The sequence below is a fragment of the Nocardia grenadensis genome, from assembly GCF_050942415.1.
In the GTDB taxonomy this organism is placed as follows: domain Bacteria; phylum Actinomycetota; class Actinomycetes; order Mycobacteriales; family Mycobacteriaceae; genus Nocardia; species Nocardia grenadensis.
The window spans coordinates 3,205,877-3,263,547 of record NZ_CP192054.1; the positions used below are offsets into that span (position 1 = coordinate 3,205,877).

At 67.6% G+C, this 57,671-nt stretch carries 36 protein-coding genes and 4 pseudogenes (2 of these 40 running past the window's edge); 18 read left to right on the forward strand and 22 right to left on the reverse strand.

Translation table 11 applies throughout. The features are described from left to right. On the forward strand, positions 1-683 hold the 3' portion of the coding sequence (locus tag ACQPYS_RS14705; protein ID WP_433489868.1) for a PEP-utilizing enzyme. The gene continues 370 nt to the left of window position 1, outside the view; the window shows 683 of its 1,053 coding nt (coding positions 371-1,053); its start codon lies beyond the left edge, outside the window; the stop codon is at positions 681-683. A gap of 812 nt (positions 684-1,495) precedes the next feature. Beyond that, positions 1,496-2,350, forward strand: a complete 855-nt coding sequence (gene vph / locus ACQPYS_RS14710; RefSeq protein WP_433493047.1) for a viomycin phosphotransferase — start codon at positions 1,496-1,498, stop codon at positions 2,348-2,350. Between the two features lie 62 nt (positions 2,351-2,412). On the opposite strand, the pseudogene ACQPYS_RS14715 reads toward vph, so the two are convergent. From ACQPYS_RS14715 to ACQPYS_RS14730, 4 genes and pseudogenes are all read right to left on the reverse strand, one after another. Beyond that, positions 2,413-2,679, reverse strand: a pseudogene (locus tag ACQPYS_RS14715) (ATP-binding protein); the annotation flags it as partial. 512 nt (positions 2,680-3,191) lie between these two features. Further along, on the reverse strand, positions 3,192-3,857 hold the full coding sequence (locus ACQPYS_RS14720) for a hypothetical protein (protein ID WP_433489869.1): 666 nt from the start codon (positions 3,855-3,857) through the stop codon (positions 3,192-3,194). Then, positions 3,854-4,453, reverse strand: a complete 600-nt coding sequence (locus ACQPYS_RS14725) for a recombinase family protein (protein WP_433489870.1) — start codon at positions 4,451-4,453, stop codon at positions 3,854-3,856. The genes ACQPYS_RS14720 and ACQPYS_RS14725 overlap by 4 nt, the downstream gene beginning before the upstream one ends. Positions 4,454-4,832: 379 nt before the next feature. Next, positions 4,833-6,035: a tyrosine-type recombinase/integrase gene (locus tag ACQPYS_RS14730; RefSeq protein ID WP_433489871.1), complete on the reverse strand. Its 1,203-nt coding sequence runs from the start codon at positions 6,033-6,035 to the stop codon at positions 4,833-4,835. A gap of 417 nt (positions 6,036-6,452) precedes the next feature. Here ACQPYS_RS14730 and ACQPYS_RS14735 point away from each other — a divergent pair, with 417 nt between their 5' ends. Then, positions 6,453-7,409, forward strand: coding sequence for a hypothetical protein (locus ACQPYS_RS14735; protein WP_433489872.1), 957 nt, complete (start codon positions 6,453-6,455; stop codon positions 7,407-7,409). 18 nt (positions 7,410-7,427) lie between these two features. Next, complete coding sequence (locus ACQPYS_RS14740) at positions 7,428-8,060, forward strand: maltokinase N-terminal cap-like domain-containing protein (protein ID WP_063034540.1); 633 nt, start codon at positions 7,428-7,430, stop codon at positions 8,058-8,060. A gap of 66 nt (positions 8,061-8,126) precedes the next feature. Here the strand turns inward: ACQPYS_RS14740 and ACQPYS_RS14745 are convergent, their stop codons facing one another. After that, a complete protein-coding gene (locus tag ACQPYS_RS14745; RefSeq protein ID WP_433489873.1) occupies positions 8,127-9,344 on the reverse strand; it encodes a TerC/Alx family metal homeostasis membrane protein in 1,218 nt (405 codons plus the stop codon). A 527-nt stretch (positions 9,345-9,871) separates the two neighbouring features. Between ACQPYS_RS14745 and ACQPYS_RS14750 the strand changes: the two genes are divergently transcribed. Further along, positions 9,872-10,519, forward strand: a complete 648-nt coding sequence (locus tag ACQPYS_RS14750; protein ID WP_433489874.1) for a DUF308 domain-containing protein — start codon at positions 9,872-9,874, stop codon at positions 10,517-10,519. 38 nt (positions 10,520-10,557) lie between these two features. Beyond that, the gene (locus tag ACQPYS_RS14755) at positions 10,558-11,097 is read left to right on the forward strand and encodes a hypothetical protein (protein WP_063034543.1); all 540 of its coding nucleotides are present in this window, start codon (positions 10,558-10,560) and stop codon (positions 11,095-11,097) included. Here ACQPYS_RS14755 and ACQPYS_RS14760 read toward each other — a convergent pair. After that, the gene (locus ACQPYS_RS14760) at positions 11,019-11,276 is read right to left on the reverse strand and encodes a VOC family protein (protein WP_307718760.1); all 258 of its coding nucleotides are present in this window, start codon (positions 11,274-11,276) and stop codon (positions 11,019-11,021) included. The genes ACQPYS_RS14755 and ACQPYS_RS14760 overlap by 79 nt on opposite strands. A 71-nt stretch (positions 11,277-11,347) precedes the next feature. On the opposite strand from ACQPYS_RS14760, the pseudogene ACQPYS_RS14765 reads away from it, so the two are divergent. Continuing rightward, positions 11,348-11,461: pseudogene (locus ACQPYS_RS14765) on the forward strand (CGNR zinc finger domain-containing protein); the annotation flags it as partial. Positions 11,462-11,595: 134 nt separating this feature from the next. On the opposite strand, the pseudogene ACQPYS_RS14770 reads toward ACQPYS_RS14765, so the two are convergent. Together ACQPYS_RS14770 and ACQPYS_RS14775 are read right to left on the reverse strand one after the other, a co-directional pair. Beyond that, positions 11,596-12,493, reverse strand: a pseudogene (locus ACQPYS_RS14770) (SCO6745 family protein). Positions 12,494-12,534: 41 nt separating this feature from the next. Beyond that, positions 12,535-13,395, reverse strand: coding sequence for an SDR family NAD(P)-dependent oxidoreductase (locus ACQPYS_RS14775; protein WP_433489875.1), 861 nt, complete (start codon positions 13,393-13,395; stop codon positions 12,535-12,537). A gap of 105 nt (positions 13,396-13,500) precedes the next feature. Between ACQPYS_RS14775 and ACQPYS_RS14780 the strand changes: the two genes are divergently transcribed. Beyond that, entirely contained in the window at positions 13,501-14,085 is a 585-nt protein-coding gene (locus ACQPYS_RS14780; RefSeq protein WP_433489876.1) for a TetR/AcrR family transcriptional regulator, read from the forward strand. A 110-nt stretch (positions 14,086-14,195) separates the two neighbouring features. Here ACQPYS_RS14780 and katG read toward each other — a convergent pair whose 3' ends face one another. Both katG and ACQPYS_RS14790 read right to left on the reverse strand, forming a co-directional pair. Next, positions 14,196-16,376, reverse strand: a complete 2,181-nt coding sequence (gene katG, locus ACQPYS_RS14785; RefSeq protein WP_433489877.1) for a catalase/peroxidase HPI — start codon at positions 16,374-16,376, stop codon at positions 14,196-14,198. A gap of 25 nt (positions 16,377-16,401) precedes the next feature. Beyond that, entirely contained in the window at positions 16,402-16,809 is a 408-nt protein-coding gene (locus ACQPYS_RS14790; protein ID WP_373861386.1) for a Fur family transcriptional regulator, read from the reverse strand. Positions 16,810-16,982: 173 nt separating this feature from the next. Between ACQPYS_RS14790 and ACQPYS_RS14795 the strand changes: the two genes are divergently transcribed. The 6 genes from ACQPYS_RS14795 to ACQPYS_RS14820 all read left to right on the forward strand — a co-directional run bounded on the left by ACQPYS_RS14795 (position 16,983) and on the right by ACQPYS_RS14820 (position 41,185). Next, on the forward strand, positions 16,983-17,333 hold the full coding sequence (locus ACQPYS_RS14795; protein ID WP_063034922.1) for a hypothetical protein: 351 nt from the start codon (positions 16,983-16,985) through the stop codon (positions 17,331-17,333). A gap of 108 nt (positions 17,334-17,441) precedes the next feature. After that, a complete protein-coding gene (locus ACQPYS_RS14800) occupies positions 17,442-17,741 on the forward strand; it encodes a hypothetical protein (protein WP_157107084.1) in 300 nt (99 codons plus the stop codon). Further along, complete coding sequence (locus ACQPYS_RS14805; RefSeq protein ID WP_063034549.1) at positions 17,734-18,060, forward strand: hypothetical protein; 327 nt, start codon at positions 17,734-17,736, stop codon at positions 18,058-18,060. The genes ACQPYS_RS14800 and ACQPYS_RS14805 overlap by 8 nt, the downstream gene beginning before the upstream one ends. A gap of 936 nt (positions 18,061-18,996) precedes the next feature. Further along, on the forward strand, positions 18,997-37,194 hold the full coding sequence (locus tag ACQPYS_RS14810) for an amino acid adenylation domain-containing protein (protein ID WP_433489878.1): 18,198 nt from the start codon (positions 18,997-18,999) through the stop codon (positions 37,192-37,194). 631 nt (positions 37,195-37,825) lie between these two features. Further along, positions 37,826-39,610, forward strand: coding sequence for an acyl-CoA dehydrogenase family protein (locus tag ACQPYS_RS14815; protein WP_433489879.1), 1,785 nt, complete (start codon positions 37,826-37,828; stop codon positions 39,608-39,610). A 297-nt stretch (positions 39,611-39,907) separates the two neighbouring features. Then, positions 39,908-41,185 (forward strand): cytochrome P450, encoded by a 1,278-nt coding sequence (locus ACQPYS_RS14820; protein WP_245664405.1) that lies wholly within the window; start codon positions 39,908-39,910, stop codon positions 41,183-41,185. A 174-nt stretch (positions 41,186-41,359) separates the two neighbouring features. Here the strand turns inward: ACQPYS_RS14820 and ACQPYS_RS14825 are convergent, their stop codons facing one another. After that, the gene (locus tag ACQPYS_RS14825; RefSeq protein ID WP_433489880.1) at positions 41,360-42,271 is read right to left on the reverse strand and encodes a cytochrome P450; all 912 of its coding nucleotides are present in this window, start codon (positions 42,269-42,271) and stop codon (positions 41,360-41,362) included. A gap of 732 nt (positions 42,272-43,003) precedes the next feature. Here ACQPYS_RS14825 and ACQPYS_RS14830 point away from each other — a divergent pair. Next, positions 43,004-44,614, forward strand: a complete 1,611-nt coding sequence (locus tag ACQPYS_RS14830) for a hypothetical protein (RefSeq protein ID WP_433489881.1) — start codon at positions 43,004-43,006, stop codon at positions 44,612-44,614. A 9-nt stretch (positions 44,615-44,623) separates the two neighbouring features. Here ACQPYS_RS14830 and ACQPYS_RS14835 read toward each other — a convergent pair. Further along, positions 44,624-44,902: pseudogene (locus ACQPYS_RS14835) on the reverse strand (Tn3 family transposase); the annotation flags it as partial. 115 nt (positions 44,903-45,017) lie between these two features. Here ACQPYS_RS14835 and ACQPYS_RS14840 point away from each other — a divergent pair. Continuing rightward, on the forward strand, positions 45,018-45,650 hold the full coding sequence (locus tag ACQPYS_RS14840) for a hypothetical protein (RefSeq protein WP_431938139.1): 633 nt from the start codon (positions 45,018-45,020) through the stop codon (positions 45,648-45,650). Positions 45,651-45,739: 89 nt separating this feature from the next. Continuing rightward, on the forward strand, positions 45,740-45,922 hold the full coding sequence (locus ACQPYS_RS14845; protein WP_084480304.1) for an RNHCP domain-containing protein: 183 nt from the start codon (positions 45,740-45,742) through the stop codon (positions 45,920-45,922). Between the two features lie 66 nt (positions 45,923-45,988). Here the strand turns inward: ACQPYS_RS14845 and ACQPYS_RS14850 are convergent, their stop codons facing one another. Continuing rightward, the gene (locus ACQPYS_RS14850; RefSeq protein WP_433489882.1) at positions 45,989-46,543 is read right to left on the reverse strand and encodes a dihydrofolate reductase family protein; all 555 of its coding nucleotides are present in this window, start codon (positions 46,541-46,543) and stop codon (positions 45,989-45,991) included. A gap of 1,032 nt (positions 46,544-47,575) precedes the next feature. Here ACQPYS_RS14850 and ACQPYS_RS14855 point away from each other — a divergent pair. After that, the gene (locus ACQPYS_RS14855) at positions 47,576-49,174 is read left to right on the forward strand and encodes a serine hydrolase (protein WP_431938137.1); all 1,599 of its coding nucleotides are present in this window, start codon (positions 47,576-47,578) and stop codon (positions 49,172-49,174) included. A gap of 8 nt (positions 49,175-49,182) precedes the next feature. On the opposite strand, the gene ACQPYS_RS14860 is transcribed toward ACQPYS_RS14855, so the two are convergent. The 9 genes from ACQPYS_RS14860 to ACQPYS_RS14900 all read right to left on the reverse strand — a co-directional run. Beyond that, on the reverse strand, positions 49,183-51,573 hold the full coding sequence (locus tag ACQPYS_RS14860) for an ATP-binding cassette domain-containing protein (RefSeq protein WP_431938136.1): 2,391 nt from the start codon (positions 51,571-51,573) through the stop codon (positions 49,183-49,185). A 128-nt stretch (positions 51,574-51,701) separates the two neighbouring features. Then, a complete protein-coding gene (locus ACQPYS_RS14865; protein WP_063034925.1) occupies positions 51,702-52,112 on the reverse strand; it encodes a VOC family protein in 411 nt (136 codons plus the stop codon). A 5-nt stretch (positions 52,113-52,117) separates the two neighbouring features. Beyond that, entirely contained in the window at positions 52,118-52,567 is a 450-nt protein-coding gene (locus tag ACQPYS_RS14870; RefSeq protein ID WP_433489883.1) for a helix-turn-helix transcriptional regulator, read from the reverse strand. After that, the gene (locus ACQPYS_RS14875; protein ID WP_433489884.1) at positions 52,564-53,886 is read right to left on the reverse strand and encodes an amidohydrolase; all 1,323 of its coding nucleotides are present in this window, start codon (positions 53,884-53,886) and stop codon (positions 52,564-52,566) included. Before ACQPYS_RS14875 ends, ACQPYS_RS14870 begins: the two co-directional genes overlap by 4 nt. Before the next feature lie 29 nt (positions 53,887-53,915). Beyond that, complete coding sequence (locus tag ACQPYS_RS14880) at positions 53,916-54,632, reverse strand: trimeric intracellular cation channel family protein (protein WP_063034561.1); 717 nt, start codon at positions 54,630-54,632, stop codon at positions 53,916-53,918. Positions 54,633-54,744: 112 nt separating this feature from the next. After that, complete coding sequence (locus tag ACQPYS_RS14885; RefSeq protein ID WP_433489885.1) at positions 54,745-55,449, reverse strand: CE1759 family FMN reductase; 705 nt, start codon at positions 55,447-55,449, stop codon at positions 54,745-54,747. Then, positions 55,446-55,898 carry a MarR family winged helix-turn-helix transcriptional regulator gene (locus ACQPYS_RS14890; RefSeq protein WP_063034563.1) on the reverse strand — a complete coding sequence of 151 codons (453 nt, stop codon included), beginning with the start codon at positions 55,896-55,898 and terminating at the stop codon, positions 55,446-55,448. The genes ACQPYS_RS14885 and ACQPYS_RS14890 overlap by 4 nt, the downstream gene beginning before the upstream one ends. After that, positions 55,895-57,070, reverse strand: a complete 1,176-nt coding sequence (locus ACQPYS_RS14895) for an LLM class flavin-dependent oxidoreductase (RefSeq protein WP_433489886.1) — start codon at positions 57,068-57,070, stop codon at positions 55,895-55,897. Before ACQPYS_RS14895 ends, ACQPYS_RS14890 begins: the two co-directional genes overlap by 4 nt. Before the next feature lie 190 nt (positions 57,071-57,260). Beyond that, positions 57,261-57,671, reverse strand: partial view of a phosphotransferase gene (locus ACQPYS_RS14900; RefSeq protein WP_433489887.1) — the final stretch only. The gene runs 651 nt beyond the window's last position; only the last 411 of its 1,062 coding nucleotides appear in the window; the start codon falls outside the window, past its right edge — the gene reads right to left on this strand; the stop codon is at positions 57,261-57,263.

The window sequence follows — 57,671 nt, forward strand, 5'->3', positions numbered from 1 at the left end:
TACGACGAACACCGCGCTCCATGAAATCGATTACCTGCCGGTTCCACCGCGCCCGTATACGAGTACGGGGTCCGGTGAACCAACCAGTTCACCGGACCCCGCCCGGCCGGCTCCGGTCAGCGGGCGATCGCCCGGCCGGAGACCCGGCTCCGTCAGAACTGGCGCATCTGCTGACGAATCTGGTGGAACTGCAGCTCCCACTGCATGGCGCGATCCTGGGAGCGGCTGGACTGATCTTCGGCCTGCTGCGCGAGCTGGGCGGCCTGGTCCGACTGGTCCTGGGCCGACTGGCAGCGCTGGGCGGCCTGGTTGGCCTCGCTCTGGGCCTGCTGGGCCTGGGCCTGGGCCCGGTCGGCCTCGCTCAGCGCCTGCTGCGCCTGGTTCTGCGCCTGGATCGCCTGCTGGCGGGCCTGCTGCGCCTGGTTGTTGGCCTGGTTGGCCTGGTTCTGCGCGATCTGCGACTGGTGCTGGACCTGGCGGGCCTGCTGTTGCACCTGCCGGGCTATGTTCTGTGCCTGCTGCGCGTACTGCCGCGCGTTCTGGCATTCCTGCCGGATCTCATCCAGGCCCATGCGCAGCATGTCCAGGCTCTGGATTTCCTGCTGACTGCTGCCGTTACTGGAACGGGTGGCAGTGCTGGTTTCTTGCGCCATCTGAGCATCCTTCCAAAGGGGGGTGTTTGAAACGGACTGACTCGTGGAGCGCTCATATCCTCGCACAGTCGGGCACGGGACCAGAGCCCACGTTCGGAGAAAAATTGGCGAGAAAGCCCAGCTCGGACGGTATATCGCGGTTATCGGACGCGACCCCCGTGTGACCCCGGCCGATAACCGCGCCCGCGACATCGGTAGATGCCATACCGAGACCTCTCCGTCACCGGAACCGGGGCCGTTGTCCGAGTCCGGGGTGCGGCCGGCCGACGGCCACTCCCACGGAACAGACCAGTCCCATTGGTGCAGCGGCGCGGTCCATCGGCGCCTGCCGATCGTATCGAAGATCCGTTCGGGTGCTTGCCTTATGCTCGCGCCTGCGTCCTCGGATCGACGCTACGGAACTCCACCAGGCCAGCTCACCCTGACGGTGAACGGCCCGTTTTCTGCGTCCATGGGGTTTTGTTCGAAGATGCCTTCGTAGCAGGGGCTGGTCATAAATGCTCAGCTACTCCTGCGTTTCGACGACGCGGGCAGGATCCTGGGTCTGCCGTTATCAGCGATTTCGTATAGACCTTCGACCTCGCGGAAGACAGTCTCTCCCTCATCACGGAAATGCGGTTGCGCGCATTTGACCGCCAGACGAGGCTCTGTTTGTTCGACGGCGCGAAGGTGGCGGGTCGCTAGAGCAGTTCGTTCTCGGCGGTTGCATGTGTCCGAGGTTTCGGCCTTCATTCCCGGACAGTGTCTCTGCTGAGCTCTGGAATGCTGGTGACTGCGATTCGTGTCATCAACGTGTGAAGCTGAACCGAACTGTGGCGAGAGTGGGTTGTGTCGTGGAGACGGTGATTGGACAGCATCGGGCTGTGTTGAGCAAGTTGCTGCCGGATGCCGGACGGGGGGATTTCACTGTCCATGAGGGGCAGTTCCATTTGGTGGTGGTCGGCCCGGATCGTGTCGTGTGTCTGCCGCGCACCGAGGCGGCGGCGGTACGGCTGCCGCGGCGAGCGGCTGTTTTGCGTGTCATGGCCGGATTCGACCTGGGTTTCCGTGTGCCGGTTCCGCTGGAGGATGGCGGCGCGGACGGCATCAGTGAGCAGCCGTTCCTGGTGTTGAGCCGTGTTCCTGGAGCTCCGTTGGCCGCTGAGGTACTCGACGACCCGCAAGTGGCCGATGTGGTCGCAGGCCAGTACGTCGGACTGCTGGCCGATCTGGCCAGAGCCGGCAGCGACGATAGGGTACGGGCGGCCCTACCGGCTCTGGAAGACCGGTGGCCGCGGTTCGCGGCCGATGTCCGCGCCGAGCTGTTCGAGCTCATGTCCGCCGGTGGGCGTCGGCGTGCCGAACAGGAACTCGTCGCCATCGAAGCCCTTCCTCACCTCACTGCGGCGGTGGTGCATGGTGACCTCGGGCCCGAGAACGTGTTGTGGGAGAACATCGACGGGCTCCCGCGCTTGAGCGGGGTGGTCGACTGGGACGAGGTCTGTCTCGGTGACCCCGCCGAGGACCTTGCAGCCCTCGGAGCCGGCTACGGCGATTCCCTGTTGCGGAGGGTGCTCACACTCGGTGGTTGGGCGGATCACGAAACGACCGCCCGTATCACCGCGATCGCCGGAACCTTCGCCCTGCAGCAGGCCCTCGCCGCCTACCGCGACGGTGACGAAGCGGAATTGGCGGACGGTCTGACGGTCTACCGCTGAATCGGGTCACCGTAGTGCCGCGAAATCCGGCACCATCGGGCCCAACAAAGGACGCTCGGTCAGACTTGGAACAGTAGTTCGGCGCCGCGGCGGTCGAGTTCCATGTAGCCGAGTTCGTCGATGCAGAGCAGGTCGACGCGTCCGTAGCGGGCGATGGTCTTGGTCAACTGTTTGTCGTCGGCGGCTTCGACGAGTTCGTTGACCAGCTTGGTGGCCAGGGTGTATTTGACCCGGAAGCCCTGCATGGCGGCTTCGGTGCCCAACGCGATGAGCAGGTGCGATTTGCCGGTGCCGGAGTCGCCGATCAGGCAGAGCGGCAGGCCTTTCTGGGGTCCCGGTAGTACTGACGAAGTTTCGGTCGGATATAGCCGCGACCTGCTCTGATCCGGTTTCTGGCTCGGATGTTGGGGGGTCGGTGTCAAGGGCTCATCAGCGGTCCGGAGCGCTGATGGCAATCTCAAAGCCTGATCTCGTCCCAGGGGACGGCTGACCAGAGTTCGACCAGCGCTGCCCAGGTCCGGTATCTGTCACCGAATGTCCAGGTTTGTTGTCACGGATCAGCCTGTTTCCGGGCGCATCCCGGCAGAAGTAGTGGGCGGTGGGGCGCTGTGATGGAGTAGGTCCATGGTGAAGGAGTTGGCGGATTGCTGCGACGTGTATGACCTGCTCGATCACAATGTTCGGCCACGGCCGGGGATGCGGGCACGTGGCGAGCCCTCGCCGACCGGCTCGGCGTGCCGTTTCATTTTCGCAAGTCCGGACGAACCCGGCCTGGACCTGCCTCGCCGGGTGTAGGTGGGCCGTGCTGTCGGTGTGAAGTGTGATTGTCGTGGGCAACGAATTACTGGGATGCCGGCCAGTTTTCGGTGTGACCGATGAACAATTCGGTGACCTCGACAGGCCATCGAGGCTTGTCCACGAGGTCGAATTCCGCGCAGTACAGCAGGGGAGGCAGCTCGGTGTGGTCGCAGACGTGATCAGCGACATGGATGAACTCGCCGACGACGCTGCCGAACATGGCCGCGCTACCGGTGAGGAACAGCGTTTCGGCGTACACGCGGTGCTCGCAGCGGTCCAGGCTCTCACGGTACCCGAGCTGCGGATAGTCCTGTTCGGCACGGATCCGTATGGCCTCGTCGGACACGTTCACCGTCTGCGCACGACCCGCACCGAGGTGACGGCGGATCTGCGGCCAGATCGAGTGGCGTAGTTGCAGCGAGTGGTGCACGAGAACCAGATCCAACGGTGCCAGGTTCGCCTGCCAATCCACGGCGTCGTCAGCCAGGGCATTGCGCCGAATAGGGAAATAAAGGATCGAGCGTGGGAATCGGGCGAGCAGTTCCCACAGGCCGGCGAACTGCCAGGCCGTCGTCCGGTCCACACGCAGGTGGAAGCAGCCATGCGCATCGCGCAGTGTCGCATGAACAGGAATGGGGCGCGGTTGGATGATCCGGTAGTTCCTGGTACCGAACTGGACCCGGTGGGCGGTGTGGCTCGCGCTGGTCATGCTCGCGTGCCGGTCGTGGCGGTCTGGTCGAGGTGGCGTTGCAGGACTCGATACACCGTAGGGCGGGAGACAGAGAACAATTCGGCGAGTTCGACGATGGTGTGTGTGCCGGCCCGGTGCAGTTCGACCAGGCGGGCCCGCTGCCGGGCGGATAACTTGGGCTGTTTGCCCCTCAGTTTGCCCTTGGCTTTGGCGATGGCCATCCCTTCGCGGGTGCGCATGCGCAGCAGGTCGACCTCGAACTCGGCGAAGGTGGCCAAGATGTTGAAGAACATCTTTCCCATGGGGTCGGCGGGGTCGTAGAGCTGACCGCCCAGGGAGAGTTTCACGCCGCGGGCAACGAGGGAGTCACCGATCTCACGAGCGTCGGGCACCGACCGGGCGAGTCGATCGAGCTTGGGCACAACCAGAGTGTCACCGGCACGCACCGCAGCCAGGGCTTGGGCCAGACCGGGACGCTCGCGATGGGTACCGGTCAGTCCGTGGTCGAGATAGATCCGATCCTCGCCGACACCGAGACCGAGCAGGGTCTCACGCTGGGCGGTGAGGTCTTTTTCGTCGGTGGAGCAGCGCGCATAGCCGATCAGGACACCCATCCCACTCTCTCTGTCACGTTTATGGGGGCTTACCGTGACAGTATCACCGTACACCCTAAATGAGACGTCGTTGCGGCTGGTCACTATCTCCGCCATCGCAGTATCGATCTTGTCCGTTGAGGGAACGGCCAACGGACGCCGAGGTCACGTTCTGCCGGGGCATTGCCGCTTCGCCCAGGGTCCCCGGATGCCACCGGTGACATCACATCGGCCCTCATGTACCTGGTGACATGATCCTTAACGGCACCCCTACTTTGCGGCTTGTGACAGCTCCAGGATTTCTGGGCCATGTCCAGCGGAACGACGTCGGGAACGACAGGCAAGCTGATCATCCCGAGTCGCAAGCCAGACGTCCGTCCCCGACAGCCCGAATCCGTTGTCAGAGTCCGAGTTTGGTGACCGCGTTGTCGGCCAGCGGATCGGCCGTGCGGATGTAGCGGTGTACGGTGCGCGGGTTGCTCCAGCGGCCCTGCCGCATGATCTCGCGGTCGGCGGCGCCACCGAGGGCGGCCTGGGTGGCGAACCCGGCGCGCAGCGAATGGCCGGAGAACAGCGCGGGATCCAGGCCCGCGCGTGCCGCGTAGCGTTTGACGAGCTCGGCGACCGCACGCCCGGACAGCGCGGTGGCGCCGAGGCCGCCGTGCCGGTTGATCGCGGGGAACAGGGGTTGGTCGGGCCGCAGCCGCGGATCAGGGTGGTAGCCGTGGCAGCGGTGGATCCGCGGGTCCGCGGCGGGTAGTTGTTCGACCCATGGGCGCAGGTTCGCCGGGTTCTCGGTGTGCACGGCCAGCATTCGCATCCAGTCGGCGCAGGCGCAGACTGGGCAGGTGTGGGACTGGCGGCCACGCGGGAGTGCGACGTGTTGTTCGGTGATGCCGGTGGGGTCGGTTTTGGTGGTGGGCAGGTGGATCAGCAGCAGCGGTTCCCCCGTGCCGTGGTCGGTACCGAAGTGGATGTCGGCGAGCCGCAGCCCGGCGAGTTCGCTGCGGCGCAGGGCTCCGGCGAAGCCGAGGAGCAGCAGCAGTGTGTCCCGGCGGCGGGCGGGTTCACCGGGCCAGCCGGGTTCGGGGAGTCCGTCGAGAAGTTCGCCGAGGGTGTGCAGCAGGATCGGTCGTTTGCGGTTGGGGCGGCTGCGGCGGGTGCGGCGGATACCGCGCAGGGTGAGGCGGACGACGTCGCTGCGGGTGGGTGCGGCCAGCCCGTTGGCGGCGTGCACGGCGGCGATGGCGGCGGATTTGCGTTCCAGCGTGGCCGGGCTGTACGCGTGGCGGCCGTCGGGTGTGCGGGCGTCCGCGGCGGCGGCGAGGTAGACGGCGATATCGAGGGGGTCCGCGGGGAGTGCGCACCGGTTCTCGGTGGCGCACCAGGCGGCCCAAGCGATCCAGTCGGTGCGGTAGGCGCGCAATGTGTTCGGGGACTGGGAGGCGGTGAGGTAGCGGCCGAGCGCGGTGGCCTGTTCGCTGTCGAAGCGTTCCCGGACCTGCCGCAGTGCGGCGGTGTCGACGAGGACGCTGGTGACGCCGCGCCGGAGTTCGGTGCGGACGGTGTCGGGTAGCGCGAGATCGGTGTCGTATTCGGTCATGGTGATCCCCTCGGTAATTACGTAACAAATTCCGTTTGGTTTGAGATTACGAAACGAAACGTATTGTGCGCCGGATGGCCTGGCCGCAGTCTACAGTTATAACCTCCGATAATGTTCACTTATCGGAGGTCAGGACCGCTGGGGCTTTTCGAGCCTTGCCGACGACTCGTTTCATTCCGTTTCGTGTAAATACGTAGTCCACCAACGAAATAACGCTACGATTCCCCGGTGCCCACCATATGCAACTACCCTGGCTGCACCCGCCCCCTCGCCAAGCCCGCCGGCCCCGGACGTCCCTCGGAATACTGCGACCTCCCGGACCACACTCGCTGGCGTGCATGGCGTGAACGTCAACGCCTACAACAGGAAGGGGAGGCCCCCGCCGAAAACGTCACTGTGACACCTAATAAGGGGCCGGTGACCACCGCGAGACTCCGTGCCGACGAACTACTCACCCAATTCCGCACCCTCGCCGACCAACTCGGTGCGACTCTTTCCGCCGCGGTCACCGAAATGAACACCCTCGCCGACCCGGCCGCGGCCGAGGCACAGGTCCAGGCGGTACAAGCCGAAGCTGCCCGCCGTATCGCCGAAGCCGATATGGCAGCCGCCGCGGCCGAACAGTCCCGACGCGACGCCTACGACGCCCGCACCCGGGCCGAAGAAGCCGCCGAAGACGCCGCGCGAGCAGCCGAAGACGCCGAAGCGCGCATCGCCGAATCGGAAACCCGCACCAGTGCGGCCGTACGGGACCGCGACGAAGCCCTGCGTGAAGTCGAGAAGGTCACCACCCGCGCCGCCGACGATGTCTTCGCGGCGCGCAGCGCGGCCGAGGACGAGATACGCGCCGTCCGCGCGGAATCCGAACAGCAGCAGCAATATCTCCGCGACCGGTGCGACCAGGAGATCACTCGGGCCCAGCGTGCCGCCGACGCCGAGATCGAGCGGATGCGACGGGAGTGTGCCCAGCGTGAATCGGCCGCGGCGGCTGAACGTGATCTGGCCGTCCAGCGCGCCGCCGATATCGAGCGCGCCCTGGAGCGTGCGGAACAGTCCGCCGCCGAACGGGCTCAGACCGCCCAGGAGATGCGGTCCGAACTGCAACGCCTGCGCGGAGACACCGACACCCTGCGCACCGAACTCGCCGAGGCGCGCCGGAGCGCGGCGGCCGACCTCGTAGCCGCCCGTGCTGAAGCGAGTGATCGGCTGGAGAAGGCGCACGCGGAGGCCGCGCAGCAGATGGAGGCCCTGGAGCACGCCCGCACCCAGACCCTGGCACGTGCCGAACGCGCCGAACGTCAGCTCGACGATCTGCTCGCCGAACGCGGCAACCGACGGTCGGCGTCGCCGGTATCCGCCGGCGACGCCGTCTGACGTAGCACAATCTCCGGTATGGCTCTCATCCACCGCACCACCATGGCACCGTCGAAATTGGAGTTGCTCGGCCGCTGGTTCCCGAGTCGCCCGTGGTATTCGGGTCCGGGGAGAGCGGAGGAGCTACAGCGGGTGGGCGGGTTCCGGCTCGACGATCCGGCCGGGTCGGTGGGTATCGAGTGCCTGGTGGTCACCGATACCGGGGGTACCGAGCCGATCACGTACTTCGTGCCCCTGAGCTATCGGGATGCGGAATTCGACGCTGACGCCGACGCGCTGCTAGGTACCGCGGAACACGGGGTACTGGGAACCCGCTGGGTTTACGACGGCACCCGGGACCCGGTGGCCGTCGACCGGATGGTGGCGTTATTGGCCGGTGGTGCGCGGGCCCAGCACGGCACCGAGAGCGAGACCCCCGACCTGAGCGTGCTGGTCGCCGCCGCCGCCGACCTCCCCGCGGCCGGCTCGGCGCCGATATCGGCCGCGGAGAATCCCGTGGGCACCGATATCACTGTCGCCGATGGGCAGCTGCGGGTGCATCGTGTCCTGGGCCGCTCGGAGCCGGTCCTGCGTTCGGGACAGGTGATCGTACCGTGGACCGCCCCCGACGGCAGCACCGTGCGCAGTGTGGTTCTGTCGGAACTGCGCTGACCGGTGCGCTGACACTCGGGACGGCCGAGGGCGGGCGGAAGCGCTCCGACCGCCCTCCCCGCCACGTCACATACGCAGCGGTAAACCGGCCTCCGTGCGCGCCACCCGATCGGCGTGGACGATATGCGCGCGTTCGAGCAGTGCGATGAGTTCGGCTTCGCCCTCCCGGATCCGCCGCGTGTATTTGCGCGGCAGCGCGGCGATCGTGTTCTCTTCGGCGATCATTTTCGCGTAGGTGCGTTCGCGCAGCGTCTGGTCGGCTTCGTAGCCGAGATCGAGGTAGCGGGTGGCGTGCCGGCGGGCGCCTGCGATCGCGGTCTGGGCGCGGCCGGCCGGGCTGAGCAGCGAGGCCGCCACAGTTACGAGTAGCACGACGACGATCGCCACCAGCGAGGCGGCGGTGGATATCTCGGTCACCGGCACCGGTTCGCCGTGGTTGATGAACGGCACAGTGTTCTGGTGCAGCGCGTGCAGAATGAGTTTGGCCCCGATGAAGGTGAGGATGGCGGCCAGGCCGAAACCGAGGTAGATCAGGCGGTCCAGCAGTCCTTCGAGCAGGAAGAACAGTTGACGCAGCCCGAGCAGCGAGAACGCGGTGGCGGTGAAGACGAGGAAAACGTTCTGAGTGAGGCCGAAGATGGCGGGGATCGAGTCCAGGGCGAACAGGACGTCGGTGCCGCCGATGGCGATCATGGCCAGCAGCATCGGGGTGAGCCGGCGGCGGCCAGCTACGACGGTGACCAGTTTGTCGCCGTCGTAGCTGTCGGTGGTGTGCAGGAGTCGGCGGGCCAGGCGCAGCACGACCGTGTCCCCGGAATGGCTGTCCTCGCTCTCCGGTTTCAGCATGTTCCCGGCGGTGATCAGTAGCGCGGCACCGAATAAATAGAACACCCAGGCGAAGCGGTTGATGAGCGTGGCGCCGACGAAGATGAATCCGGTGCGGACCGCCAGCGAGAACACGATGCCGACCAGCAGCACTTTCTGTTGCGCCGCGCCGGGTACCCGGAAGGTGGTCAAGATGATGAGGAATACGAACAGGTTGTCCACCGACAGGGCTTTTTCGGTGATGTATCCGGCGAAGTATTCGACCCCCATGGTCGGTCCGCCGAACCCCCATACGCCGAGGCCGAACAGGACGGCGGTACCCACGTAGGCGGCCGACCAGGTCGCGGCCTCGGTCAGCGACGGTGTGTGCGCGGTGCGGACGTGGAAGAAGAAGTCGAACAGCAACAGGCCCGCGATCAGTGTGAGGGCGCACGCCCATGCGAGCGCGGGAACGGTCACCTCGGCCTCCTGACGGGTCGCGTGGTGGGGCTGGGGCGACCCTATCTCCGGATCCGCGGGCCGGCGGGCCGGTGCAGGTGGCGTCGGGGCGGTCGATCTACCCCGGCGGGGTGCGACGCCGGTGGCTGCCACCGGACGGAGGGTGACCCGATTGGCGACGGAGTCGAAGGTGAGCAGCGGCGGCCCTCTCCTCCTCCCGGTGCATCAGCCTGTTCCCGCGCTGTTCGAATTCGATGTGTCGGATCCCCTGGAACATGGCCGGCACCTGTATCCAGCCCGGTGGCCGCCACGGTGCGGGAACCGCGCCGCCGGGTCCAGGGCAGCAATCGCCCGCCGGTGAGGCGGTTGGCGACCACTTCGGCGATGAGCAGGTACACCGGCCGGGCAGTGTCATCGCCCACGCGGCTCCCATGACGGGATGGTATGCGGGTTACCGGCGGTGCTGTGTCGTACTGATGTCAGGGGGCTGAACGAACACTTCCGGCAACCGTGCGGCAATCCGGGCCCCGGACCCATATCATTTTGCTATGCCGACCTACGAGGAAGCGGACGCCGCTCCGGTGTTCGGTCGCGGTGTCCGCCAGACGGTGCTGGCAATGGGGGTCTGTTCGGTGGTGATCGGGGTGGCCACGGTGGTCTGGCCGGACAAATCCCTGGGTACGGTCGGCAACCTGTTCATGTTCTCGCTACTGTGCAGCGCGGTGACCCTGGCCGCGGTGGCGTTCGGTAGCCGGTTGGGACGGTTTCCGCGGGTGCTGCTGCTGGTGGCGGCGCTGGCATCGCTGGTGACCGCGACCCTGTGTTTCCGGGCGGGTGACTGGACGCTGCTGCTGGCCATGTGGCTGGGCCTGGCGTGGGCGGTGCGGGGGATCGCGCACGCGGTGGCGGGGGTGTGGGACGACGACGAGATCACCGGCAGCGGAAAGCAGGAAGTGTTCGGTTTGGTGACGCTCACCGCGGGTCTGGTGGTCGCGATCGCGCCGTTCGACGATATCGCGACACTGGCGCTGGTCGCGGGGTGCTGTATCACCGTCTTCGGTGTATTGGAGGTGTGGACGGCGGTCCGTTCACCGGCGGCGGTACGCGTCCCGGCCGCGTACTCGCCGACCCCGGACGAGCATCTGACGACGGTGATCGCGAGCGCCGGCGGTTCCAGGGGACGCACCCGCGACTGAGACGCCGGACGGGCTCCGGTTTCGATACTCTTCCCGGTATGGCGATCATTGCGAGCCATCGGATCATGCGCCTGCGGGCTCTTATCGAGCACCCCAATACCGGCGCCGACGAGCGCGCGACCGCGCAGCGCATGCTGGACCGGATGCTGGACCGCTCCGGCTATTCGGCGACCGGTGATCGCACCTACGGTGATCGCCATCACCGGGTCGGTAAACATGCCGATCTGCCGTCGGTGGCGGAGATGATCCGGGCCGATATCGCGTTGGGCCGCATCATGTTCGCTCCGCAGACGCGGTTCGGTGAACCGGCGGTCCGGGATCCGCTCGGTGACGCGCCGGTACAGATCGTGATCACCGTGGATCTGCCGCACCACGGGTGCATCGACATCACCATCGACAATGTGCCCCGGGATTGGGGCTGGGTGATCGAGGACGGTATCGAATGCGTGAGCCCGCAGTTGCAGGAGCTGGCGACCGAACTGGCCGACATCATGAACGGTTACAACTGCGACGGCAGTGATATCGCCAAACGCTTCTTCGGCCGGGTGCGTATCCCGGATTTCACGCTGGTCTGGTAGCGGCGGCGTCGGGAGACGCAGAATTCGTTGCCTTCGGGATCGAGCATGACCCACCAGTGTCCGGCGGGCCCCTGATCCACTTCCCGGACGCGGGTCGCCCCGAGCTGTACGAGACAGGCCACCAGCTCGTCGAGTCCGCCCGGGGTGCTGTGGATATCGATGTGCAGCCGGTTCTTCACGGTTTTGGTTTCGGGGACGTCCTGGAACAACAATCGGTGGCCTGGCCGATAGCACCGCGCTGCTGTCCACCGTGGCCCGCGATGCGATCGACCTTTTCACCGGGGCGCACGCCGGCCGTATCCGAACATGCTCGGCTGCGGACTGTCAGCTCATCCACGTCGATACCTCGCGGCCCGGCCGTCGCCGGTGGTGCTCGATGGAGCACTGCGGCAACCGCAACAAAGTACGCGCGCACCGCGCCCGCACCCCGAGAAAGAAGGGTGATCACCATGCCCACCGGGCTCACCGCGGACGCGGGCCGGCAGATCGGCGCCTCTCCTACGCTGCCCCAGCGCGGCCGGCTGCCGGTCCCGCGTTCGTTTCCCGCAGATCCAATCCGATCGGGGTGATCGCCGGGATCTCCCCGGACGCCATGACCGCGCGGGCCAGTGGGCGCAGTGCCCAGAGCAGTTCCGCGCGGTCGCCGGGGGGCCAGCACCGTGTACGCCGGCGCGGCCGCCGCGTCGGTGCGCGTCTCGATCGCGGCCTTCACCGCCCGGCCCTGCTCGGTAACCCCGCCGTCGCCGGCGAGTCCTTTGCCGCGCAGCGTGTCGAGCCGGTCCGCCCATTCCGCGCCGTCGAAATCTCTGGACACGGTGTAGGTCTCGCGCGGCACCCGGTTCGCCAGGGCCTGCAGCACATGCGATTCGCGCCCGTCGATTCCGGCGGCGACCATCGCGGCGATATGCCCGTCGCCGCGATGCTCCCGCAGCAGGGTCGCCGCGTGCCACAACCGCGCCACCGGGTCACGCGGTTCGGGTAGTGCCCGGTTGGCGGCGAACAGCGTCCGATCCTCCGCCGGTGCCGCGGCGGCCGCCAGTTCGGCCGCCACCGCGACCTCGGGACCGTCGGCGAGGTCCCCGAGCTGGCGGCGCAGCGCCGCGGTCGCACCCTGCTTCCGGGCGGTCAGCGCCGCGCCCGGGCCCGCGAATTCCCATGCGGCGGGTATGGCCGCGTGCACGCGCTCGATGGTGAAGTTGTAGAAGAGCGCGTGCACCACGTCGGACCCGGCCGCGCCGAGCGGGGCGGCGCGGCCGGCGAAGTAACCCATCCAGAACCCGCGATATCCGGCTGTTTTCAGTGCCTGCAGCGGTTCGGGTGAGAAATAGGTGACGGCGTGCAGCGGTTCGAACAGGCGCCAGGCCTGCCGTGCGAAGGCGGGGAGTTCGGTGCTCATGCCGTCACGCTACTGCGCCCGACCCCCGTGGAAGCGAGCGTTCATGCGGGCCATTGGAAGTCGGGGTCCCGGCTGTAGTCCAGGCGCCGCCGGTCCAGTGCCATGGCCACCATCTGCCGGGCTCCCGGGCCGATGATCGCGCGCAGCGGGGGGTCGGGTAGGCCCACGAGTTCCAGCACGGCGGCGGCGGCCACTGCCGGGTCGGCGTCCACCCATTCGGACTTCTCGGCCGGCTCGGGTTCGGCCGAACCGGTGGGCGCGGCGTGCGGATCGGGATAGTCGGGGATGCCCAGTATCGCGGTGCGCAGTTCGGCGTAGGCGGGGTGCGCGGTGCCGAAACGCATACTGGAGCCGGCCCAGTCGGTAGCGAACCCGCCCATTTGCGCGATGGTGACGGCAACCCCGAAGGGGCGGAGTTCGTCGGCGAGTGCCGCGCTGAATCCTTCCAGCGCCCATTTCCCGGCGTTGTACATGCCGAACAGTGGCATGCTGCCGACCGCGCCGACAGTGGAGATCTGCACGATATGGCCGCTACCCCGGGCCCGTAGGTGGGGGAGCGCGGCCTGGCAGACCCAGACGGCGCCGTAGAAATTGGTGTCCAGTTGGTCGCGGATCTCGGCTTCGGTGAGTTCCTCGACTGCGCCGACGAGACCGTATCCGGCGTTGTTGACGATGATGTCGAGACCGCCGGTGACTTCGACGGCCCGCTGCACGGTGACCTGCACCTGATCGCGGTCGCGCACATCGAGCGGCAGTACGGTGAGCCGTTCCCGAGCGAGGTCGTCCAGGGCGTGCGGATCCCGGGCGGTGCCGACCACGTGGTCGCCGTGGGCGAGGGCGGCTTCGGTGAAGGCACGTCCGAGGCCGCGGTTGGCGCCGGTGATGAACCATGTTCTGGTCAACTAAGACCCCTTTCGGAACGAGACGTTGCGTCTCGGCAAGAGTGTCAGCCGGTGGCGATGCTGTCAAGACGAGACGTTCCGTCTCGTCGATGCTAGAGTCGCCGCATGGCAGATACCCCGGCCACCCGCCGCAGCCACCGCTCCCGCAGCGCCATCCTCGCCGCCACCACCGAACTGATCGGCGAGATGCCCTACGCCAAACTCACCATCGAGGCCATCGCGGCGCGGGCGGGTGTCGGTAAGCAGACGATCTACCGGTGGTGGCCCTCCAAGGGGGCGGTGGTCTTCGAGGCAATGCTCGAATCCGACTCCGGCCCCGACGGGCTCGTGCTGCCCGATACCGGTGATATCGCCACCGACCTGCGCACCCTGCTGCACGGGGCGATCGCGGCGCTCACCGATCCCCGCGGCGAGGCCTTCCTGCGGGCGATGTCGGTCGAGATACAGCAGGACGCCGAACTCGCCGCCACCTACCGGGAGCGACTGCTGTTACCCCAGCGTGCCGCCGTCGGCACCCGGCTGACCGCCGCGATCACGGCAGGACAGGTGCGGCCCGATCTCGATATCGAGGTCGCCATCGACCTCCTGCTCGGCCCGGTCCAGACCCGGTGGTCACTCGGGCTGGGCGGCCTGACCCCCGACTACGCCGACACCGTTCTGGCCGCCACCCTCACTTGTCTGCGTCCCTGAACTCTCGGCGACCGCCGCGGTCGACGAACTCACCCAGGAAACGACGGATCGCCCGGGAATCCGAAGACTCCCGGGCGATCCGCGACCGCGGTGCGGTCACACCGGCCGGATCAGGCCAGATCGAACCGATCCGCGTTCATGACCTTGTTCCAGGCGGAGACGAAGTCGCGTACGAACTTCTCCTTCGCGTCGTCGGCCGCGTATACCTCGGCCACCGCGCGCAGCTCGGAGTTCGAACCGAACAGCAGGTCGTAGCGGGTACCCGTCCACTTGACCTCGCCGGTCGCGGTATCGCGGGCCTCGAAGGTCTCCTGGGATTCGTCGGTCGGCTTCCACTCGATACCCATATCGAGCAGGTTCACGAAGAAGTCGTTGGTCAGCGTCCCGACGTTCTCGGTGAACACACCCTGCTGCGACTGCCGGTAGTTCGCGCCCAGCACCCGCAGACCACCGATGAGTACGGTCATCTCCGGCGCGGTCAGATCGAGCAGGTTCGCGCGGTCGATCAGCAGATGCTCCGACGGCAACCGGTGGCCCTTGCCGATGTAGTTACGGAATCCTTCGGCGCGCGGTTCGAGCACACCGAAGGAATCGACATCGGTCTGCTCCTGCAGCGCGTCGTTACGGCCCGGCGCAACCGGCACGGTGACCTGCACGCCCGCCGCCTTCGCGGCCTGCTCCACACCGGCGGCACCGGCGATCACGATCAGATCGGCCAGCGATACCTTCTTGCCGCCGGTCTGGGCACCGTTGAACGATTCCTGGATCTTCTCCAGCGCGTTCAGCACGGTCGCCAGCTGCTCGGGTTCGTTGATATCCCAGCTCTTCTGCGGTTCCAGCCGAATCCGGGCGCCGTTGGCGCCGCCGCGCTTGTCACTGGACCGGAACGTCGACGCCGACGCCCACGCCGTGGACACCAGCTGCGGCACGGTCAGGCCCGCGGCCAGCACCTGCTCCTTGAGGGCGGCGATATCGGCCTCGTCGATCACCTCGAAATCCACGGCCGGGATCGGGTCCTGCCAGAGCAGCACCTCGGCGGGCACCTCCGCGCCGAGGTACCGCTCGACCGGGCCCATATCGCGGTGGGTCAGCTTGTACCAGGCGCGGGCGAAGGCGTCCGCGAACTGATCCGGGTTCTCCAGGAAGCGCCGCGAGATGACCTCGAACTCGGGATCGAAGCGCAGGGCCAGATCGGTGGTCAGCATCGTCGGCTTCTTGCGGGTATCCGAATGCGCGTCCGGGATGATCGCGTCGGCGTCCTTGGCCACCCACTGGTTGGCGCCGGCCGGGCTCTGGGTGAGTTCCCATTCGTAACCGAACAGGATCTCGAAGAACTCGTTGGTCCACTGGGTCGGCTTGGTGGTCCAGGTGACCTCCAGACCACTGGTGATCGCGTCGCCGGCCTTACCGGTGCCGTGGGTGCTCTTCCAGCCCAGACCCTGCTGCTCGATGAGCCCGCCCTCGGGTTCGGCGCCGACCAGCGCGGCATCGCCGGCGCCGTGGGTCTTGCCGAAGGTGTGGCCGCCGGCGATCAGCGCGACGGTCTCCTCGTGGTCCATTGCCATCCGGCCGAAGGTTTCCTTGATGTCCACGGCCGAGGCCAGCGGGTCCGGATTACCGTTCGGGCCTTCGGGGTTCACATAGATCAGGCCCATCTGGACCGCACCCAGCGGGCTCTCCAGATCGCGGTCACCGCTGTAGCGCTCGTCTTCGAGCCATACCGATTCCGGACCCCAGTAGACGTCCTCGTCCGGTTCCCATAGATCGGCGCGCCCGCCGGCGAAGCCGAAGGTCTGGAATCCCATGGACTCCAGGGCGACGTTACCGGCGAATATCATGAGGTCGGCCCAGGACAGCTTCTTGCCGTACTTCTTCTTGACCGGCCACAGCAGCCGGCGGGCCTTGTCCAGGTTGCCGTTGTCGGGCCAGCTGTTCAGCGGCGCGAAACGCTGCATCCCGCCACCACCGCCGCCGCGGCCGTCGATGGTGCGGTAGGTGCCGGCGCTGTGCCAGGCCATCCGGACCATCAGCGGGCCGTAGTGACCGAAGTCGGCGGGCCACCAGTCCTGGGAGTTGGTCAGGATCTCGGTGATATCGCGGCGGACCTCGTTCAGGTCGAGGGTCTGGAACTCCCGCGCGTAGTCGAAGTCGGGTTCCATCGGATCCGAGGCGGGCGCGTTCTTGCGCAGTATTTTCAGGTTGAGCTGGTTCGGCCACCAGTCACGGTTGCCGGCACCCGTGGTCGGGTGTTTGGCCGTGAACGGGCACTGGCCTGTGGTGCTGTCGGACACTGCGTTCCTTCCAATGAAACAGGGGTCATTTCGGGCTGGGCGATACGGAACAGTCGGGGCACAGGCCCCAGTAGACGACTTCGGCCTCCTCGATGGTGAAACCGTGGTCGTCGGCGGCGGTCAGGCATGGGGCGGGGCCGGTGGCGCAGTCGACGTCGGCGATCGCGCCGCAGCTCCGGCACACGAGATGGTGGTGGTTGTCGGCGACCCGGGTCTCGTACCGGGCCACCGACCCGGTGGGCTGGATGCGGCGCAGCAGGCCGGCGGAGGTGAGCGCGCGCAGTACGTCGTACACGGCCTGGTGTGACACCGCGCCGAGGGATTCGCGCACCCGGCCGATGATCGAGTCGGTATCGGAGTGCGGGCTCTCGTGTACCACGCTCAGCACCGCCAGACGGGGTGCGGTCACACGGAGCGCGGCCTCGCGCAACATGTTCTCGAACTCCGCGGTCGTGGTCACGATTCGGAGCTTACCGTTTTTCTTGAATCAATCAAGTATTAGTTCTAATCAAGATTTGAGCTCCTGGTAAGCCCAGGTCTTTCCAGGTGACCCGGGATACGATGCCCCCACACTTCGCGAACAACGCCGATCCGCCCGGAGGATATATGCGTTCCACGGTCCGCCGCAGGGTTATCGCCGCAATCGGTACGGCCGCCTTCGGCTGCGCCGGCACAGCGGCGACAGCCGCCGCGCAACCCACCTACTACGACCCCGAGATCAGCCACTGCGACCATCTGTTCCGGACCCCGCTGGAAGCACCGAGGCCGGGAGCCGCGGTGTACTGGAGCCCGTTCGGCAGTACCGGAATCGTCTGCTACGACAACGGGACCGGGGTCGCGGACTACTACCAGCGCGACCCCTCCGGCGCCTGGCACGATATGAACGAACTCGCCCCCGGCCAGTTCTTCTACAGCATCTTCGCCACCGGGGTTCCCGACGCCGCCCACTGGCGCTGACGCCACCCGGACGGCCCGCATCCGCCGGCGAAAACCACCCGGGCCCGGCGGGCGCCCACCCCGCCCGGTGGGATCGCGCCGTCACCGCGGTAATACCGAGGTATTATCGTGGCAGTCGTGGAGTACGAATGGCACGCGTCCAGCGAACCGTTCCTTCGGCACTTCGAGGTCGCGGCCTGGGAAGTGGTGGAGGTGCTGTACTCGCCGCGGCGGTGGTCGCGTCCGGCGACCACCGCTCAGGGACTGGCGGTGCTCACCGTATGGGGCCGTACCGAGGACGGGCGGCCACTGGTGGTGGTCCTGCGACCGCGTTCACACCCCGACCGGTGGCAGATCCTCATGGCGGCACCCATGGGGGGCCGTCAGCTCGCCGAATTCACCGCATGGGAGGCGACCCGAGATGAATAACGAACACGACCCCGGCTTTCCGCGTAGCGCCGCCGAAGCCGAACAGTTCCTCGACGGGCTGGCCTTCGACGACGCCGCGCAGGTGCCGCCGCTCCCGCCGACCACCGACGAGGTCGAACGCGGGATGGTCACGACCTCGCTCAAACTCCCGCAGGATATGCGCGAGCGCATACGCGAGGTCGCCGCGGCGCACTGCCTCACCCCGTCGATGCTGATCCGCCAGTACATCGAACTGGGCCTGTCCAGCGAACAGCCGGAGCGCATGATCCCGTTGTCGGACGCCATCCGGGTGCTGTCCAGCCTCCGGCCCACCGCCTGAACCCCACCCGCCGCCACCGGTAGGCGTGCGGCGATCTCGCACGTCCTGTCGCCCGGCCCACCGGACTCTCGTGCGCGCCCTCGCCCGCCCCTCCGATGCCTCCCTGGCCGCCCGGCGGAGCGGCGCCATTCCCGGCCGCCTCCTACCGATCCGGACGAACCGTCCGATTTCGGACCACCCGCCGAATCACTTAGCACGCCGAAGTATCTTTTTGCCTGTCGCCCCCTTCGGAGCGGCCTTCCGCACGCTTCCGGAACCGACATTTGCGGAGCTCACTCGAACTCGCTTATTATGGCGTTCCGAAGCTGGTCGTCGAGATTATCGAGAATCCACTTCGACGACTGCCGGTCCTATGCCCGAATTGCGGGCAGATCGGCATGGCAAAGGATTCTCCCGATTGTCGGGGTTGCGGAGAATCGACCGGGACAACAGGCGCAAAGGTTAAGCCACGGCCAGAAGGCGATTTGGTGCAGCCTATGAATACCGACAATGTCAACTTCCCGCTCGACGGCCCCGACATGACTCCGAGCCACATCCGTGACCTGCATGTATCCCAACCCTGGGACGGTATCGATGCGTGCACACACAGTGCGGACTCTGCACCCGGCGGGCCCGCCGGGTGGCGGTTGCTCAGCCACCCGGCCCGTCGAAGAACGGCCCAGAACACGGTGCTTTCCAGCGGATTTCGGGCAGATACGGCCGACCGGTGGATGAGCCCCGATTTTTATAACCAACGGGTATAGATCAACTCGCTTTATTTCCTTTCGGGATCGAATTCGGCGCCCCGATGGGATCGCCGTCCATCATCGCTGATGGGCAAAAGTCTCGATTCGACGACATGAATTGTTGTTCCAATGATATCCCCTGCGCATTTCAGGAGCAGTGAACCGGCTCAATCGGCCGGTTTCCCCCCGATGCCGGGAAAATGGAGGACAGGTGACCCAGTCCAAGCGCAACATAGACGGCCGGGGCCGATCGGATTCAGCGGAGATCGGCTCGTCCACGACCACAGGCCAGACGGCGTCGGGTAACGGTTCGGGTGCGCGGCCTGGCGCCGTCACATTCACCGGCCCGCCCCGCCACGATGTCCTGCCGCTGTCGGCCGCCCAGCGAGGGATCTGGTTCGCACAGCATCTCGCGGGTTCGTCACCGATCTCGGTGGCCCAGTACGTCGAGATCGTGGGTGAACTTCAGCCGGAGCTGCTTCTGGAGGCCTGCCAGGCCGCCGATCGCGAATTCGGTCCCGGGCATCTGCATCTCGTCGAGGTCGACGGCGAACCGTGCCAGTACGTCGACCAGACCGCCGGATCACCGGCCACGGTGGTGGATCTGCGGCGCCGTACCGATCCGGTGGCGACCGCGCACCGTCTCATGGTGGAGGACTATTCGGCGCCACTGGACCTGCTCGGCGACTACCTCATGAAGTGCATCGTGTACCAGGTGGGCGACAACCACTACCTGTGGTATCAGCGTGCGCACCATATCGCCCTGGACGGGTTCGCCGCGGTAACCATGGTGCACCGCATCACCGAGCTGTACAACGCGTGGGTGCGGGGCGCGGACGCGCCCCCGGCCACCGCGAAATATCTGGGCGAGATCATCGAACAAGACCTCGCCTATCGGGGATCGGAACGCTTCGACAACGACCGCAAGTACTGGACCGAACACCTCGCGGGCGCACCACCCGTAGTCAGCCTGGCCGGACGCGTCAGCAAACCCACCATCCACCCGGAACTGGTGAGTGTGTCCCTACCCGAGGACACCGCACACCTGCTCGACAGTGTGGTCGCCGAACGCGGCACCAGCGTCACTCCGATCATCGTCGCGGCGTTCGCCGCCTACCTGGGCCGGATGACCGGAAGCGACGAGGTCCTGTTGAGTCTGCCGGTGTCGGGCCGGCATTCGGCGGTGCTGCGCCGTTCGGGCGGCATGGTCGCCAATGTGGTGCCGCTGCGTGTGCAGATCGCCGACCGCACGGTCGGGGAACTGATCGCGGCGACCCAGAGCGAACTGACCAGCGCGCTGCGCCGGCAACGCTACCGACAGGAGGACATCTTCCACGATATGGGGATTGCCCGGGACGAGGCGGCCTCGTTCGGCCCGGCCGTGAACCTCATGATGGTGGACAACGAGATCGTGCTGGGGGAGACGACCGGCCGGCTCCACGTGCTCACCTCCGGCCCGACCGCCGACCTGTTCGTCAATATCTATCCGGGGGCGGGCCGCGACAGCACCCATATCGATTTCCAGGGCAACCCGAATGTCTACAGTGCCGCCGAACTCGCCGGGCACCACCGGCGTTTCCTCATGTTCCTGCACGAGTTCCTCGCCGGCGGAACAGCGAACGCTGTCGGCGCGCTACCGCTGCTCGAAGCGCGGGAGCGGGCCGCGCTGCTGCCCGTGCGGGGTCCACACGGCACCGGCACCCGGCTGTTACCCGACATCCTGGCCGAGACCGCCCGCCGCCACGGTTCCGGCAGCGCGATCTCCACGCCCGGCCGCACCGTGACCTATGCCGAGCTGGACACCAGATCCTCCCGGCTGGCCCGCCATCTCATCGCGTTGGGCGCCGGACCGGAAACCGCGGTAGCGATCCTGCTGCGGCGCTCGGTGGAATCGGTGGTCGCGGCCTGGGCGGTCGCCAAAACGGGTGCCGCCATCGTGCAGATCGACCCCGAGTATCCGCCCGCCCGAATCGAGCACATGGTGACCGACAGCGGCGCCTCCGTCGCGATCACCGTCGCCGGCCACACCGAACGGCTGCCGCAGCAGGTGCGCCGGGTCGTGCTCGACGATCCCGGCCTCCAGCGGGAATACGAGTCCTATCCGTCCGATCCGGTCACCGATACCGACCGGATACGCCCGCTGCGGCCCGCCGACCTCGCCTATCTGACCTACACCTCCGGGTCCACCGGACTCCCGAAAGGTGTGCAGGTCACCCATACCGGGCTGGCGAACCTCGTCACCGACCGCAGCGACACCTACGGTATCGACGCGGCCGCGCGCGTGTCCTACGCTCTCTCACCCAGTTTCGATGCCTCCCAGGAGCAGTTCCTCACCTGCTTCGCCTCCGGCGCCACCCTGGTGATCGTGCCGCCGGAGGTCATCGGCGGCGAACCACTGACCCGGCTGCTCGCCGAAGAACGGATCACGCACCTGACGCTGACCCCCGCCGTGCTGGCAACCGTCGACCCCGGGCCGCTCACCGATCTGCGTGTCGTGGTGGTCGGGGGCGACGTGTGCCCGCCGCACGTCATCGAACGGTGGACCGGGTCCTGGTCGATGTACAACGAATACGGCCCCACCGAGACCACCATCACCGCCGCCGGAGCGCCCATCGAACCCGATCGCGATCTCACCGTCGGCGGCCCGATCCGCGGTGTCGCGGCCATGGTGCTCGACCGTGCCCTGCAACCGGTCCCCAAAGGCACCGCCGGTGAACTGTATCTGGCCGGACCGGGTCTGGCGCGCGGTTACAGTCACCGTTTCGGTGAAACCGCGGCCCGTTTCGTCGCCGACCCCTACAGCGAGCCAGGGGACCGCATGTATCGCACCGGCGACCTTGCGCGCTGGTCCGGTGCCGGTGACGAGATGACGCTGGAACTGATGGGCCGCAGCGATTTCCAGGTCAAGATCCGCGGCTACCGGATCGAACCGGGGGAGATCGACGCCGCGCTCACCGGACACGCCGACGTGGACCTGTCGGTCACCGTACCGGTGCGGAACAAGACCGACGCGACTGTACTCGCCACCTATGTCGTTCCCGTGCACGGCCGCCGGATCGACACCGGCGCACTGCAGCGTTACGCCCGCGAAACCCTGCCCCCGCATATGGTTCCCGCGGTGATCCTGCCGCTGGACAGTCTGCCGGTGAACGCGTTCGGCAAACTGGATCGCAAAGCGCTCCCCGAACCGGATTTCGGGACCGCCCCGGCCGGACGCTCCCCGGCGACACCCCGGGAGAATCTGCTGGCCGGCCTGTTCACCGAGATTCTCGGGGTCGCGCGGGCCGGCGCCGACGACAGCTTCTTCGCGCTCGGCGGTGACAGCATCCTGTCGATCCAGCTGGTGGCGCGCGCCAAGGCAGTCGGGTTGAGTTTCTCCACCCAGGATGTATTCGATGCCAAGACTGTCGCCGGGCTGGCCGCCGTGGCGACCGACATCGGGGACGCGCCGCGGCTGGCCGAACTCCCCGGCGGCGGCGTCGGGCCGATGCCGCTGTCGCCGATCATGCACGCCATGCTCGGCCGCGGTCACTACAGCCGGTTCGCGCAGGCCACCCTCGTGCAGCTCCCGGACCGCGTCGAACACGCGCATCTGGTCCGGGCCCTGCAGGCCGTACTGGACCGGCACGACATCCTGCGCGCTGTCCTGCGCGGCGCCGAATCGGTGGACCGGTTCGTCGACGTCCTCGACCGCGGGACGGTCGACGCCGACACCGCGCTGACCACGGTCACCTTGACCCGGCGGGACGCCGCCGAGGTCGACGGTCACCTCCAGGCGGCCGCGGACCGACTGGACCCCACCGACGGCGTTCTGCTGCAGGCCGTCCGGCTGCAGGACACCACCGGCCCCGACCTGCTGTGGCTGGTGATCCACCATCTCGCCGTCGACGCGGTGTCCTGGCGTCTGCTGCTCACCGATCTCGCGCAGGCCTGGACGCAAGTCACCGAAGGCGGCGAACCACAGTTCCCGCCGCCCAGCACCTCGGTGCGACGCTGGGCGCACGGACTGATCGAACAGGCGGCCACCCGGCGCGCGACGGAACTGGACCTGTGGCGCGGTATCCACGAACGGGGTGACCGGCTGCTCGGACCACGCCGTCTGGACCCACAACGCGATGTCGTGGCGACGGCGGGCCGTGTCCGGATCCGGATCCCCGCCGATATCACCGAGGCGGTGCTCACCACCGTCCCGGCCCGCTACCACGGCAACGCCAACGACCCGCTGCTGGCGGCACTCGCGCTGGCGCTGGGCGAGTGGCGGCGCCGCCGCGGTATGGCCGCCGGCGCGGAACTGATCTCGCTGGAAGGGCACGGCCGCGAGGAGCAGGCGGTGCCGGGTGCCGACCTCAGCGCCACGGTGGGCTGGTTCACCACCCGGTTCCCGATCCGGCTCGAATTGCGCGATATCGACCCGGAAGAGGCGTTCGCCGGCGGAGCGGCCGCGGGACGCGCCGTCGAGCAGGTGAAAGAGCAGCTGCGTGCGGTGCCCGACAACGGTATCGGCTACGGCATGCTGCGCTGCCTCGATCCGCAGGGCAGCACCGAGCTGGGGAACTCACCGGACCCCCAGATCAGTTTCAACTATCTGGGGCGGGTGGGTGTCCGCGAACACTCGGGGGCGTGGACACCCACCCGTGAGTTCACCTCGTTGACCGCGACAAGCGATCCCCGGATGGCGCTGCCCGCCCTGCTTGATATCAACACGATCGCCGAACCCGGACCCGACGGCCTCGAACTCGATGCGACCTGGGAGTTCGCCGCGCAGGTGCTCGACGCCGCGGAGGTCGACGAACTCGCCGGCCTGTGGGTGCGGGCGCTACGCGCCCTGGCCGGGCATATCCGCTCCGAATCCGCGGGCGGCTTCACTCCTTCCGATTTCCCGCTGGTCACCGTGTCGCAGGACGAGATCGATCAGTGGCTGCGCGACTATCCGTCGCTGACCGATGTATGGCCGCTGACCGCCCTGCAGGCCGGGTTGCTGTTCCATGCCATCTACGACCGTGACACCACCGATGGGTACACGGTGCAGGCGGCACTCACCTTCGCCGGGGACGTCGACGCGGACCGGATGCACCGCGCCGCCCAGTCCCTCGTCGACCGCCACGACAGCCTGCGCACCGCGTTCGTCGAAAGCGCCGGCGGCCCCCGCCAGCTCGTACTCGGCGACACCCGGGCCGACTGGCAGTACTCCGATCTCGCCGACCTCCCCGACACCGAGGCACACGACCGCGCCTTCCAGGAACTCGCAACGGCGGCCACGGCACCATTCGACCCGGCTCGTCCGCCGCTGCTGCGGTTCCATCTGGTGCGCACCGGCACCGACGAACACCGACTGCTGGTCACCAACCACCACCTCGTGCTCGACGGCTGGTCGATGCCGCTGCTGATCCACGAACTGCTCGCGCTGTACGCGTCCGGTACCGAAACGGCCGAACTCGCCCCACCCCGCTCCTACCGGGACTACCTGCAGTGGCTGCACGCCCAGGACAGTGACGCGGCGACCGAGGCGTGGCAGCGGATGCTCGCCGGCGTGGAAAGTCCGACACACGTCACCGGCCGCGCCGACCGCACCGCCGGCGCGGACAGCGGCGAAACCGGCCGCGCGCTCGACGCCGCGACCACCGCCGCGGTCCTCGACCTCGGCCGCACCCACGGGGTCACCGCGAACACCGCCATCCAGGTGGCATGGGCGCTCCTGCTCACGACCCTCACCGGCCGCCCCGATGTCGTGTTCGGCAACACTGTTTCGGAGCGTCCGCCCCATATCCAAGGCGTCGAATACATGGTGGGACTGTTCATCAACACCCTGCCGGTGCGGGTCCGCACCGACCCCCACGAAACCGTCGCCGACCTGCTCACCCGCGTCCAATCCGAGCAGGCCTCGATGCTCGGGCACCGGCACATCGGCCTGGCCGAACTCCAACGCGCCACCGGCATCGCCGACATGTTCGATACGGTGACCGTGCTGGAGTCCTACCCGCTGGACCGCGAAGGACTGGCACGTGATCTCGGTGCCGCCGGACTCCGGCTCATCGATATCGACGCCCGGGACGCCACCCCGTATCCGCTGAGTCTGCAGGTGACCCCGCCGTCACGGGACGCCTCCGATACCGAGGAGAACAGCACCTACACGGTGACGTTGCGGTTCGCCACCGACCGCTTCGACACCGGCACCGCCGACACACTGCTCGAACGATTCGAACTGCTGCTGACCCAAATCGTCACCCACCCGGGTCGCCGCGTCGCCGCCGTATCCGCGGCCCGCGACACCGAACGCGCGGAACCGCAGTCGGTACACGGCGCGCCGCCGGTCGGCGAACGCACCCTGCACGACATCCTGTCGGCCACCGCGCGCCGCTACCCCGACGCGACTGCCGTCCGCGCCGGCGACATCACCCTGACCTACCGCGAACTGGAACAGCGCGCCGACGCCCTGGCCCGCCGGCTCACCGAACGCGGCGCCGCCCCCGAAACCTTCGTAGCGCTGGCCCTCCCGCGCTCCGCCGAACTGGCGGTCGCGATCTGGGCGGTGGCCCGCACCGGCGCGGCGTTCGTACCCCTCGATCCCGCCAACCCGCCCGAACGCCTCGCGGAACTGCTGGCCGATTCCCACAGCACGCTCGGCGTCACCGTCGACCCCGTCATCCCACATCTCCCGACCACGATGGACTGGCTGATCGCCGACCCCGCCACCGCACCCGATCCCGTCGCCGAACCGGTCACCCCCACGCACCTGCATCCCGGCAACGCCGCCTACCTCATCTACACCTCCGGGTCGACCGGTAAACCGAAAGCGGTACACATCGCCCACCGGGGCCTGGCCGATGTCGTTGCCGCCCAAGCCGAAGCGTTCGCCGCGACCACCGATTCGGTGGTGCTGCAGGTCGCCTCACCGGGCTTCGATGCCTGTGTCTCGGAACTGCTGCTGGCCCACAGCAGCGGCGCCTGCCTACTGGTGGCGCCACCAGAGGTGTACGGCGGCAGCGACCTCGAAGACCTCTTGCGCGAGCAGCGGGTCACCCACGCCATCATCACCCCGTCGGTGCTGGGCACCATGGATTCTGCCGGGCTGCCCGCGCTGGACACGATCGCGGTCGTCGGCGAGGCCACCGGATCCGATCTGGTGAACCGGTGGGCACCCGGACGCCGGCTCATGAACCACTACGGACCGACCGAATGCACCATCTGGGCCACCGGATCCGAGGCGCTGCGCCCCGGCGAACCGGTCACCATCGGCGGCCCGATCCGCGGCGTGACCGCCACGGTGCTCGATATGTGGTTGCGGCCGGTACCGGCCGGAGTCGCCGGGGAACTGTATCTGGGCGGGCCCGGCCTGGCCCACGGCTATTACGACCGCCCGGCCACCACCGCCTCCCGGTTCGTCGCGGACCCGTACTCACCCCGCGGTGACCGCATGTACCGCACCGGTGACTCGGCGCGGTGGGTGCGCGGCCGCACCGGCCCGGAACTGGAATACCTGGGCCGCGGCGACCAGCAGGTCAAGATCCACGGCCTGCGTATCGAGCCGGGCGAGGTCGACGCCCACCTCACCCGGCACCCGGCCGTGGCACGGGCGGCCACCGTCGCCCAGGACGGCCCGGCCGGAGAACCGGTCCTGGTGTCCTATGTCGTACCGGCCCCGGGAACCACCCTGGATGTGACGGCACTACGCGACGACCTCGCCGGATCACTCGCCCACTACATGAATCCCGCCGCGATCGTGGAACTCGACACCATGCCCCTGACCCCGGTCGGCAAAATCGACCGCGGGGCGCTGCGCGAACGCGCCTTCCGCGCCGAGGAAACCCCCGGCCGCCCGCCCGCCACGCCCACCGAACGGGTCATCGCGCAACTGTTCACCGAAGTCCTGCACCTCGACACCGTTTCCGCCGACAGCAACTTCTTCGCCCTCGGCGGCGACAGCATCGTCTCGATGCGGCTGGTGGCGCTGGCGCGCGCGGCCGGGCTGACCCTCACCCCGCGCGATGTGTTCGAAGGCAAAACTGTTGCCGCTCTCGCCGCGACGGCCCGTCACGAAACAGACGCCGTCACCGCCGAGGACCTGCCGCGCGGCGCCCACCGTATCGAGGACCGCCCCTACCGGCCGGCGGACTTTCCACTCGTCACCCTCACCCGGCCCGATATCGAGCAACTGGAACAGCGCTACGACACCCTGGCCGATGTGTGGCCGCTGTCGCCGATGCAATCCGGGATCCACTTCCACTCCACCTTCGATCCCGACGCCGGCGACAACTACACCGTGCAGACGGTGATCGGCTTCACCGGCAGCGTCGACGGCGAACGCCTGCGGCGGGCCGCGCAGGCGGTGGTCGACCGGCACGACATCCTGCGTGCCGCGTTCGTGGAAACCGCCGGCGGACCGTGCCAGATCGTGCTCGACCACGCCGAGGTCCGGTACCAGGAGGTCGATCTCGCCGTCCGTGGTGACGATCTCACCGCCGAATGGGACCGGATCGCCGCCGCCGACGCGGCCGCCGGGTTCGACCTGTCGGCCCCGCCGCTGATCCGGTTCGCCCTCATCCGCGCCGAATCCGGTGCGGCCCGGCTGCTGATCACCAACCATCATGTGATCCTGGACGGCTGGTCGATGCCGCTGCTGCTCAGAGAACTACTCGACTACTACGGCACCCCCGAACACATCGGCGCCGCCGGCGCCGCCCCCTCCTACCGCGACTACCTGACCTGGCTCACCCGCCAGGACCTCACCGCCTCCAAAGCCGCTTGGGCGCAGGCCTACGCGGACGTGGATTCACCCACCCACGTCGCCCGCGGCACCGGACCGACCGACGCCACCGCCGCCGAGGTCACCGCCGAACTATCGGCCGACCATTTCGCGAGCCTGCGCACCGTGGCCGCCGACACCGCCGTCACCGTCAACACCGCGGTCGCCGCCGCGTGGGCGCTGAACCTGCGCACCCTCACCGGCGAAACCGACGTGATCTTCGGTTCCGCGGTCTCCGGCCGCCCACCCGAACTTCCCCGCGTCGATCAGACCCTCGGCATGTTCCTCAACACGATCCCGGTCCGGGTCCGCCTCGACCCGGCGAACTCCCTGCGCGACTTACTGACACAGCTGCAGGACCAGCACGCCCGTATGCTCGATCACCACTACGTCGGGCTGCCCGATATCCATCGCAGCGCCGGCACGACCGAACTGTTCGACACCGCGATCGCCTTCCAATCCTTCCCGGTGGATCGCCCGGCCCTGCAGCAACTCGTCGACTCCGCGGGCCTGCGCGTGGACGAGATCACCGGCGTCGACGCCACCCCGTACCCGCTGAGCCTGGTCGTCGCGCCGCAACAGGCCGAGCACGAGACCGCGCAAGGCCTGCACATCACCCTGCGGTTCCTCGACGATGCCTTCGACACCGCACAGGCACACAGCATCCTCGACCGCTTCGTCGAACTGCTGCACCGCATCGCCGACACCCCCGCCACCCGGCTCGGCGAGCTCACCCTGCCCGACCGGCAGGACCCGGTCCTGCCCGCCCCCCGCACCCGGCACCTCACCGCGAGCACCCTCGGCGACCTGCTCGCCGCGACCGTGGCCGCCGACCCCGACGCCACCGCCGCCGTCTCCGGTCCGGTCACCCTGACCTACCGGCAGCTCGACGCCCGCGCGAACCGCCTCGCCCGGCTGCTGCTGAGCCGCGGCGGCCGCCCGGGCACCCTGGTCGCCGCCGCGCTGCCCCGATCCCTCGACGCGATCGTCACCGTGTGGGCTGCGGCGAAGGCGGGGGCCGCGTTCCTGCCGATGGACCCGAACCTGCCCGCCGACCGCATCGAATTCCTGCTGTCGGACTCCGGCGTCCCCCTGGGTATCACCGACGCCGCCTCCCGGCCGCGCCTACCCGACAATGTCGACTGGCTGATCGTGGACACCGAAACCGCGGCCACCGCCAGCGATCCGGCACTGTCCGCGCCGGTCACCGACGCCGACCGCGGCGGCCCGATCCGGCCGGCGCATCCGGCCTACGTGATCTACACCTCCGGATCCACCGGAACCCCCAAGGGTGTCCTGGTGGCCCACCGCGCCCTGCCCGATGTGGTGGCGGCGCAACGCCGGATACTCGGAGTCGGTCCCGCCGCCACCGTCCTGCAGGTCGCCTCACCCAATTTCGACGCCTCGGTGTACGAACTACTGATGGCGCACGGCTCCGGCGGCCGGCTGGTCATCGCGCCACCGGATGTGTACGGCGGCCCGGAACTGGCCGCCCTGATCCGGCGCGAACACATCACCCACACCCTGCTGACCCCCTCCGCACTGGCGACCCTCCCGCACGAGGGCCTCGGCGAACTGCGGGTGCTCGCCAGCGCCGGCGAACCGGTCGGCCCCGAACTGGTCGAGCGGTGGGCGCCCGACCGCGCCATGGTCAACCTCTACGGTCCCAGCGAGACCACGATCTGGGCAACCGCCAACGCCGCACTCACCCCCGGCGAACCCATCACCATCGGCGGCCCGGTCGGCCCTGTCGCAGCCGTGGTCCTCGACACCTGGCTGCGGCCGGTACCGGCCGGGGTAGCGGGCGAGATGTACCTTTTCGGGGCCGGTCTGGCCGACGCCTACATCGGCCGCGCCGGGCTCAGCGCCGCCCGCTTCGTGGCCTGCCCGTTCGGCGAACCCGGACACCGCATGTACCGCACCGGCGATATCGTGCGCCGCACCGACACCGACGACCTGGAATTCGTGGGACGCAACGACTTCCAGGTCAAGATCCGCGGTAACCGGGTCGAACTGGGCGAGATCGACGCCGTCCTCGGCGCGCGCCCGGATGTGGCGTTCACGGTGACCGTGCCGCGCATCGCCGAAGACCGGCCCGCGGTCCTGGTGTCCTATGTGGTGCCCGCCCCCGGCCACACCGTCTCCGGTACCGAACTGACCGCCGCCCTGACCGAAGCCCTGCCCGCCTATATGGTGCCCGCCGCGGTCCTCGTCCTCGACGAACTCCCACTGAATTCCAGCGGAAAACTGGACCGCTCCCGGCTCCCGGACCCGGTATTCGCCACCCGCGAGTACCGGGCACCGTCCACACCCGTGGAATCCGTGGTCGCCGAAGCCTTCTGTCACGTGCTCGGCATCACCCGGGTGGGTGCCGACGACAACTTCTTCGAACTCGGCGGCGACTCGCTCAGCGCCTCGCTGGTCGTGGCGCGCGTCGGCGCCACCCTGAACGTGCGGGTCCCGGTGCGGTCCATGTTCGAGACACCCACCGTCGCCGGTCTCGCCGCGCACGCCGAAACCCTCACCGGCGGCGACCGGGTACCCCTCACCGCCGGAGTACGCCCCGACCCCGTCCCGCTGTCGCTGGCACAGCAGCGGATGTGGTTCCTCAACCGTTTCGAACCCGACTCCGCCGCCTACAACATCCCGGTCATGCTGCGACTGACCGGCGACCTCGACACCGCGGCCCTCGCCACCGCACTGCGCGATGTCGCCGGACGCCACGAAGTACTGCGCACCATCTACCCCGAGACCGCCGGCGAACCCGAACAGGTGATCCTCGACGAACCCGAGATCACCCTGGACCCCGTGCACGTCGCACCGTCCGCGATCCCCGACGTGGTCGCCGAATTCATGCGCCGCGGCTTCGACGTCACCGTGCAGGTGCCGATGCGCGTCGAACTGTTCGCTCTCGACACCGACGGTCACACCACCGAATACCTGCTGATCCTGGTGGTGCACCATATCGCCGGCGACGGCCAGTCCATGGGCCCACTGGCCCGCGACGTCATGCGCGCCTACGCCGCCCGCACCGCCGGACATCCACCGCTGTGGGAACCGCTGCCGGTGCAGTACGCCGACTTCGCGCTGTGGCAGCGCCGCACCCTGGGCTCCGCGCAGGACCCCGACTCGCTCATGTCCGCCCAACTGGAGTACTGGCGCACCACACTGGCCGGTGCACCCGACCGGCTCGACCTCCCGGCCGACCGGCCCCGCCCCGCCGTCGCGTCCCTGACCGGTGGTCGCGTCCCACTCGATATCGGCGCCGACCTGCACAGCAAACTCGCCGAACTGGCCCGCTCCCGCGGCACCTCCCTGTTCATGGTCCTGCACGCGGCCCTCGCGACAGTACTGAGCCGGCTGAGCGGCAGCGACGACGTGGTCATCGGCACGCCCGTCGCCGGCCGCGGCGAACCCGGACTCGACGACCTCGTCGGCATGTTCGTCAACACCCTCGTCCTGCGCACCCCCATCCACCCCGGCGAACCCTTCACCGAACTGCTGACACGCACGAAAGAAACCGACCTGCAGGCCTTCGAACACGCCGATGTCCCGTTCGAACGGGTCGTGGAAGAGCTGAAACCGGAACGCACCGCCGACCGGCATCCGCTGTTCCAGATCGCGCTGGCGTTCCAGAACCTGTCGTCGGTCGACGTGGTGCTGCCCGACGTCACCGTGTCCCGTGCCGACGTCGACACCGGCATGTGCCAATTCGACCTGCAACTCGTCGTCTCCGAGAACTACGGCCGAGGCGGCGCGGCGCAGGGTATCTCCGGCATGCTGATGTTCGCCCGTGACCTGTTCGACGAACCGACGGTCGCCGGGTTCGCCCAACGACTGATCCGGGTCCTGGAAGCCCTCGCCGACGATCCGGCGACACCGGTCGGTGATCTCGACTGGCTGGACACCGACGAACACACCGCGCTCGTCTCCCGCGTCGGTCCGCGCCTCGAAGGCGCACCCGCCCTGCTACCGGACGCATTCGCCGCCGCCGTCCGCGACAACGGCGACGGTCTCGCCCTCGTCGCCGACGACACCGCACTCACCTACACCGAACTCGACCTCCGATCCAACCGGCTGGCCCGCGCCCTCATCCGGCACGGCGCCGCCCCGGAGACCCCGGTGCTCGTCGCCGCCACCCGGTCCGTGACCTCGGTGATCATGTGGTGGGCGGTCGTGAAATCCGGCGCCACCTACGTGCCCGTCGACCCCCGCTATCCGGCGAGCCGCATCGAACAGATGGTGGCCGACTCCGGCGCCGCACTCGGTGTCACGGTCGCCGCGGCGCGCCCCGATCTCCCCGACTCCCTGAACTGGCTCGTCCTCGACGACGACACCGTCACCGCGCAGATCGACACCCTGCCCGGCGACCCCGTCACCGACGACGACCGGCGCGCACCGCTACGGGCCACAAACACCGCCTACATCATCTTCACCTCCGGCTCCACCGGCGTACCCAAGGGCGTCGCCGTCGAGCACCGCGCCATCGCCGACTTCCTCGCCGCCCAGCACAGCGCCCACCGCACCGGTCACACCTCCCGCGTCCTGCATTTCGCCTCCCCGTCCTTCGACGCCTCCCTGCTGGAGATCATGCTCGCCACCGGCGGCGCCTCCACCCTCGTCCTGGCCCCGGCCGGAATGTACGGCGGCAGCGAACTCGCCGACCTGCTGCGCACCCAGCGCATCACCCACGCCTTCGTGACACCGGTCGCGCTGGCCTCCGTCGACCCCACCGGACTCGACGACCTGCAGGTCGTCATGGCCGGTGGTGAGGAAGTGCCCTCGGAGCTGGTGAACCGGTGGGCCGGCACCGACCGCGCCGGCACCCGCGAATTCCGGGTCCTGTACGGGCCGACCGAAACCTCGGTCGTGGCCACCGCCGCCCCCCATATGCTTCCCGGCGACCGGGTTCGGATCGGCGCCCCCCGCGCCGGTATGCGAGCCCTGGTCCTGGACTCCCGGCTGCAACCGGTACCGGTCGGCGTACCCGCGGAACTGTACCTGGCCGGCCCCGGCCTGGCCCGCGGCTACCTCAACCGGGCCGCGACCAGCGCCGCCCGATTCATCGCCTGCCCCTACGGCGAACCCGGGCAACGCATGTACCGCACCGGCGACGTCGTCCGCTGGAACGCCGACCGCGACCTCGAATTCGTCGGCCGCAACGACTTCCAGATCAAGGTCCGCGGCTTCCGGGTGGAACTCGGCGAAATCGACGCCGTCCTCAGCGCCCGCGCGGATGTATCGTTCGCGATCACCGTGCCACGCCGCGACGGTACGGGCCCCGTACTGCTGGTGTCGTATGTGGTGCCCGCGCCGGGCGCGAGTATCTCCAGCGAGGAACTAGTCACTGCGGCCGCCACGGCACTGCCGTCCTATATGGTGCCCGCCGCGGTGATGGTGCTCGACGCGATACCGCTGTCACCGAACGGGAAACTCGACCGCAAAGCCCTCCCGGCGCCGGTCCTGCAGGCCCGGCAGTTCCGGGCGCCGTCCTCACCGGTCGAGGAGATCGTGGCCGGGGTGTACGCCGAAGTGCTCGGCACCGACGGGCCGGTCGGCGCCGACGACGACTTCTTCGAACTGGGCGGCAACAGCCTGATCGCCACCCGCGTCGCCGCCCGCATCGGTGCCGCACTCGACGCGTCCGTGCCCGTCGCGATGATCTTCGAAGCGCCCACCGTCGCGAAACTCGCCGTACGCGCCGAATCGCACGCCGACACCGGCCGTATCTCGCTCACCGCCCAGCCCCGCCCCGAACACGTCCCGCTGTCCTACGCACAGCAGCGGATGTGGTTCCTCAACCGGTTCGAACCCGACTCCGCCGCCTACAGCATCCCGATTGTCATCCGGCTCACCGGGCAGCTCGACATCGACGCCCTGCACGCCGCGGTCGACGACGTCATGACCCGTCACGAAGTGCTGCGCACCGTCTACCCGCACCACGACGGCGAACCCGCGCAGGTCGTCCTGCCCGCCACCGACGCCGTACCGCCCATGGCCGTCGCCCGCGTCGACCGATCCGAACTGGTGGACCGGCTCTCCGCCTTCGTCTCCGCGGTGTTCGACCTCACCACCGAGATACCGTTCCGAGTGCGGCTGTACGAGCTCGACCACGACGAGTGGATCCTGGCCGTGGTGTTGCATCACATATCCGGTGACGGATCGTCATTGGGCCCGCTCGCCCGCGACATGATGGCCGCCTACTCGGCCCGCCTGCACCACGAACCCCCGGCCTGGCCGCCTCTGGCCGTGCAGTACGCCGACTACGCGATCTGGCAGCACACCGTACTGGGCAGCGAGCACGACAGTGATTCACTGCTGCGCGCCCAGATCGACTACTGGACCGGGCAGCTCGCCGACCTGCCTGCCCTGCTGGAACTACCCACCGATCGGCCGCGCCCGCCCGCCCCGACCTACGCGGGCGCCAACATGCCGATCGAACTCGACGCCGAACTCCACGCGAAACTGGAACGCGTCGCCCGGGCCCACAACACCACATTGTTCATGGTGTTCCACGCGGCTCTGGCCGCCACCCTGGCCCGGCTCGCGCACACCGACGACATCGCGATCGGCACCCCGTACGCGGGCCGCGGCGAACCCGAACTCGACGACCTCGTCGGCATGTTCGTCAACACCCTCGTCCTACGCACCCGGCTCACCCCCGGAATGACATTCACCCAACTGCTCGAACACGTCCGCGGCACCGACCTGGCCGCGTTCGGGCACGCCGACGTCCCCTTCGAACGGCTCGTCCAGGAACTCAACCCGGTACGCACCCCCGCACACCACCCACTGTTCCAGGTGATGCTGGCCTTCCAGAACCTCACCACCACCGACTTCGAACTCCCCGGACTGTCGGTCTCGGCCGTCGAAGCCGACACCGGCACCTCCCTGTTCGATCTACAGGTCACCGTTTCCGACACCTATGACGACACCGGCGCACCGACCGGTATCAGCGGCGGAATCACCTACGCCACCGACCTGTTCGACAAAGCGACCGCCACCGCCGTCGTCGACCGCCTGCTGCGCATCCTCGACGCGATGGCCACCGACCCCGCCCGGCCCGTCCACGACGTCGACCTGCTCGACCCCACCGAACGCGACGCCGAACTGATCTGGTGCAACACCACCGCCTACCACCTCGCACAGAACGAAACACTCGCCTCCGCGTTCACCGCCTCGGTAGGCAGACACGCCGATCTGCCCGCGGTGACCACAGCCGGCGAGACACTCACCTACGCGCAGTTCGCGTCCCGCGTCAACCGCCTCGCCCGGCTGCTGATCAGTCGCGGTGTCGGCCCCGAAACCCTGGTGGCGCTGCGGATGCCGCGCTCACTGGACCAGGTCACCGCGATGTACGCGGTCCACGCCGCCGGCGGCGGATACGTGCCGATCGACCCCGACCACCCGGCCGAACGCATCGACTACATGCTGGCCACCGCGAAACCCGTCGTCGTACTGTCGACCCTCGACGACCTCGACCTCGCCGGCTTCGACGACGGACCAGTCACCGACCGCGAACGCCGCACCCCGCTGCGGCCGGAGAACATCGCCTACGTCCTGTTCACCTCCGGCTCCACCGGGCGCCCCAAAGGCGTGGCGGTCTCGCACCGTGCGGTACTCAACCAGCTGTACTGGATCAAGGGAGCGCATTCCCTGACACCGGACGACGTGGTACTGCAGAAGACCCCCGCCACTTTCGACGTCTCGGTATGGGAACTGTTCGCCACCCTGGTGGCCGGCGCCCGGATGATCATCGCGGAACCGGACGGGCACACCGATCCCGCCTACCTCGCCGACACCATCGCCGCCCACCAGGTCACGCTCACCTCCTTCGTGCCCTCGATGCTGGCGGTGTTCGCCGACACGGCCCCCGCCGCGTCGCTGACCTCGCTGCGGGCGCTGCTCGTCGGTGGTGAGGCATTCGGCCAGGACGTCGTATCCGCCGCCCGCCGGGTGATGCCCGGCACCGAACTGCACAACCTGTACGGGCCCACCGAATTCACCTTGCACGCCACCGAACACCTGGTCACCGACGCCGACCACGGCAACGTACCCATGGGCACACCGGTCTGGAACGTCCGTGCCTACGTCCTCGACAGCCGGCTGCAACCCGCACCGCCCGGAGTCGCCGGGGACCTGTACCTGGCCGGTAACCAGGTCGCCCGCGGCTACCAGGACCGTCCCGGGCTCACCGCGGAACGATTCGTCGCCGACCCCTTCACCGCGGGCGCGCGGCTCTACCGCACCGGTGACCTGGCGCGCCGCCTCCCCAACGGAGAACTGGAGTATCTCGGCCGCACCGACTCCCAGGTGAAACTGCGCGGCCTGCGTATCGAGCTCGGCGAAATCGAAGCAGTACTCGCCGAACACGACAGCGTCGCCCGCGCGATCGTGACGGTGCATACCGCCGCGACCGGCGACCAGCTCGTCGCCTATCTCGTTCCCACGACCGGCACCACTGTCGACACCGCCGCGGTCCTCGACCACGCCGGCACCGAACTGCCCGGCTACATGGTGCCCGGCACCGTCATGGTGCTCGACACCGTACCTTTCACGGCCTCGGGCAAACTCGACCGCGCGCGACTGCCCGAACCGGAGTTCGCGGTCGGTGAATACCGGGAACCGGCGTCCTGGCTGGAAAGCGAAGTGGTCCGCGCCTACGGGCACGTGCTCGGCGTGGACCGCGTCGGAGCGGACGACGATTTCTACGCCCTCGGCGGTAACTCGCTACGGTCGGTGCAGGTGGTCAGCGAGCTGAAGAAGGAACTCGACTACGACGTGCCGGTCAGCTGGATCCTGTCCGATCCGAGTCCGGCCGATCTGGCCAGACGTATCGAATCGGGTATGCGCTCCGGGCACACCCACACCGACCCGGCCGCCGCCTTCGGTTTCGATGTCCTGCTGCCGATCCGGGCCGACGGTGACCGGCCGCCACTGTTCTGTGTCCATCCCGCCTCGGGTCTGGCCTGGAGCTACCGTCCGTTCGCCGAGTACCTGGCACCCGGCCGGCCGATCTACGGCATCCAGGCACCCCAGATCGGCGGCGAGGTCCCTGGGCCGGCCACTATCGAGGAAACGGCGCGCCGGTACTTCGCCGAGATCCGGACCGTGCAGCCGCACGGCCCCTACCATCTGCTCGGCTGGTCGCTGGGCGGTCAGATCGCGTACGCGATCGCCGTCGAGATGCGGGCAGCGGGGGAGGAGGTGGCGCTGCTGGCGCTGCTGGACGCCGAAGCCGCCAATATCGATCCCGCCCAGGTCGTCACGGTCACCGCCGGGGAACTGATCAGCAATCTCGGCCCGGTCCTGGGTATCGATTTCGTCGATCAGGACGCGACCGCGCAGGAGGCGGCCGATCTCATCAGGCGCCATCTCGGCGAAGGGTTCCCGGTCGACGCCGGCATGATCCAGCGGATGACCGACGCCTACAACCAGTCCATGCGGGCGGCGAGTATCTGGCGGCCTCGAGTTCTCGACGGTGACCTGCTGTACTTCACCGCGACGGTGGACCGCCGGCCCGATGCCACCGGCTGGGCGGGATGGGCGCCGGTCGTCGGCGGGCGGATCGTGAATATCGATATCGATGCGCCCCACCTCGCCATGACCGACCCGGCCGCGGTCGAGCAGATCGCCAGGATCCTCGACGAACGGTTGGACGGGTGAACCCGTAGACAATACCGACCGTTACGTAGGGTAATTTTCTGGCGAATTTTCAGCCAGGAGAAAGGCGTCGCCGTCTCCGCATACGGCCAGTTCAGCCCATAGTCCACAGAACAGCAGGTCATCGGCCTAGACCAATCGTTGTGATTCTTCCCCATGAGACCGAAGAACGATTGTGGCACAATACTTTCCGTGTCTCGGTCGGTCAACGGCAACTCTGCGGCAACGACGATGTCGCAGGCTGACGCGACCGCAAAATCGGTCCGGCGGCGCAACCACGCCACCGCCCGGCCGATACGGGCAGACCACCCGCCACTCCCCGGTGGGGCGCCGGCGACCGCCGGCACCATCGCCGCAATCCCCGCAACGCATCGGACGACCGCACCCCGCCCACACCGGCGCACGGTACGCGACTCCCGTCGGCCGGGCCGCGGCGAGACGCCCCACCTGAAGGTGTGTGGTGCATCGAGTTCTTGACAGGTGATCGTCCGGCACCAGCGCTCCGGCGCCGGCGGTGCCCGTGCGACAGCGCGGTAACCGCCGGCGTCCTGCGCCGGTGCCCGGTAGCGATGGCCCAGTATGCCCAACGGTGAACGAGTGAACCGCTGGGACCGGAAATAAGTAGGAGGCGGTTATGGCTACCGACGCGTATCTGGAACAACAGAATTCGCTGGCCGATATCATTCGGCACGGCAGTCCGGAGTTCCATCAGCAGCTGCAGAAGATCCTGAGCAACCCGGACTACGACGTCACGGAGCAGCAGAGCCAGGAGCAGCGGCGTCTCAACGCCTACGACCAGTTGGGTGACCTCGTCAGGCAGATCGGCACCCGCGCCGTCGCCACCGACCTACCCAAACTGTTCGCCGTATTCGACCAGTGCGCGATATTGGCGACCGACCTCATCCCACTCATCTCCGGCCACTACAACCTGGCCTCGGGCAGCCTCGCCACCCTCACCGACTCCGACTCCGCCGCGCCCTACCTCCTCGACCTCGACGACGCCTCCAGCGTCGGAGTCATGCTGCTCACCGAATACGAATGCGGCTCCAACATCCAGTTCATGCGAACCACCGCCACCTGGGACGGTGACGGATTCGTGCTCAACACCCCCGACCCGAGGGCACGAAAATTCATGCCCAGCGTCGGAATCGAAGTAGCCCGGGTCTGCGTCATCGGCGCCCGGTTCATCGACGCCGCCGGCATCGACCAAGGCGTCCACCTGTTCACCGCACGCCTGCGCGGCGCCGACGGAGCCCCCGCCCCCGGAGTGAACATCACCCAACTCGACCACCAGCCGCTGGTCATCATGGACAACTCCGTCATCAGCTTCGACAACCTACGGATCGAACGCGACGCCTGGCTGAGCAACGACCTCGCCACCATCGACGACAACGGCGTACTCACCTGGCGCGACGAAACCAGCCGCAAACGCGCCTTCGCCTCCGCGATCAGCCAGCTCACCGTCGGACGCCTGGCGCTCTCCTCCTGCCTGAACGCCGAAGCCCGCGCCGCGCTCTACATCGCCCTGAACTACGCGAGCAGGCGAGTCGTTCCGATGACACCGACCGACAAGCCGTACATGCTCGACATCCCCCACGTCCGTGACACACTACTCACCGACCTGGCCGGCACCGTCGCCCGCACCCTCTACGGCAACGCCGTGAAAACCCAACTCGCGGGCAGCGACCTCACCGCCCGCGACACCGTCGTATCGGTCATGCTGGCCAAGGACTTCATCCAACGGCACGCACTCCAGACGGTCACCGACTGCCGCGTGAAAATGGCCGCCCAAGGCATGTTCAGCGCCAACCGGGTCGCCAGCTACCTCGGAGTCTGCCACGCCGCGATGACCGGCGAAGGCGACGTCTCCGTCATGGGATCGGTCGCCGGTCGCGTACTGGCCAAACAATTCGCCGGCACCCGGCCACCCGAACCCGTCCTCCACAACCCCGCCGACCCGGCGGACCGCGCACGCCTGTTCAGCGCCCGCACCCGCACCATCGCCCAGGAAGCACAACCACAACTGAGCACCCCGACCCTCGAAGCCCGCCTGGAAGTCATCCCGGACGCCCTGGAACTCGCGGAAGCCTACTGCGTCGAACAGGCCCTGCGCATACTCGACGAACACGCCGCCCATCCCGAGATCGCCGCCGTCCGTGACGTCTTCGCCCTCGACCAGATCGACAAGCACGCGTCCTGGTACCTCACCCACGGTCTCCTCGACGTCGCCGCCGTGAAAGCGGTCAAACAGCAACTCCGCAGCGGACTGCTCTACGAGGCCATCGACACCCTCGCCGACAACCTCCCCGCCCTGCTGGCCGCCTTCGAATTCGACGACGGAATGCTCGGCGCCCCGGTACTGGCCGACGACCTGGCCGCCGCCTGGGACTCGCGCTGCCACGACCGGCCCCGGCGCTGACCCTCCGCACACACACCCGGGCAGGGCACCTCAGGCGGGGCGCCCTGCCCGCGGCGTTCGTCGCACCCCGCACGACTCCACCGATGTGGCGAATGCGGCGGTGTCCGAAGCGCGTCGGCGCGGCCGTCGGTCGAATACGGGCGGTATCGACCGATACACCGACCCGCGAAATATGTTCGGATTACCCGCAATAAGCCACAAATCCGTTGGCGGAGAACAACATAACCACCTGGCCACCCTAGCCCGACCCACGCCTCGGTTAGTATTCCTCCGCAAACCGATATCAAGGAGATCTACGTGTATCCGCAGTACACCCGACAGGGTGCTGTCACCGGCTCACCGATCGCGGACGGTACTCGAACCCCGATCTACAGCATCGAGAACGGCCCCCGGGTCCCGATCTACAGCGAAGAGTTCGCCGCCGACCCCCATCGGGCCTACCGCCAGATGCGCGAAGCCTACGGAGCGCTCGTCCCGGTCGAAATCTGGCCCGGAGTACCCGCCACCCTCGTCATCAACTACGACACCGCCAAAGGCATACTCAGCGACGGCGACCGCTTTCCCGCCGACCCGAGTATCTGGCAGCGCGACCTTCCCGAGAACTGCCCCATCACGCCGATGGTCGAATACCGGCCCAACGCCATCCGCACCAGCGGTGAACAGCACCGGCGGCTCCGCAAAAACGTCGTCGAAGCACTGGAGCAGGGAATCGACCTGAACACGGTCCGCCCCATGGTGGAACGATCCGCCTTCCCGCTCATCAACACCTTCTGCGAAACCGGCCGCGCCGACGTACTGAACCAGTACGCCCTTCCGCTGGTCTTCTCGGTCCTGTGCCAGGTCCTCGGCTGTCCCGAGGACATCGGCCAGCGGGTCGCCGCAGCCAGCGCCCAAATGTTCGACAGCGTCGACACCGCACAGGTCAACGCGGCCTTCGGTCAGGCCCTGCTCGAACTCACGCTCCTCAAACGTGTACACCCCGGCGACGACGTCACCACCAAGATGATCCAGGACCCGGCCGGCCTGACCGACGAGGAAGTGGTCAGCCAGCTCGTCCTGCTGTTCGCCGCCGGAGTCGAGCCACCCGTCAACCTGATCGCCAACACCCTGGTACTGATGCTCACCGACGAGCGGTACACCAGCTACGGCGGCGACGGCCACCTGACCACGAAGACCGCACTGGAGGAGCGGCTTGCCACCGACCCCCCGATGGCGAACTACTGCATCACCTACCCCCGCCAGCCCATCTACGTCGAAGGCCAGTTCCTGCCGGCCAATCAACCGGTGATCATCAGTATGGCCGCCTGCAATACCGACCCCCAGAAGAACACCGGCGAATTCATCGACAACGGGTGGAACCTGGCATGGAGCACCGGCCCGCACGCCTGCCCCGCACACGCCCGGCCGTTCTCGCTTCTCCTCGCGCAGGAGATCATCGACCAACTTCTGGACGCCCTTCCGGAATTGCAGCTGGAAGTACCCCCGGAACGCCTCGTATGGCGGCCCGGCCCGTTCCACCGCGCATTGACAGCATTGCCGGTCGTATTTCCCCCTTCGCCACCGCTCAGCGCCTGAAAACAACAACCCCCGGCGAAATATTCGAAAAGCGCCACGAAGCGGTGAACAACATCGAGAACTGAAGGCTGGGACGCGGGCGGTGCGGCAACCGGAGACCACGGAGGTCACCCGGAAACATTGTGCCCGCCCGCCACCACAGCCGGCTCGAATCCTCCCCGAATCCACCACCGCCTATTCCAGGAACACCGGCAGACGATCGCGCCCATTGGCGATGAAACCGGGCACCGTGCCGAGTTCCTCGGGGGAGACGGCGAGCTTCATCCGCGGAAACCGCCGGAAGAGCGCCGGAAGGGCCACCAGCGCCTCCAGCCGCGCCAAAGGCGCACCCGGACACCGGTGGGCACCGTACCCGAACGCCATATGCTCCTTATTGCTCCGGGCCGGGTCGAACTCGTCCGCACTGTCGCCGTATACCGCGGGATCCCGGTCGGCACCGGCGGGGCAGGAAAGAATCGGATCACCCTCGGCGATCGCCACACCGCCGACGACGAGATCCCGCACCGCGTAACGCAGCGGAGCATGCGCGATGGACGGCTCGAATCGCAGCACCTCCTCGATCACATCCGCCCAGTCCACACTTCCGTCGAGTGCGGCGGCCAACTGCTCCGGATTGGTGAGCAGCAGGAAGATCGCCTGATCGATGAGGTCGACCGTGGTCTCGTGTCCGGCATTGATCGTCAAATAGAGCGTCCCGACGAGTTCCTCGACACCGAAATCCTTCGCGGGATCATCGGCGTGGGAAATCAGCGTGCTGGTCATATCGTCGGCAGGGTTCTCGCGCCGATACCCGACCAAGGCCCGCAGAAGCCCGATCATCTCCTCGTAGTTGGCAACAGCAGCCTCCTCGCCCAACGCGATATCGAAAATACCGTCCACACACGACCGCAGCGGCCCGATCAAATGCTCGGGGACTCCCATCAACTCGTTGATCACACGCAGCGGTAGGGGGTAGGCGAAACGCTCGCGGAGATCCACGGCGTCGCCGACCGGCACAACATCCAGGGCCGCCACCAGCTCATCGGCGATCGACCGGATCCGGGGCTCCAGCGCCGCGGTGCGCCTGTTGGTGACAGCCGGCGCCACGAGAAATTACGGAGCCGACGATGTTCGGATCCGTAGGCGGTGAACATCGAGCGCGTATTCACCCAATTCAGGAGCGGAAAGTCGTTACCGATCTCCCCATCCCGGAACGCCGGCCAATGCTGATACGGGTCCCTGGAAACCTCGGAACCGGACAGCACCGCCTTCAGGACGGGGGCCCGGAAACATCGACGAGAAAAGTCACGCTAAGCAGTTGCCGCAGACAGGGGCGTACTATACGCGATAGTTGTTCGGCTGTCCGGGCGCTATAGGTGTTGCGGGGCGGGGCGACCCGGGAAACTATCTGCGGTAGTGGGGTTCGGAGGCGGGAATGGGGCGGGCGCGGCTGTACCGCCGTGCGGCGGAGCTGTTCGAGAACCATACCGCGGGCTTTGATGATGGCTCGTATACGCAGGATCAGCTGCGGCATTCCCGGCTGACTCATGCTGCGGAGGACTGCGCGTCCACTCCGGTGCTGATGAAATTGTCGGGGCATACCTCGGTACGGAGTCTGGTCAAATACGCGCGGATCTCCGACGAGGGGGTACGCCGGTATCAGGCAGGCAGCGACCCTGCTGCGCAGCGGCCATGACCTGAGGCGGTGAGTGTCGTGCCAGGTGCCATCAGGTGGTGGGCGTCGTGAGTGGGGCGCCTCTGAGCGGTGCGGGACGAGATTTGCTCCAGCGCATGCGCGACGACATGGTCGAGGTACTCACTCACCGAGCCAGTCCCCACTTGCATCGCACACTGGGTGACCTGGCCGAAGAGGTCCGTGAGACACGAAGGATCAGCGACGCCGAACACGACGGCCGTGAACTGGTGGAAGCCGGCATGCGTCGACCGGATCCGCCGACAGCGCGCGAAGGTCGGGGCGGTGAAGGTGATCGGGTTCCCGATAATGTGGCGGCGTTGCTGGCCAGCGTGCAGGCGAGCGGGGTGGATCCTGGGACCGCGACTCGGGTCGAGCGTGCGGTGCTGGACAGATATCAGCAGCAAGTACAGGTGCGGGAGCGGAACTTGCGGCAAGAGTTCCTCAACAACAGATCCCGCGCCCTGCGCGACCGAGGCGAGTCCGCGGACGCGGCCAAAACCATCGCGAGAAACGAAGTCGACGATTATCTGCGCGGGGAACGCGCCCAGCAGCTGATCACCCGCGACGCCGCAGGGCGCACCACTGAATGGGCAGACAACATCGGACTCGCCCCCGTCCTCCGCGAGATCGCGACCTCACCACGAACAAGGCTGGAATCGGTCGATGACACACTGGCCCGGCTGGCACGTTCCGAAGGGAGCCCTTCGCTGCCCAAGGGCCTGAGACAGGCCCTCACCCGGCTGGAGAACAGCAACGCCGATCCCCGTGCCGTCGACCGGGCTACGAGATTGCTGCACGACCGCTACCACGAGTATCGGCAGCAACCCATGGCCAACACCTACCGTGAGACCCTGCTCGAGCGGCGGGCCGAGTTCACGCGCGACGGTTTTCCCACGCACGTCGCCGACCGCCTCGCTCAACGCGACACCGAAGCCTTCACCCAAACCCCGAAGGCACAAAGGATGATCGACAGCGTCGCGGCGAACAACACCAACCAGTGGTTCGAGAAGATGCGCGGCGCCGCCGACCGTGACGGCGTCGATATCGCCGACCGGCTCGCCGATATCCACCAGTACGAACATCAGCCGGTGCCCGAGCCCGAACTCCGCGCAGCCGCCGATCGTCTCGATGCCATGCAGTCCGACCTCGATACCACTCAACACCAGCTGAACACACTGCTGGAGAGGTCACCGGAACTGGCAGGCAAGGGTGCTGACCGCTGGCAGGAAGGAATCGACACCACCCGCGAAAGAATCTCGCGCCTCTCCGAGACGGTGCGCGCCGGAACCGCGGGAGGTGAAACCGTCACCCGGCGGGCGATCAACGACGCCGCTCTGCAGGGCCCCGAAGCCAATGTCCATGGATACGAAGGCGAAATACGGATGGCCGCGAAGCTCGACAACATCCACGATCTCGGCCCGCTGGTCGACGTGAGCACCCCCACCGGCACCCGGATGGCCAGTGAGGTCGATATCGTCACCGACCAGGGCCGCACCTGGCATGAAGTGAAAACCAATGATCCCGACGCTCAGCGATCGAGCCAGAAGGATCTCGAAGCGCAAGCCCGCAAACAGCTCGCCATCTCCCACATGAACCGCGAGTACTGGGTCGACGGCAAGCCGCCGGAGCTGAAGATGCACTTCATGAACGGCGTGAACCCCACGGTGAAGTCCCGTATCGAGGCCATCCGCATCGAAGACGAGAACGGGCATACTCTCGACAACCATCGTGTCGAGGTCATCGACGAATCCTGAACAGGAAACTCACTCGCTGTCAGGGGCTTCCGGATCGCGTAGTGGACGGTGCGCTCCGCCGAGACCGGGCAGATGGAAACTGTAGTGCCCATCGATTCCGATACGACTGCGCACGGACGGTGACAACCGGGCCACATCCGCATCGTCGAGCGGGTAGTCCTGGACGTGGAGCTCGGCCAGTGCCCGGTCCATGCAGACGGTGTTCCACAGCACCACACAGTTCAGCACCAGGCCGAGTGCGGAGAGCTGGTCTTCCATGCCCTCGTAATAGACCGGGGTCATTTCGCCTTTGCGGCCGTGACTGCCGCAGCACGTCTACGCGAGGCTCGCCGAGGATCCTGTCCCGTCGGTCCGCGCGCAGCTCGCGGACAACCCCGCCATCGACGAAGGCGCGATCCGTGTCTTGGCCTTCGACCGTGGCCACGATGTCCAGCGCCGCCTGGCCTACCATCCGCGCCTGCCACTCGATGTCCTCTCCCGCCTTGCCGAGGCCACCCGGATCGCCCCGACTCTGCTACCGCGTATCAGCTCGGCCTCGACGGCCGAGGCCGAGGAACTGGCCGCGTCACCGAACCCGGCCCTGCGGATGCTCATCGCCCAGCGACGCGATCTGCCGGCCGGGATGCGTAATGCGCTCGCCCGTGACCCGGATGCGAAGGTGCTCGAGTCCATCGCGCCGCACCCAGGCCTGTCCGAAGCCCAGTTGCGTGCGATGGTCGCGCTGCACGGTGTCCGGGTGATAGCGAAAGTCGCAGCAAATCCTGACGCCACGTCGTCCCTGCTGGAGGACCTGGTAGAACATCGGCCGCCGGTGCAAAAGGCGTTCCGGGAGATCGCCCGCCACCCCAACGCGACGGCCGTGGCTCTGCTCGCGTGCCTCACCGATCGCCAGGCCAGACCATGGGCCGCCGGCCACCGTGCCCTGCCGCCCTCGATCATCGTTGAACTGCTCGACGACGAAGACCCGCAGGTACTGGAAGCAGCGGCAGCCAATCCGGCCTTGCCGCATGCCGAGATGACCAGGCTCGTGCCCTGAGCGAAGCAGGTCGGACAACACCTCGTTCGCGCGACGCGATCCGCGGCCTCGCCCCAACCCACCGCCTTGTCCGAGCCGGGCGGCTACTCATCGTTTGCGCCCTACCCCCGACATGCGGCAAACCGGGGGAGACCGGCGAGTGGGTGATCATCCATCGGTGCTCCGCATGTAGCGCGATGGGCGCCAACCGCTCGGCAGGCGACGACAACCCCCTCGCGCTCGTCCGCATCGCGGTGCGGCCGGTGGTTGTAGGGGATCTCGCAGCAGGGTGAGGTGAGCGAAGACCTCCGCGGACGATGTGGATCGAGAGACCCATTCACCTCGGTCCGCGAAGGTCTTCATACCTCGGCGAGATAGCGCAGCATCACCGCGGTGTTGAATTGCCTCGTCTCGGCCAATCGGAGCCGGAGGCGCTCGGGGAGTGCGGGGAACATCGGTGTGCCGCCACCGAGCGCCACGGGCGACAGGAACAGCTGATACTCATCGATCAGCCCGTGCGGCATCAGCGAGGCCGCAAGACTCGCGCCCCCGACCTCCATGATGCCCTCACCGCCCGCCTTGAGCCTGCGGACCTCCTCGACCGCGTTCTCGCCGACCAGCGTGCTGTTCCAGTGCACCTCGGTGAGCGTCCGAGAGAAGACGACTTTCGGCTTCTCCGTCCACAGCGTGGCGAACTCGCGCTCGATAGGCGACGCGTCCTCGGGCACCCGCGGCCAGTGCTCGGCCATCAGCTCGTACAGTCGACGGCCGTGCAGCGAGACCTCGACCTCGCGGAAGCGGTCGTTGTGGAACTGGTGCAACTCCTCGTCCGGGTCGGTCCAGTCGATACTGCCGGCGCGGTCGTTGATATAGCCGTCCACAGACACGCTGAACCCGTAGATCAGTTTCCTCATAACCGGGTAGACCCGCTACGCACTCGGAACTCATCGGTGCGCACCGCATCTTCTGTTCCCACCCCGGGCCGGGCCGGTCGGCCGGTTTCCCGAAGTTGGTCGCTGATCTTCTCGACGGGCACGCGAGGGGACGACGACGAGGGAAGGGGAGCCTGCGCCGTCATCTAGTTGACATAATGTAGATTATCGGCGTTATTGGGCGGGCAGACCCAGCGGTGTAGCGGCGCCCTACCGCTGAGGTTTGCGTGTGCGGATGCGCGCCGCCTTGTCGTCGACCGCAGGAGCCGAGCTCGGGAGAGTGTTCACCACATATGCGATGGCGGGTATTTTCTTCTGTCGGCCTTGCCATTTTGCCTCCCGCGGCTTTGTGATCCCCCAGTTTGCAATTCGTCACATGACGTAATGTGACGCAGGGAGGCCCGCGCGTGTCCGGTTTCAGGACAGCCCGACAGGTGCCGAGCAAGGGCCGGTGGGCCGCCACCTACAAAGTGAGCGTTGACGGCACCGTCGTAACTTGTAGGTGCACACAGCTCGCTGGCCGCACTACATTTGCGTTCGCGGCCCGATCTGCCGACGATCTCCGGGCTGCTTCGATTTTCGACCGAATCCATTGGCGCGACAACAGAACCGGCCCCCTCCCCTCGCATGCATCGAATGCGATGCCTACAGTCCATACTCCTTATGCATGAAGCCTCTTCCGTTGTTCTTTTTGCGATTGGCCGATCACCTGGAGTGCAACGAGAAGAAGTATCTCATTAGCAGATGCGCATATCGCCGTACTGATATGATTTAACTCTATGCCTGCTCTATATGGATGAAGCCGGGTTCACGGTTTCACTGATGTGATATGGCGGAGCGCGTACCGACCGCTAACCCGCTCCTGCTTTCCCTCCCGCCGCAAGCGACACTCCCCTCCCCCTGTCCCGCGGCCACCGAAAACACAGCCGGCCACGTACCGGGCACGGTCGCAGACGGGCGTTAGGCTCGGGACGGACTGAGCTCGTGTCAGCGACGACCTCCCGGAGGCGAGCTATGCGCAGACGTCGGCTGGTAGTTCTCTGTGTCTCCGTGGTGACCGCCGCGGGACTGGCACCGGGGTGCGGGGACCGGGAACCGACCCCGGTCCCCGGGGCGGCCGCGCCCTCGACCTCACCGTCGGATCCGCGACCCGAGCAGGCGGCCGGGGTCGCCATACCGGGCGGCCGGGTCGACCATATTCTGGGCACGCTCGAGTATCGCGCCGAGGAGTTGATGCGCGACACCGATATTCCGGGTATGGCGGTCGCCGTCGTCTATGACGGTGAGGTGGTGTTTCAGAAGGGTTTCGGGGTACGGGACGTCGACGGTCGGCAGCCGGTGAACCCGGGGACGGTGTTCCAGTTGGCGTCGCTGTCCAAACCGGTGGGGGCCACAGTGATCGCGCGACAGGTGCAGGAAGGGGTGGCGACGTGGGATACGCCGATCCGTGAACCGGCACCGTGGTTCGCTTTGAAGGACCCGTACGTGAGCGACCATGTGACCATCGGCGACCTGTACGCGCATCGTTCGGGGTTGCCCGAGCACGCCGGGGACAAGCTGGAGGATCTGGGGTTCGATCGGACCGCCGTTCTCCAGCGATTACGGATGCTGCCGTTGGCGCCGTTCCGCGATTCGTACGCGTACACGAATTTCGGTCTCACCGCGGCGGCGATCGCGATCGCGGATGCGTCGAAGCAGCGCTGGTCGGCGTTATCGGAACAGGCTATCTATCGTCCGCTGGGTATGTCCTCGACCAGTTCCCGGTACGCCGATTTCGTCGCGGCGGGCGACCGCGCATCCGGGCATGTGCTGGTGGACGGAAAGTACCGTCCGGCGCAGCCGGGACGACAGCCGGACGCCCTGTCCCCCGCCGGAGGTGTCAGTTCGTCGGTGACGGATATGGCGCAGTGGATGATGATGGTGCTGGCGAACGGGAAGCACGGCGGTGCGCAGGTGGTGGCGCCCGAGGCGCTGCTGCCCGCGCTGACACCGCAGTCCGTGTCGGCGCCGCCGGCCGAGGCGGACGCCCGGGCGGGGCAGTACGGGTTCGGTTTCAATGTGGGTAACTCGCCGGCGGGCCGGGTGGTGCTGAGTCATTCGGGAGCGTTCGACCAGGGTGCGGCGACCGCGATGACGATGATTCCGTCGGCGAATGTGGGGATCGTGACGCTGACCAATGCCGCACCGATCGGGGTGCCGGAGACATTGAACGCCGAGTTCGCCGATCTGGTGCAGTTCGGGGAGGTGCGGCAGAACTGGTGGGAGCTGTATTCGAAGGCGTTCGAGCAGTTGAATGCGCCGGTCGGTGAGCTGGTCGGGGCCCCACCACCGCCGAATCCGGCGCCCGCACGACCGCTGGAGGATTACGCGGGTGAGTACGGCAACGACTATTTCGGTCCGGCGTCGGTCGCGGTGGACGGTGACGCACTGCTGTTGATGATGGGGCCGCGCCACGTCGCGATGCCATTGCGGCATCGCGACGGTGACACGTTCGTCTTCTCCCCGGTGGGTGAGAGCGCGAATCCGGGCAGTGTTTCGCAGGCCCGGTTCGACGGGGATCGGTTGTGGCTGGAGTTCTACGACTCCGACGGGTGCGGTACGTTCGTGCGCTGATCTCGGCGTCAGGCGCGGACGTAGGCGGCGAGGTGTTCGCCGGTGAGGGTGGAGCGGGCGGCGACCAGGTCGGCGGGGGTGCCTTCGAAGACGATGCGGCCGCCGTCGTGTCCGGCACCGGGGCCGAGGTCGATGATCCAGTCGGCGTGCGCCATCACGGCTTGGTGGTGTTCGATGACGATCACCGATTTTCCGGAGTCGACGAGCCGGTCGAGGAGTCCGAGCAGTTGTTCGACATCGGCGAGATGCAGGCCGGTGGTGGGTTCGTCGAGGATGTAGATCCCGCCTTTCTCGGCCATCTGGGTGGCGAGTTTGATGCGCTGCCGTTCACCACCGGAGAGGGTGGTGAGTTGCTGGCCGAGGCGCAGGTAGCCGAGCCCGACGTCGCCGAGCCGGTCGAGGATCTTGTGGGCGGCGGGGATGCGGGCGTCGCCGGAGCCGAAGAACTCTTCGGCTTCGGCCACCGACATGTCGAGCACTTCGGCGATATTGCGGCCGCCGAGGGTGTATTCGAGTACCGCGGCCTGGAAGCGTTTGCCTTCGCATTCCTCGCAGGTGGATTCGACGGTGGCCATGACGCCGAGGTCGGTGTAGATCACACCGGCACCGTTGCAGGTGGGGCAGGCGCCTTCGGAGTTGGAGCTGAACAGGGCGGGTTTGACGCTGTTGGCTTTGGCGAAGGCTTTGCGGATGGGGTCGAGGAGGCCGGTGTAGGTGGCGGGGTTGCTGCGGCGGGAGCCGCGGATGGCGCCTTGGTCGATGGTGACGACGCCGTCGCGTCCGGAGACCGAGCCGGTGATGAGTGAGCTCTTGCCGGAGCCGGCGACGCCGGTGACGACGACGAGGGCGCCGAGCGGTATGTCGACGTCGATATCGCGCAGGTTGTGGGAGTCGGCACCGCGGACTTCGAGGGCGCCCGACGGGGTGCGCACGGATTTCTTGAGGGCGGCGCGGTCGTCGAGGTGGCGTCCGGTGAGGGTGTCGCTGGCGCGGAGGCCGTCGACGGTGCCTTCGAAGACGATCCGGCCGCCGTCGCTGCCGGCGCGGGGGCCGATATCGACGATGTGGTCGGCGATTTCGATGGCTTCGGGTTTGTGTTCGACGACGAGGACGGTGTTGCCCTTGTCGCGGAGCTGGCGCAGGAGGTCGTTCATCCGCTGGATATCGTGCGGGTGCAGGCCGATGGTGGGTTCGTCGAAGACGTAGGTGACATCGGTGAGCGAGGAGCCGAGGTGGCGGATCATCTTGGTGCGTTGGGCCTCTCCCCCGGACAGGGTGCCGGAGGGGCGTTCCAGGGAGAGGTAGCCGAGCCCGATATCGGTGAACGAGTCGAGCAGGTGTTGCAGGCCTTTGAGGAGTGGGGCGACCGCGGGTTCGTCGAGTTCGCGGACCCAGTCGGCGAGATCGCTGATCTGCATGGCGCACAGGTCGGCGATGTTCTTGCCGTTGATCTTGGAGGCGAGGGCTTCCTTGGTGAGGCGGGTGCCGCCGCATTCGGGGCAGGTGGTGAAGGTGACGGCGCGTTCGACGAAGGCCCGGATATGGGGTTGCATGGCGTCGACGTCCTTGGACAGGAACGATTTCTGGATGCGCGGGATGAGGCCTTCGTAGGTGACGTTGATGCCTTCGACCTTGATTCTGGTGGGTTCTTTGTAGAGCAGGTCGTGCAGTTGTTTTTTGGTGAACTTCTTGATGGGCTTGTCGGGGTCGAAGTAGCCGCAGCCGCGGAAGATACGGCCGTACCAGCCGTCCATGCTGTAGCCGGGGATGGTGAGGGCGCCCTCGTTGAGGGAGAGGCTGTCGTCATAGAGGGCGGTGAGGTCGAAGTCGGTGACCGAGCCCATGCCTTCGCAGCGGGGGCACATGCCGCCGAGGCGGCTGAAGGTGGCTTTCTCGGCGACCGTTTTGCTGCCGCGTTGGACGGTGATGGCGCCGCTGGCGGTCACCGACGGCATATTGAAGGAGTAGGCGTTGGGTGAGCCGATATGGGGGTCGCCGAGCCGGCTGAACAGGATGCGCAGCATGGCGTTGGCGTCGGTGGCGGTGCCGACGGTGGAGCGGGGGTTGGAGCCCATGCGTTCCTGGTCGACGATGATGGCGGTGGTGAGGCCTTCGAGTAGGTCGACGTCGGGGCGCGACAGGGTGGGCATGAAACCTTGGACGAAGGCGCTGTAGGTTTCGTTGATCATCCGCTGGGATTCGGCGGCGATGGTGGCGAAGACCAGGGAGCTCTTGCCGGAGCCGGAGACGCCGGTGAATACGGTGAGCCGCCGTTTCGGGATCTCCAGGCTGACGTCTTTGAGGTTGTTGACGCGTGCGCCCTGGACCCGGATGAGGTCGTGGCTGTCGGCGGCGTGTGTCGCGGACGCCCGCGTACCGGTCTTCGTGGCGGTGGTCATCTGTCTCCCTCTGCGGTGGTCGCGGTCGTCGACATCGGCCTGTTCGGTTCCTGGCGGTCGAGTGTTACCGGCCGGCCCGTCCGATGGGCGGGCCGGTGTGCGTGGCGGGTCGGTGGGTGGGACTCCGGTCAGCGCAGTTGCTGGATGCGGATCATATTGCCCGCGGGGTCGCGGACAGCGCAGTCGCGGATGCCGTAGGGCTGATCGGTGGGTTCCTGGACCACTTCCACGTCACCGGCCTGGAGCCGTTCGAAGGTGCCGTCGAGGTCTTCGGTGGCGAGGTTGATTCCGGCGTAGGTGCCCTTGGCCATCATTTCGGTGATGGTGGTGCGTTCGGCGTCGGTGATGCCGGGGTCGGCGGCCGGCGGGTGCAGGACGATGGAGGTTCCGGGCTGGCCGGCGGGGCCGACGGTGATCCAGCGCAGGCCGTTGTAGCCGACGTCGTTGCGGATTTCGAAGCCGAGGGTGTCGCGGTAGAACCCGATGGCGGCTTCGGGATCGTCCTGGGGTAGGTAGCTGGCGTGAATGGTGATGTCCATGCCGATCACGCTAGCTGCGGGGTGGTTACCGGGGCTTCTCGATTCCTGATCGGTCTGGTCACCTGTTTGGCGGTGCACGACGGGATGCCGGCGGTGGCGTTGGCGTGCCGGCGCCGGTAGGCGCTGGGCGGCATGCCGACGAGTTCGGTGAAGCGGGTGCTGAAGGTGCCCAGTGAGGAGCAGCCGACGGCGAAGCATACTTCGGTGACGGTGAGGTCACCGCGGCGCAGCAGGGCCATCGCGCGTTCGATGCGGCGGGTCATCAGGTAGCCGTACGGGGATTCGCCATAGGCGAGCCGGAACTGGCGGCTGAGATGTCCGGCGGACATGTTGACGCCGCGGGCGAGTGCTTCGACATCCAGTGGTTGCGCGTATTCGCGGTCCATCCGGTCGCGGACGCGGCGTAACAGCGCGAGGTCGCGGAGGTGTTGGTCCGCGGTGGGTCTGCTGGTCACGTGGCCGATCGTCCCATATCGTGCCGGGGCTGCCCGGTTCCCGGTGGTGGGTTGCCGGTGTCGTCGGCGGTGCCGAGCCAGGCGAGCGCGGCGACGACGAGGGCGGTGACTCCGGTGTCGAGGGTGGGTTGTGGGACGGGCGCGAAGCGGGAGCTGTGGTTGACCGGGATGTCCTGGAACAGGGTGCCTCTTTCGACCGCTTCGGCGAAGGCGGCCGGGTCGGTGCCGCCGAGTCCCCAGTAGGTGAACGGGACCCCGAAGGCGGCGGGGATTTCGCTGATGTCCTCGCTGGCGGTCTGTGGCTCGATGGTGTGGGCGGCGGCGCCGAAGGCGGTGGTGAAGGCCGCGGCGACCCGGCGGGTGGTTTCGGGGTCGTTGACGGTCGCCGGGAAGGTTGTGATCCGCTCGAATTCGGGTTCGCGTGGGGCACCGGCGCCGGTGGCTTCGGCGCGCACTATCCGTTCGATGGCGTTCAGGATGTGTTCGCGGACCTGCGGCTCGTAGGTGCGGATATTGATTTCGAGGACGGAGTCGTCGGGGATGAGGTTGGGTCCGGTGCCGGCGTGGATACTGCCGACGGTGACGACGGCTCGGGTGGTGGGTGCGAGTTCCCGGGATACCACTGTCTGGAGTCGCAGTACGCACATCGCTGCCATGACGACGGGGTCGACGGAGGCCTGGGGTTGGGAGCCGTGGGCGCCGCGGCCGTGCAGGGTGACGCGGAGGCTGTCGGCGGCGGACAGGAACGGTCCGGGGCAGGTGCCGACGGTGCCCGCGGGATAGGGCAGGACGTGCTGGCCGAGGACGACGTCGGGGGCGGGGATTTTTTCGGTGAGTCCGTCGGCGACCATGGCGCGGGCGCCGTCGCCGTTCTCTTCGGAGGGCTGGAACAGCGCGATGATCGTGCCGTGCCAGGCGTGGCGGGCCTCGGCCATCAGGCGGGCGCAGCCGAGGAGGCAGGCGATGTGGACGTCGTGTCCGCAGGCGTGCATGACCGGTTGTGGGTCGCCGTCGCGGTCGACGGTGGCGGTGGAGGCGTAGGGCAGGCCGGTGGCTTCTTTTACCGGGAGGGCGTCCATATCGGCGCGCAGCAGCACGGTGGGGCCGGGGCCGTTGTGGAGGACGCCGGTGACTCCGGTGCCGCCGATGCCGGTGGTGATGTCGTAGCCGTAGTCGCGGAGGGCGGTGACGGCGAGCGCGGCGGTGCGGTGTTCGCTCATGCCGAGTTCGGGGTGGGCGTGCAGGTCGCGGTAGCGGTTCTCGATTTCGTCGCGGGCGGCGTCCAGGCCGGTCAGAACAGTGGCGGCGTCACGATTCATCGGTAGTGCCTCTCTGCTCGGGGTCGGTGTCAGCTGCTGTCCTCGGTGCTGGGGCCGCGGCCGCGGCGGGTGGTGCGGACGCCGCGGACGGCGGCGGCCAGGCGGGTGTGCGGTTGCCAGTCCAGGCCGTTGGGCAGGCCCCAGCCGTAGCGGACGGCGGCGAGGCGGAGTGCGAGGGAGAAGACGATGCCGGCGACGATGCCGATTGCGGGTGCGCCGAGGTAGGTGCAGACGACCATGGTGCCGGCGACGACGGCGGCGACGGTGGCGTAGAGGCCGTTGCCGCCGAAGACGGCCGGGACCCGGCGCAGGAGGACGTCGCGGGTGGCGCCGCCGCCGACGGCGGTGGTGATGCCGAGAAGTACGGCGGGCAGCCAGCCGAGGCCGGCGGCGAGGGTTTTCTGTGCGCCGGTGACGGCCCAGAATCCGATGACGGCGGCGTCGAGGGCGGTGAAGAGGCGGTCCCAGGCGTGTTCGCTGAGGTGGATGAGGAACGAGAGGAGGGTGCCGACCACGGCGGTGGGGAGGTAGGCGTAGTCGGTGAGCGCTACCGGGGGGCCTTGCTGGAGCAGGGTGTCGCGGATGATGCCGCCGCCGAGGCCGGAGACGATACCGACGACGAGGAACCCGAAGAGGTCGAGTTTTTCGGTGCGGGATACGGCGCCGCCGAGCATCGCGCAGGCGAAGACGCCTGCGAGGTCGAGATACCGGGTGACCTGGTCGATAGTTTCGGCGGGTGCGGTCACCGCAGCAAACTAACACGCGTGAGCGCGGGTTCTCGGCGGTGAGGTGTGCCGGGTGGGCCTGCCGCTCCCGGCGCCGCGGGCTGGTGGGAGTCCGCGGCGCGGGCAGTTGTGGTCAGGCCCGGGGTTTCACCGGCGCTCCCCCGCCGGCCGCGAGCCGCATGAGGTCGGTGTCGAGGTCGACGGTGGTAACGCTCCCGCCGCCGCTGCCGAAGCTGTGCTGGTAGCTGTGCCACGATTCGTCTTTGACCTTGTGCGCGAACCCGCTCTCCATCAGCAGTACCAGTTCCAGGGCGGCGCGGTGGATGCGTCTGTCGAGGTCGGTGTCGCTCCAGTCCTCGGAGGCGGCGAACAGGGAGGTGGGCACGGTCATGGTGCGCAGGAAGGCGAACAGGGCGCGCATCTGTTCGTCGACGACCAGGGCGTGCCGGGAGGTGCCGGCGGTGGCGGCCAGGATCACCGGTTTGGCGATGAGCAGGTCGTTGTCGAGGACGTGGAAGAAGGAGGTGAGCAGTCCGCTGGGTGCGGCCTTGTAGACGGGGGCGGCGATGATCAGGCCGTCGGCGGCGGCGAGTGTTTCGACGGCGGCGGTCATCTTGGGGCCCATGAGCTGGGAGACCAGCGCGGTGGTGATCTCGGTGGCGAGTTCGCGGAGGTCGATGACGTGCACGGTGGCGGTGGCGCCGCGGTGGCGGGCGAGGGTGCCGACGCGGGCGGCGACCCGGTCGGCGAGCATGCGGGTCGAGGACGGGTTGCTGGTGCCGCCGCTGACCACGACCAGTCGGTAGGGGGTCGTGCCCTGGCCGTTGGTGGTGTTCATATCTCGTTCCTTTGGGTGGTGTCGGCGAGTTTGCCGCAGAGCTGTTCGAGGGTGCGTAGTTCGTCGTCGGTGAGGGCGCCGGTGAGGGCGCGGGCGACGCCGACGGCGTGGCGGCCGCCGATGCGGCGTTGCCGGGTCCGGCCCTCGTCGGTGAGCGAGAGCCGGACCCCGCGGCCGTCGTGCGGGTCGGGAGTGCGTTGCACGAGGCCGCGGTCGACGAGCCGATCCACCATCCGGGACAGCGCGGGCTGGGTGAGCAGGACGTGCCGGTTGAGTTCGGCGGGGCGGATGGGTTCGGGGCATTTGGACAGGGTGTAGAGGACGTCGTATTCGCGCATGGTGAGTCCGTGCCACACGTCTTCGGCCGCGAACTGTTTCATCAGCACCGCGTGGGCGGTGAGTACTGCTTCCCAGGCGTCGTTGGCGAGCCTTCCGCTGGTTCTGGTCACTTGTCGGCCAGGGTTTTCGCGGTGTCCTGGTAGGGGCTGGCGCCGGCCAGATTGTCGCCCTGGTTGGCGTTGGGGCGGGCCTGCCGGGCGGGCTCGCCACCGTATTCGGCGGTGACGCGGGCCCGATGGGTGGGTGCCGGGGCCGATTCGGGGTCGCGGCGGGCTTCCAGTTCCTTGCGCAGGACCGGCACGACTTCCTCGCCGAGCAGGTCGAGCTGGTTCAGCACAGTTTTCAGGGGCAGCCCGGCGTGGTCCATGAGCCACAGCTGGCGCTGGTAGTCACCGAAGGTGTCGTGGAAGGTGAGGGTTTTGTCGATGATCTCCTGTGGGCTGCCGACCGACAGCGGGGTCATTTCGGCGAAGTCCTCGAGGGAGGGGCCGTGACCGTAGACGGGGGCTTCGTTGAAGTAGGGGCGGAATTCGTTCCAGGCGTCCTGGGATTTCTTGGCGATATAGGCTTGTCCGCCCAGTCCGACGATGGCCTGCTTCTTGGTGCCGTGCCCGTAGTGTTCGAAACGCTGCCGGTAGAACTCGATGAGTTGCAGCGAGTGCGCGGTGGGCCAGAAGATGTGGTTGGCGAAGAAACCGTTGCCGTAGTAGGCGGCCTGTTCGGCGATTTCCGGGGTGCGGATGGAGCCGTGCCAGACGAACGGTGGCACACCGTCGAGCGGGCGTGGGGTGGCGGTGAAGCCCTGCAGCGGGGTGCGGTAGGTACCTTCCCAGTCGAGGACGTCTTCGCGCCAGAGCCGGTGCAGCAGGTTGTAGTTCTCCAGTGCCAGCGGTAGGCCCGCGCGGATGTCCTTACCGAACCACGGGTAGACGGGGCCGGTGTTGCCACGGCCGAGCATGAGGTCCATGCGGCCCTTGGACAGGTGTTGCAGCATGGCGTAGTCCTCGGCGATCTTCACCGGGTCGTTGGTGGTGATCAGGGTGGTCGCCGTGGTGAGGATCAGTCGTTCGGTGGTGGCGGCGATATGGCCGAGCAGGGTGGTGGGTGAGGACGAGAAGAAGGGTGGGTTGTGGTGCTCGCCGATGGCGAAGACGTCGAGGCCTACCTCTTCGGTTTTGCGGGCGATCTGCACGATCGCGTCGATCCGTTCGGCCTCGCTGGGCGTCACGCCGGTTACCGGGTCGCGGGTGATATCGCTGACCGAGAAGATTCCGAACTGCATCGTGTGTCACTCCCACCGTAGGTTCTATGCGTTTGCATCTACCTGAACGGCGGGGATGGCGGGGTTATTCCTCGTGCTCTCACAAGCCGCGGAGTGCGGGGAACCGTGCAGCGGATCACGGCGCTCCACTCCCCTGTCCGCTGCCATCGCCCGCGTCTCCGCCACCCGAGACAGCGGGGACACCGCGCGGCTACCCGGCAGCCGGTGGCCGCGGTGGGGCCGGTTGCCGGGTGAGTGAGTCCAGGTCGCGGATGGCGGCGCAGCTGCGGCGGATCATGGCGGCGAACATGGCGGCGCCGCGCTCGGAGGGGGTGCCGTAGGCGGCGCCGAATACCGCGACCAGCGGGCCCTGCAGGGCGGCGAAGCAGTAGTCCTGCCAGCAGTCCTCGATGGTGCAGCCGGTGACGCCGAGTTCGGTGAGCCGCCGGTGGTAGGTGACCACCAGATCTTGTTCGACGGCCCGCCGGGGCTCCGGATCCAGGCCGGTGGTGATGAAGTAGGCCAGGTCGCGGGCCGGGAGTCCCAGGTTGACGGTCTGCCAGTCGACGGCGGTCACCCGCGGTGGGTCGGCGTCGTCGAACAGCAGATTGTCCAGACGGTA

What these genes read in the sequence shown, in the direction of transcription:
- ACQPYS_RS14720 (WP_433489869.1), bottom strand. Translation starts at nt 3,857, where the DNA reads ATGACCAGCGCGAGCCACACCGCCCACCGGGTCCAGTTCGGTACCAGG.
- ACQPYS_RS14725 (WP_433489870.1), bottom strand. Translation starts at nt 4,453, where the DNA reads ATGGGTGTCCTGATCGGCTATGCGCGCTGCTCCACCGACGAAAAAGAC.
- ACQPYS_RS14730 (WP_433489871.1), bottom strand. Translation starts at nt 6,035, where the DNA reads ATGACCGAATACGACACCGATCTCGCGCTACCCGACACCGTCCGCACC.
- ACQPYS_RS14740 (WP_063034540.1), top strand. Translation starts at nt 7,428, where the DNA reads ATGGCTCTCATCCACCGCACCACCATGGCACCGTCGAAATTGGAGTTG.
- ACQPYS_RS14750 (WP_433489874.1), top strand. Translation starts at nt 9,872, where the DNA reads ATGCCGACCTACGAGGAAGCGGACGCCGCTCCGGTGTTCGGTCGCGGT.
- ACQPYS_RS14755 (WP_063034543.1), top strand. Translation starts at nt 10,558, where the DNA reads ATGGCGATCATTGCGAGCCATCGGATCATGCGCCTGCGGGCTCTTATC.
- ACQPYS_RS14780 (WP_433489876.1), top strand. Translation starts at nt 13,501, where the DNA reads ATGGCAGATACCCCGGCCACCCGCCGCAGCCACCGCTCCCGCAGCGCC.
- ACQPYS_RS14790 (WP_373861386.1), bottom strand. Translation starts at nt 16,809, where the DNA reads ATGTTGCGCGAGGCCGCGCTCCGTGTGACCGCACCCCGTCTGGCGGTG.
- ACQPYS_RS14795 (WP_063034922.1), top strand. Translation starts at nt 16,983, where the DNA reads ATGCGTTCCACGGTCCGCCGCAGGGTTATCGCCGCAATCGGTACGGCC.
- ACQPYS_RS14805 (WP_063034549.1), top strand. Translation starts at nt 17,734, where the DNA reads ATGAATAACGAACACGACCCCGGCTTTCCGCGTAGCGCCGCCGAAGCC.
- ACQPYS_RS14815 (WP_433489879.1), top strand. Translation starts at nt 37,826, where the DNA reads ATGGCTACCGACGCGTATCTGGAACAACAGAATTCGCTGGCCGATATC.
- ACQPYS_RS14850 (WP_433489882.1), bottom strand. Translation starts at nt 46,543, where the DNA reads ATGAGGAAACTGATCTACGGGTTCAGCGTGTCTGTGGACGGCTATATC.
- ACQPYS_RS14855 (WP_431938137.1), top strand. Translation starts at nt 47,576, where the DNA reads ATGCGCAGACGTCGGCTGGTAGTTCTCTGTGTCTCCGTGGTGACCGCC.
- ACQPYS_RS14860 (WP_431938136.1), bottom strand. Translation starts at nt 51,573, where the DNA reads ATGACCACCGCCACGAAGACCGGTACGCGGGCGTCCGCGACACACGCC.
- ACQPYS_RS14865 (WP_063034925.1), bottom strand. Translation starts at nt 52,112, where the DNA reads ATGGACATCACCATTCACGCCAGCTACCTACCCCAGGACGATCCCGAA.
- ACQPYS_RS14875 (WP_433489884.1), bottom strand. Translation starts at nt 53,886, where the DNA reads ATGAATCGTGACGCCGCCACTGTTCTGACCGGCCTGGACGCCGCCCGC.
- ACQPYS_RS14885 (WP_433489885.1), bottom strand. Translation starts at nt 55,449, where the DNA reads ATGAACACCACCAACGGCCAGGGCACGACCCCCTACCGACTGGTCGTG.
- ACQPYS_RS14895 (WP_433489886.1), bottom strand. Translation starts at nt 57,070, where the DNA reads ATGCAGTTCGGAATCTTCTCGGTCAGCGATATCACCCGCGACCCGGTA.